This window comes from Micromonospora orduensis (assembly GCF_006228125.1).
Taxonomy (GTDB): domain Bacteria; phylum Actinomycetota; class Actinomycetes; order Mycobacteriales; family Micromonosporaceae; genus Micromonospora; species Micromonospora orduensis.
Genome location: NZ_VDFY01000086.1, coordinates 1 through 41,420 on the forward strand (window position 1 = coordinate 1; position 41,420 = coordinate 41,420).

The window sequence follows — 41,420 nt, forward strand, 5'->3', positions numbered from 1 at the left end:
CATGCCCTCCGACCGCCGCAGCCGCCGGATCTCCGCCCAGTCCTCCACGCTCAGCACCTCCCGATGCTTCAGGAGGTGGTCCCGATTCAGCCGGAACCACGTGGTCAGTTTTCAGGCGGAGCCGACAAGGCTAATGCGGCGGAAGAATCGGTCGTAATAGGGACTGCCGAATCCAGGGCAGTGACTGGCTCATTGGGCAGGGTGCCCGCCACGGGTCGGCTGGATGCCGAACTTCGACACCGCGTTCCTCGGGCGGCCGGCTGCGCTACTCGGCGAGCGCCTCGTGGTATCTCGGGTCCGGCAACGCCCGGCACGGGGTGGAGGGCTCGGTGGAGGTTGCCACCTCATCCGCGGCAGGGCCTGCCGACGGCGCCTCGCGGGCCGTTCGGCCCTGGCCCGGCCGCGCCGGCGGCGGAAGCGTGAGGGCTGTGTCGGACACGGTGCTGGTCGTCGAGGACGATCGGGAGTTGCGGGACGTCGTACGCCGCTACCTGGAACGGGCCGGGCACGCCGTGCACACCACCGGATCGGGTGCGGAAGCGCTGAGCCGTCTGGCCGCCGGCGGGGTCGACCTCGTCGTGCTGGATCTGGGCCTGCCGGACGTGGACGGCTTGGAGGTGCTGGCCGCCGCCCACGACGGTCCGCAGGTGCCGGTGGTGGTGCTGACCGCGCGCAGTACGGTCGAGGAGCGCATCGACGGGTTGCGCCGGGGCGCCGATGACTACGTCACCAAGCCGTTCAGCCCAACCGAGTTGGTGTTACGGGTGGAGGCCGTGCTGCACCGTACCCGCGGCACAGCCGGCTCCGTCGCTTCGGCTTGCTTCGGAGGTGGCCGGCTGCGGCTGGACGAGCAGCGCCACGAGGCGGTGCTGGACGGTGATCGGCTGGATCTGACCCCCACCGAGTGGGGACTGCTGACCACGCTGGCCGCCGCCCCGGGCCGGGTGTACTCCCGCTACGAGCTGATCAACCGGGTCCGCGGGTACGAGTTTCCCGGGTACGAGCGCACCATCGACTCGCACGTGAAGAACCTGCGCCGCAAGCTCGGCCCGGACGCCGCCGGCGTGGTGGAAACCGTCCTGGGCGTCGGTTACCGGCTGGGCTGGACCCATGACCGCTGAGCTGCCGCGGCCGAGCAGCCGGGGGCGGCGGCCCCTGTCCGGCCCGCTGGGCCGGCGGCTGCTGGCCGCGTTCGTGCTGGTCGCGCTCTCCTCGGTGGCGGTGCTCAGCATCGCCGCGCTGGTGGCCACCGACCGCGGGCTGGCCAGCGCCCAGCAGGCCGAGCGGCAGCAGGTCGCGCGAAGGGTGGCGGCGGCGGCCGGTGCCGCGTACGCCCGGGCCGGGAGCTGGACCGGCGCCGAGTTGGCGCAGGCCGCGGCGTTGGCCGACGGCGCGGGCGCCCGCCTGGTGGTGCTGCAACCCGACGGCGGCATGGTGTGGCCCGGCCGCGGCATGGGCCCCATGGACGGCATGCACACCAGCACCGGCACAGTCGTGGAGGCGCCGATCACCGCCGGCGGGCAGCGGGTCGGCACCGTGCGGCTGACCTTCACCGCTGCGGCGGCCAGCGGCCGCGGCGTGGCCTGGTCGTGGATCGGCGGTGCCGCGCTGGTCGCACTTGTCGCGGCGCTGCTGGTCAGCGCGTATGTGGTCGGCCGGCTGGCCCAGCCGTTGGTCGCGCTGGCCGCCGCCACCCGTCGCTTCGCGGCCGGTGATCACACCGCCCGGGCGGCGGTGTCCGCGCCGGGCGAGCTGGGCGAGGTGACGCGCGCCTTCGACACGATGGCCGAGGAGGTGGTACGCGCCGAGCGGGTCCGTCGGCAGTGGGCCGCCGACGTGGCCCATGAACTGCGCACCCCGCTGGCCGCCCTGCAGGCCGGCCTGGAGGAACTGCGGGATGGGCTGCGCCCGGCCGACCCGCAACGGCTTGCCGCCCTGCACGACCAGACCCTGCGTCTCGGCCGGGTCGTCGAGGACCTCGCCGACCTGTCCGCCGCCGAAGCCGCCGTGCTGTCCCTGCACCCCGTCGACACCGATCTGGCCGCCGTGACCCGCGCCGCGCTCGCCGCCCAGCACCCGCGGCTGGATGCCGCCGGCCTGACCGTCATGCCCGATCTCGACCGGCCGGTCCCGGTGCGGGCCGACCCGGACCGGCTGCACCAGGCGGTCACGAACCTGCTGGCCAACGCCGCCCGCTACTGCCGCCCCGGCGACCGGGTCGACCTGTGGGCGCGCGTCGAGACCGGCGAGGCGCTGCTCACCGTGGCGGACACCGGCCCCGGTATCCCGGCAGAGGAACTCCCCCACGCTTTCGAACGGCTCTGGCGCGGCCGGGACGCCCGGCACATCGCCGGCAGCGGCATCGGGCTTGCTGTCGTCCGCGAGCTGATCACCGCGCACGGCGGTGCCGTCGCGCTGGAATCACCCCCGGGCGGCGGGCTCACCGTCACCATCCGCCTGCCGGCCCGGCATCCGGCCGCCGCCGGTTGACCCGGCGATGAGCACGGAAGCCGGGCAAGGTGTGTCGGAAGGCCCAACCCCAGGACCGCGGCGGTGCCGGCCGAGAGCCGGCACCGCCGCGGTCCTGGGGTTGGGGTCAGGTCCAGCGGGTGAACGCGGCCAGGTGTCGCTCGGAGGCGGCGAGCAGGTTGGTGTAGACCTGCGTGACATCCGGGGCGGACAGGCCGGCCAGCGCGGCCTTCAGGTCGGCGATGTCGGTCTGCTCGACCTTCTTGCCGACTCCGAGGGCGGCCGTCTGGCTGGCGTTTCCTTCAGCGAGCAGCTTGTCGTACGTAGCCTGCACGGCTGGGTCGCTGAACTTCCCGTCGGTCGTGCCCGCGGTCGGGTCGGCCACGCCGTAGCGCTGCAGCAGGGTCCGCACCGTGGTCAGGTGTTGGGCCTCGGAGTTGGCGATGTGGTCGAAGACCGCCAGGTCGTACGTGGTGCCGAAGGCCCCGTACAGGTTGTGTGCCAGCTTCTCCTCCTGCGCCATCGCGGCCAGGGTGCTCTTCTGCGCGTCGGTGAGCGTGCCCTGCTGGGCGGCGACCGACAACGCGGCGCACCTGCCGCCCCGGGCCATCGCGCCCGAGCCCATCGGGCCGGTCGCGCCGTCGCGGGCGCCGTAGCCCATGCCACCGCCCCAGCCTGGACCCGGCGTCGCAGTGGCTGCCGGCCGGTCGAAGGGCCCGTCGCCGGCCAGCGCTGGCGCGGCGATCGCCACCCCACCAAGGCCCAGCGCGCCCGCTGCTACCAGGATCACCGTCCGGCGGGTCGTTGTTCTCATCTCGTCCTCCTTCATCGGTGCCGACCCCACCACCGTGGCACCGCGGGGTGCGGCTGCCGTGGAGACGGTGTGGAGGCGACATGGAGAACGCCAGCGCCGGGGCGGTGAACGACCCGTACCGGCGATGAACGGTCGCCAGGAAGGGTGGCAGCGTGGCGGGCGACCGGAGATCCGGCGCACCGGCCGCTACTCAGCGACACGCTTCCGGTACTTTCGATGCCGTTCGGCGATAAGCTGGCGAGAAGTTGGGGATTATTGTTCCTATTTGCCCCGGGGGTGGTCGTGCCCGTCCTGCAGTTCTTCAACTCGCCAGCCGGTCGCGTCGCTCGGGTCGTCCTCGGGTTGGTGCTCATCGTGGTCGGGGTGTCGTTGGGCGGTTGGTGGTGGCTACTGGCCCTGCTGGGCCTGTTGCCACTGGGCGCCGGGCTCTTCAACTTCTGCACCCTGGCACCGTTGTTCGGCATGCCGCTGTCCGGCCGCCGCTTCCAGGAAGCCAGCCGGAACAGAAGACGCCGGTGACCGCCTGGGTGCTCCCACTGTTCGGCTGATGATGTGGTGGGCGATCACCCTCATCGGCGCCGGGGTGGTTTCTTCGCCGGGCTGTTCGGGGCCGGCGGTTCCGCGGTGGGCACCCCACTGCTGCACCTCGTCGGGGTGCCGGCATTCGTCGCTCTGGCCTCACCGCTGCCGACCGCGGTGCCCGTCGCGCTGGCCTCGTCGCGTGCGTACTGGAGACGGGGGTTCGTGGAGCGGCGGATCCTCGTGTGGAGCGTCGCCGTGGGGTTTCCGGCGACCGTGGTGGGCGCCCTGGTCACCCCGTATGTGGGCGGGCGGGTGCTGGTGCGCGTCGTCGAGGTGGTCGTCGCGGCCATCGGTGTGCGGTTGGCCCTCTTTCCGCACCGCGCCGGCGCCCGCGAGGGCCGACCTCCCGCGTTTCGGTCCCGGATGGTCGGCGTTGCCGCGGTAGTCGGCTTCTTCTCGGGTCTGCTGGCCAACAAGCGGCGGTTTCCTGCTCGCTCCCCTCTACCTGGTGGTCCTGCACCTGCCGATCAAGCGGGCGCTGGCGAGGCCGCCTCCGCCGTGCTGGCGCTACCCGGCACGGTCACGCACTGGTTGCTCGGGCACATCGACTGGCGGGTCGTGTTGGTGTACACCGTCTTGGCGGTGCCCGCCGCGTACCTCGGCGCCCGGCTGGCCATCCGCGCCAACCCTGGCTGGTTGACCCGGGCCTACGGCGTCGTCCTCGTCCTGCTCGCCGTGGGTCTTCTTCTCTCCGGTCGGGGATCTGGGATCCGAGCCTCGCCGGCGGAAGGCGGCGCAGCCGCTCAGCAGGGCCCAAGGTCCTCTCATCAGGGCCGGACGGGACTTCTGCCGAGGCCGACTGCGGGTGTTGGCTGAATCGGGAGCACGGGAAGGAGCAGGCGATGGGACAAGCCGGCGCGCAGGCCGTGAATGGGCAGATCGGGACGGTGGACGTCCGCTTCGCGGCAGGTGAGTCCTACGAGTTCGCGGTGCGGGAACACCGGATGCTGGTGGATCAGCCGCCAGAGGCGGGCGGGGACGACGCGGCGCCAACGCCGACGGAATTGTTCGTGGCGTCGCTGGCCACCTGTGTGGCGTTCTACGCCGGCCGGTACCTGACCCGGCACGGCTTGGACCGGGACGGCCTGGGCGTGTCGGTCACGTACCGGATGGCGGCGGACCGGCCGGCCCGGGTGACCGACATCCGGCTGTCCCTGCGGCTGCCGCACGGGTTTCCGCAGGCACGCACGCAGGCGCTGCTGGCGGTCGCGTCGCACTGCACGGTGCACAACAGCCTGGCCTCCCCGCCGACGGTCACCGTCGACGTGCTCTGACCGCGTCCGCGCAGGGGAAAGGTGCGCCATGGAGACGAGCCGTCCGCCGTCGAGGGCCGAGCGGCTGCTGGCCCGGATCCGCGAGGGGATCATCGGCGAGGGTGAGGTGCTGGACTGCCCGTACGGGCCGCGGCGGATCACCTATGCCGACTACACCGCATCCGGCCGGTCGCTGGACTTCGTCGAGGACGCTATCCGGGAGTGGGTGCTGCCCCGCTACGCCAACACCCACACCGAGAGTTCCGGCACCGGCCTGGCGACCGGGCGGCTGCGCGAGGATGCCCGGCAGGTCATCCACGACGCGGTCGGCGGGACCGACGAGCACGTCGTCATCTTCTGCGGGTCGGGGGCCACAGCGGCGGTCAACAAGCTGATCGGGATCCTCGAGCTGCGGCTGCCCGAGGGGCCGTCGCGCCGCTATCGGCTCCTCGACCGCATTCCGCCCGAGCAGCGGCCGGTGGTGTTCGTGGGCCCCTACGAGCATCACTCCAACGAACTGCCCTGGCGCGAGACGTACGCCGACGTGGTGGTCATCGGCGCGGACGCCGACGGACACATCGACCAGGCGGAACTCGCCGAGCAACTGGCCCGGTACGCGGGTCGACCGCTGCGGATCGGCAGTTTCTCCGCGGCCTCCAACGTGACGGGCATCCTCTCCGACGTCGACGCGATCGCGGCGCTGCTGCACGCCAACGGGGCGTTGTCGTTCTGGGACTACGCGGCCGCCGGCCCGTACGTGCCGATCCGGATGGGTGAGTCGACGCCGGGGGCCGGAGACGGCAAGGACGCGGTGTTCCTGTCCCCGCACAAGTTCGTCGGCGGGCCGCAGACGCCCGGTGTCCTGGTGCTGCGCCGAGACCTGATCCGTAACCGGGTGCCGACCATGCCCGGCGGTGGCACCGTGGCGTTCGTCGACCCGATCGGCCACCGCTACCTCGACGATCCGGTCGCCCGGGAGGAGGGCGGCACCCCGGCGATCGTCGAGTCGATCCGAGCGGGACTGGTGTTCGCGCTGAAACAGGCCGTCGGCACCGACGTCATTCAGGCCCGCGAGGAGCAGCTGTGGTCGCGGGCGCTGCGCCGCTGGTCTGCGAACCCACAGATCGAGGTGCTCGGGAACCCCGAGGCCCGGCGTCTGTCCATCGTGTCGTTGCGTATCCGCCAGGGCGGGCGGTATCTGCACCACAACTTCCTCGTCGCGCTGCTCAACGACCTGTTCGGCATCCAGACCCGCGGGGGCTGTTCCTGCGCGGGGCCCTACGGTCATCGCCTGCTGTCGATCGACGCGGAACGCTCGCACGCGTTCCGCGACGAGATCGGCCTCGGCTGTGAGGGGATCAAGCCCGGCTGGGTACGGATCAACTTCAACTACTTCATCTCCGGCACCGTGGCGGACTATCTCATCGAGGCGGTCGACCTGGTTGCCCGCTACGGGCACCGACTGCTGACCGACTACCGCTTCGACCCTCGCACCGGGCTGTGGCGCCACCACCGTGGCTCCGGGCAGCCGTTGAGCCTGGCCGACCTGAGCCACCTCTTCGACGACGGGGCACAGCGGCCCGGCCGGCGGGATCGGGCCGGCGAGGACGCCCTGGCGGGGTACCTGCGCGCGGCCTCGGAGATCTTCGCCGGGCGGGACGACCACCTCGACGAGGGTCCGACCGGCCTGCCGCCCGACTTCGAGGCGTTGCGCTGGTTCCCTCTTCCCCCGGTGTGCACCGCGCCGGCGCTCGCCGGCGGACCGTGACGACCGGCGGGACGCCGAACAGCCCTGGCGCGGGCAGCACCAGCACGATGCGAAGCGCCTCGGTCATGCCGGCGACCTTGTGCAGTCCAGTTGAATGCCGGGGCAGACGACGAGCTGGTCGTAGCTGACGCGGACGCCCGCGGCGGTGGTCACGACGCGCCCGTCGGGGTCGATACCGGTAGCGGCGTCCTTGATCCACGCAACGCCGTGGCGGCGCCGGCGCCGACCAGCGTCCGGAGCGACTGGTAGTAGTGCGTCTCGGCCGGGTCGATGAGAGCGACGTCCCGCAGTGGGTACCTCGCTGCTGGTGATCGCCGTAAACTGGGTGGCGTCGCTGGTCGCCCGCACCGGATCGAGCCACTACGACTGGGCCCTGATCACGCCGTTCACGCTCGCCGCGATCATCGCCAGCCTCGCCGGCAAACGGGCCGCCGACCGGCTGTCGCCCACCGCGACCACGCGCGGGTTCGCGGCGCTCATCCTCGTCATGGCCGCGACGAGCAGCCCGGCGGTGAGGACGGCGACGGTGACGGAGAGTTCCGCCCCGAGCCAGAGCCCGACCGCGAGCCGTGGCAGGGAAGCCATCCAGGGTGCGGTGAGGACGGGACGGGCGAGGACCGCCACCATGGCCGCCCAGCCGAGCAGCACCAGGCTCGTCATCAGCCGGCCTCGCCGCGCTGGTCCAGCAGTTCGCGCAGCGCGGCCGCCTCCTGGGGAGTCATGGCGTCGACGAACCGGGCCAGTGCGGCATGCTGGTCGGCGGCCGAGGAGAGCGCCTCGGCCATGAGCTGTCCGACGTGCTCCTCCCGGCTGGCCTTCGGTCGGTAGCGGTACGCCCGGCCGGCGAGATCACGTTCCGCCCAGCCCTTGCGATGCAGGTTGTCCAGGACCGTCATCACCGTGGTGTAGGCGAGGTCGCGGTCCGCCATCACGTCGACCATCTGCCGCACCGTGAGCGGCCCGGGGGCTTCCCACAATGCGTTCATCACCGCGGATTCCAGCGGCCCCAGCGGGCGGTCGTTGCCGGGGTCCTTCCTTCGGGGTCGCCTCACCGGTCGACCGTACCTTTGGCGGCGAGCGGCTCCGACGCGGCCGGAGCCGGACAGACCCGCTCGCCGGCGAGCCGACGCCGCAGCGCCCAGGCGAGCAGGGCGATCGAGGCCGCGGCGAGTACCGGCTGCGCCGGGGCGAACCAGCTCATCGCGCCGCTGTAGCCGAGCGCGATCAGGACGATCTTGTTGCAGACGGGGCAGCCGACGGCGAACAGGGACAGGGTCGCCCCGGTCACGCCGGTCCGCGACTCTCCGCGGCCCACCGCCTTGTCGCCAGTTCCGGCGACGGGCGCGACGTAGGTCGCCAGGAGCAGCCCCGACAGGGCCGCGGTCACCACCAGCACCGGCCACGCCCACCAGGTGACGGCCATGTCACGGCTGAAGTAGGGGGTGTCGATCAGGTCGGTGGGAACCGCGATCACCACCGTGGTCCCCACGGCGCCGGCGACCGCCGCCATCCATCGTCGAGCCGGCCATGCCGCGGGGCCGGGCGTGAGGGTCACTCCGGCCACGTCGGTGGCGGACGGCAGCGGGGCGGCAGCCGTTTCCGGGGTTGCGGCACGACGTCGGCGCAGCACCAGGACGGTGACCGCGGCCAACCCTGCGACGAGGAGGACCAGTTCGTCCGGTACGTCGCCGAGCGTTCCGGTCACCCACTCCTGCGCGGCGCCCTCGATGTCGGTCAGCCCGAAACCGCCGGACAGGCCGGCCGTGCCGTCGAAGACCAGGAAGAGGACGCCCAGGGCGACGAAGAGCAGACCGGAGACGGTTGACGTGGTGTGCAGGTGCAGCCGGCCGACGGAGAACGGCCGGCCTCGCAGCCACCGGCGCTCGCCGATGCGCCACCGGTCCCAGACGAGGGCGAGCAGCAGCAGGGGTGCCGTCATGCCCAGGGCGTAGACGGCCAGCAGGGCACCCCCGGTCGCGGGCTGCTCGGAGGTCGCGGCGACCGTGAGGATGCCGCCCAGGATCGGACCGGAGCAGAAGCCGGCCAGCCCGTAGACCGCGCCGAGGGCGATGGCCTGCTTGAATGCCTCGTACGGCTGGGCCCCGATGACGGGTGTGTTGCCGACGATGAACGCCGGGGTGCCGGTGATGCCCATCGAGGTCGCTTCCTGCTGGTCCCGGTCGATGACGTCGCGGGTGACGGCGGACGCCCGGTCGGCGTCGAAGCGGGCCAGGTCCAAGCCGATGCGCCGAGCGATGTCACGCAGGGCGGCGTCGTTGAGGGCTCCGCTGTTCACCCGGCGCTCCGTGGCGTACAGGGCGTTGTGGAACTCCCAGAACTTGCCCTGGACGGCGGCGGCCCGGGCCGCGGCGGCGGCATCGCGGGATTCCGCACCGAGATAGGGCAGGTCCCGCCACTCGATCCGGACCAGACCCTTGTCGACGTATTCCCGGATCAGTCTGGGCTCGGTCCCCCGGGCGTGCCTCCCGCAGAACGGGCATTGGAAGTCGGCGTATTCGATGATCACGACGGGTGCGTCGGCCTTGCCGCGCGCGACGGGGTCGTTGGGTGTGCGCCGGGCCAGTCCGGCGAAGGGATTCTCCTCCTGGCCACCGGCCGTTCCCGCAGCGGCGGTCTCGGCAGCCGGGGCGGACGGCTTGTCGGCGGGCCGGGCGAAGATCGCGAGGACGGCGACGATCGCGATGACCACAACCGGACCCAGCCAGCCAGCCGCCCGACGGATCGGCGGCGGGGTCTGCCGGGCGCTCCTGCGCGACGGCTTCATCGGGTTTTCATGTCTCCTCCGGTCGGGGGTCCACACCTACTAACCAACATAGTACTAAGGACCCTAGTACTAGATTGGTTAGTAGAGACGCGAGGGGCGCCCGGACCTGCCGGACGCCCCTCGTGTTCGCATCAGTGGCGGGACGAGGACCCCACCGGCGCAGGACTGACCGCCTCGCTCTGCGGTTCCGGTTCCGGCTTCCTACGGCCACGCAGCACGGTCACCGCCACAGCGATCGCGGCGGCAACACCGACGCCGGTCCAGAGCAGCGGGTTCGTCCGCAGCTGTTCGGGCAGTTGCTGGGCGAGGACGAAGACGCCCATCACCACGACGAACCAGCCGAACGACTTGCGCAGGATGTCGGCGGGGATCCGTCCGGCGAGCCGGCCGCCGACGAAACTGCCAGCGATGGCGGCTGCGGTGACCGCGGCGGCGAGGCCCCAGTTGATGTGCACGCTGGACAGGTAGCCGGCCAGGCCGGCGAAGGACTTCATCGCGATGACCACCAGGGAGGTGCCGACCGCGACCGGCATCGGCAGGCCGCCGAGCAGGGCCAGGGCCGGCACCACCAGGAAGCCACCGCCGGCGCCGACCAGGCCGGTGACCAGGCCGACGACGATGCCGTCGATGATCACCCGGAACACCGGCAGCTCGTGCGGCACGGGCTTGCCCTCGGCGGAGCGTCGGCCGCGGATCATCGCGACCGCGGTGGCCAGCATCATCACCGCGAACCCGGTGAGCAGGAACCCGGCCGGGATGAACTCGGCCAGGCGGCCGCCGGCGTAGGCGCCGGTCATGCCGGCGAAGCCGAAGATCAGGCCGGTGCGCCAGCGCACCCGGTGGGCCCGGGCGTGTGGGATGACGCCCACCGCGCTGGTGGCGCCGACGACGAGCAGCGAGGTCGCGATGGCCTCTTTCGCGGGCAGGTCGGCGACGTAGACCAGCAGGGGTACGGCGAGGATCGACCCGCCGCCACCGAGCAGCCCGAGGCTGACGCCGATCAGGACGGCCAGGCCGACGGTCAACAGCAGGCTGGCGGTCATGCCCGCTCCCCGGGGCTCTCGCGGAGCTGGCCGACGATGGTGTCCAGGTCGCAGCTGGCGCCCCGGTTGTACGGCAGCTTGCCGAGCATCATGCCCATGGCGCAGGTGTTGGTGACGGCGGCGAAGGTAAGGCCGGCGCCGATGAACCCGGCGACCCACTTCAGCTGCGGCACGAACACCGAACCGACGACGCTGGCCAGGACGATGGACCCGGCGACCAGGCGGACCTGCCGCTCCAGGTCCCAGCGGGGGGCGCCCTGCTTGATCGGGGCGTTGGCGGCCTGCCAGGCCATGATACCGCCGTTGAGGACCTTCAGGTTCGGCAGGCCGACCCCGGCCAGGGTCTGCTCGGCCTGGGTGGCGCGGGCACCGGAACGGCAGATCAGCACCACGTCCTCGTCCAGGTGGTTGCGCAGCTCCTCGCGGTGCTCCTTGAGCAGATCCAGCGGCACGTTGTAGGAGCCGGCGATGTGCGAGGTCTCGAACTCCGCCGGGGTACGCACGTCCAGCAGGCGCGGCGCCCGGCCGGAATCAATCAGCTCCCGCAGGCTGGCGGCGTCGAGGGTGGCGGGGCGGGCGGTGTCGGAAGTACTCATATCTCCTCTTTCACGGACAAAGCGCTACACGTCATGGCAGGGGGATGCCGTCCGGCGCCGGACGGTGGTCGTACGGTTCGGGTCAGGCGTTCGCGACCATTTCCAGGCCGGCGTCGGCGGCCTGGTCGAACTTGTCGTCGACGACGACCACCTCCCGGCCGGCGTTCGCCAGCAGAGAGGCTGCGGCGGTGGCCCGGTAGCCGGAGCCGCAGTGCACCCAGACGGCGCCGGCCGGTACGTCGGCCAGCCGCTTGGGCAGGTCGGGCAGCGGGATGTGCACGGCGCCGTCGATGTGGCTGGTCCGCCACTCGTTGGTCATCCGCACGTCGAGCACCACGTCCGCAGCGGGCAGGCCGGCGGGGACGTGGCCGGTGCGGGCCGCCGCGAGGGCCGGGAAGTCTGCCATCCGCAGCTCCCGCAGCTGCCCGGGCTCGGCCGCCCACTGCTCGGCCTCGCCGGTGGCCTGCGCGGCCGGGCGGTCGATGCCGATGCGGACCAGCTCGCGCTGGGCGGCGGCGACCTGGTCCGGCGTCTCGGCGAGCAGGGTGATCGGCACCCCCCAGTCGACCAGCCAGCCGAGCCAGGTCGACATCGGGCCGTCGAGCCCGAGGCTGACCGTGCCGGCCAGGTGCGAGGCGGCGTACGCCTTGCGGTGCCGTAGGTCCACCACCCACTGCCCGTCGGCCATCCGCTCGCGCAGTTCGGCGGCGTCGGCGCGGGTCACCGGGGTGAGGTCGACCGGAGCCGGACCGGCGAAGTTCGCCACGCCCATGTGGGCGTAGTACGCCGGGTAGGCGTCGAGACCCGCGAGGGTCTCGGTCACGAACTTGTCCGCAGCCAGCTTGAGCGCCGGGTTGGCCTGCTTCTCCCGACCGATCGTCGACTCGGGCGCATCGGACTGGCTGGCCGAGCAGAAGCTGCCGAAACCGTGCGTCGGCCACACCTCGGCCCCGTCGGGCAACAGGTCCGCCAGCCGCTTCGCCGAGGCGTGCTGGTGGTGGGCCAGCTCGTGGGCGTGCTCCTTTCCGAGCAGGTCGGTGCGCCCCGTCGTCCCAAACAGCAGCGACCCTCCAGTGAAGACGCCCGCCGGCTGCCAACCGTCGTCGGCGGCCTCGTCGAGGACGTACGACAGGTGGTGGAAGGTGTGGCCCGGCGTGGCGATCACCCGCAGCCGCAGGGCGTCCGAGACGGGCACCACGTCGCCGTCGGAAATCGGCATGCGGTCGAAGCCGACCTCGTCGGCCGCGGCCACCAGATAGCGGGCGCCGGTCACCCGGGCCAGTTCCAGGCCGCCGGAGACGTAGTCGTTGTGGATGTGCGTCTCCACCACATGGGTGATGCGGACGCCCTTCTCCCCCGCCAGGTACATGACCCGGTCGATGTCGCGCTGCGGGTCGACCACGATTGCCGCCTGCCCGTCCGAGGCCAGGTAGCTCCGGTCGCCCAGGGACGATGTCGCGATAACAGACACCTCAACTGTCACTGGCGTTCTCCTTTCAAAACCTATATACCCCGGGGGGTATAGGGGAGGCACAATCCTGCCCGCTCATGTCCAACGGTTACCCGCCCGTGCCGCCGTCAAGCAGCGCGGGCGGGTCGGCCGCTCAGGCGAGTGCCAGGAAGAGCTTCTCCAGCTCCTCCTCGGTCATCTCCGGCGCCTCGCCGCGCTCGCGCGCGGCCTCGCAGTGCCGCATGCCCGAGGCGATGATCTTGTAGCCGGCGCGGTCGATGGCCTTCGACACCGCTGCCAGCTGGGTCAGCGCCTCGCGGCAGTCCTGACCGCTCTCCATCATCTCGATGACCGCGTTCAGCTGTCCCCGTGCCCGCTTGAGCCGGGTCAGGGCGTCGCTGGTCATTTCAGGTCGAAGATTCATCGCCCCACCTCTCGCCTCCACCATACCCCGGGGGGTACTGATTCGCGACCGGATACCCCCCCGGGTATGCTGAACCTCGAAGGTCGCCGGCACATTCCCCGCCCCTGGGTGGTGTGCCCGGCGGTCGCCCTTCTCATGCCTGGGAGGTTCCATGACTACGGTCCGGCATCATCAGGTGGTCATCGACGGCGGCGGCACCGCCGGCATCAGCGTGGCCGCGCGGCTACGTCGCCAGGGCGTCACCGACATCGTCCTGGTCGAGCCCTCCGAGCACCACTACTACCAGCCGCTCTGGACTCTGGTGGGAAGTGGCCTCGCCAAGGCCGGCGAAACCGTACGGCCGCAAGGCAAGCTCATCCCCAAGGGCGTCACTTGGATCCGAGACCGGGCGGCCGCGTCGACCCGGACAACCGGACCGTCACGCTCGCCGGCGGCGACACGCTCGCCTACGACCAGCTCGTCATGGCCCCCGGCCTGCAGCTCGACTTCGAGTCCGTGCCCGGTCTGGCCGAGTCGGTCGGGCGGAACGGGGTGTCGAGCAACTACCGGTTCGACCTCGCCCCCCCGCACCTGGGAGTTCATCCGGAACGTACGCGGTGGCACGGCGATCTTCACCATGCCGGCCGGCCCGATCAAGTGCGGCACCAAGGAGAGCATCGACTACGACCTGCTGCACGCCGTACCGCCACAGAGCGCCCCGGCCTGGCTCAAGGACGGCGCGCTGGCTGATCCCGCCAGCCCGTTCGGCTACCTGGCAGTCGACCAGTACACCTTCCAAAGCACCCGCTGGCCGGACGTCTTCGCGCTCGGTGACGTGGCGAACCTGCCCACCTCCAAGACCGGAGCGGCCATCCGCAAGCAGGCCCCGGTGGTGGTGGCCAACATGCTCGCCGCGCGCCGGAGCAAGCCGCTGCCGGCCCGCTACGACGGCTACACCTCCTGCCCGCTGGTCACCGCCCACAACCGGATGCTGCTGGCCGAGTTCGACTACGGGCTCAAGCCGAAGCCCAGCTTCCCGTTCATCGACACAATGAAGCCGCGCTACGACATGTGGCTGCTCAAGCGCTACGGGCTTTCGGCGCTGTACTGGCACGGCATGCTGCGCGGCCTCGCCTGACCGGCCCGGCACGGCTTTGCCGAAATCACCCACGCCGGTCGTTCGCGGCCGGCACCATCTCAGCTGAGGGAGAGCAGAGCATGAGCTACGCGATGACCATCCGGCTGTCCGCCGGGTTCGCCCCGACCGTCGAGCGGGTGCGGGCGGCGCTGAAGGACCAGGGCTTCGGGGTGCTGACCGAGATCGACATGCGGGCCACGTTGCGCGAGAAGCTCGGGGTCGAGCTGGAGGAGTACGTCATCCTCGGCGCCTGCAACCCGCCGCTGGCGCATCGGGCCGTGCAGGCCGACCGGAGCATCGGCCTGCTGCTGCCGTGCAACGTGGTGGTGCGCGCCGACGGGCCGGACGTCACGCTGGTGCAGGCGCTCGATCCGCAGGTGATGGTGCGGCTGAGTGACGCCGCCGACCTGCGGGGGGTGGCCGACGAGGCGACCCGGCGGATGCGAGCCGCGCTGGACACCCTCTCCGGATGAGAAACGGCTGGGGTACGGGCGATCGCCCGTACCCCAGCCGTGGTCGTTCAGGGTGTCACCGGTTGGCCGGCTCCCCGGAGATCTTGGCCCGCACCTCGTCCATGTCGAGGTCACGGACCGCCTGGATCACCTGCTCCAGAGCCGCGGCCGGCAGCGCACCCGGCTGGGAGAAGACCAGCACGCCGTCCCGGAAGGCCATCAGCGTCGGGATGGACCGGATCTGGGCCGCCGCGGCAAGGCTCTGCTCCGCCTCGGTGTCCACCTTGCCGAAGACAATGTCCGGGTGCTTCTCGCTGGCCCGCTCGAAGACTGGCGCGAAGCCCCGACACGGACCACACCAGGCCGCCCAGAAGTCGACCAGCACGATTCCGTCCCGGGTCACGGTCTCCTCGAAGTTCGCCCCGGTCAGCGCCACGCTCGCCATGTCAACCTCCACATTTCGACAGTGCTTTCACACCTGCAATATACCCCCGGGGGTACTTATTCCCGCGATCACGGCACCCCGACCCGGGCCTGAGGGTGGGGATGCGGGGCCGATCCCGGCGCGCTATGGTCGACAGGGATACCCCCCGGGGTATGTTGATTGGGAGGATGAGATGCGAGAGGTGAACCTGGCGGACTTCGCCGCCGCGCACGCCGAGGGAGCCGCGGTAGTGGACGTCCGCGAGCCGTTCGAGTACGTCGAGGGCCACGTGCCCGGGGCCCGTTCGGTGCCGCTGGCACAACTGCCCACAGCGGTGGGGGACCTTCCCCGCAACCGCCCGGTCTACGTCATCTGCGCCAGCGGTAGCCGCAGCCTGGGCGCGGCGCAGTTCCTGGCCCGCGCGGGCGTCGACGCCCGGTCGGTCACCGGCGGCACCGGCGGGTGGGCCCGCAGTGGTCGCGCCATCGTGACGGGAGCGGACGCGTGAACCTCAGCGGGATGCTGAAGAAGGTCTTCGGAAAGCCCTACACCTCCATCGGGCCCGAGGAGGCTGCGGCGCTGGTCGCCAATGGGGGGCTGTTGCTCGACGTTCGGGAGCCGGCCGAGTGGCGGGCCGGCCACGCGCCCGGGGCCCGGCACATCCCGCTCGGCCAGCTCGCTGGCCGGCTCGGGGAAGTGCCGGCGGACCGGCCGGTGATCACCGCATGTCGGTCGGGGGCGCGCTCGCGGCAGGCGGCCGCGCTGCTCGCCCGCGACCACCATCAGATCTACAACCTGGCCGGTGGGATGCGGGCCTGGGTCCAGGCCGGAATGGCGCTCCAGGCCAAGGGTGGGCGGCCCGGGCACCTGACCTGAGGGCCACCCGGCGGGCCGCGGCCCGCTGCGAAGGTCCCGAGGGTCCAGGACCTTCGGCCCGGGCGCATACCCCCCGGGGTATGCGCTATCGTGATTACATCGCTGGCCATCACTGTGAAGGAGTTCGGCACCATGTTGTTCACCCAGTACTACCTGGACTGCCTGTCCCAGGCGTCGTACCTGATCGCCGACGAGAGCACCGGCCGGGCCGTGCTGGTCGACCCGCGCCGCGACATCGACGAGTACCTGACCGACGCGCAGGCCCACGGCCTGACCATCGAGGGCGTCATCAACACGCACTTCCACGCCGACTTCCTCGCCGGGCACCTCGAGGTGGCCGCGGCGACCGGCGCGTGGATCGGCTACGGGCAGCGGGCCGAGACCGAGTACCCGAGCCGCAAGCTCACCGACGGGGAGCGGATCAGCCTCGGTGACGTCATCCTGGAGATCATGGAGACCCCGGGCCACACGCCCGAGTCGATCAGCGTGCTGGTCTACGAGCACGCCGACGACCCGGTGCCGCACGGGGTGATGACCGGCGACGCGCTGTTCATCGGCGACGTGGGCCGCCCCGACCTGCTCGCCTCCTTTGGCGTCACCGCGGACGAGCTGGGCGCGATGCTCTACGACAGCGTGCAACGCAAGCTGATGGGGCTCCCCGACGAGGTCCGGGTCTTCCCCGCCCACGGGGCCGGCTCGGCCTGCGGCAAGAACCTCTCCACCGAGCGGCAGTCCACCATCGGCGAGCAGCGCCGCACCAACTACGCCTGTGCCCCGATGAGCCAGGAGCAGTTCCTCGCCCTGGTCACCGGCGGCCAGCCCGCGGCGCCGGGCTACTTCGCCTTCGACGCCGTGCTCAACCGCAAGGCGCGCCAACTGTTCGACTCCACCGCCGCGGCTCGTCCGCTCACCAACGGCGAGTTCGCCCAGGCCCGCGCCGAGGGCGCGGTCGTGCTCGACGTCCGCGACCCGCAGGAGTTCACCGCCGGACACCTGACCGGGGCGATCAACATCCCGGCCGACGGCCGGTTCGCCGAGACCGCCGGCAGCGTGGTCGCGCCGGACCGCAAGGTGCTCGTCGTCGCCCCGCAGGACCGGGAGGAGGAGATCGTCGTACGCCTCGCCCGGATCGGCTTCGACCACGTCGTCGGATACCTCCGCGAGCCCGAAGGCGCCTTCCTCGAGATGGCCGCGGACATGGGCCGCGCGAGCCGGCTGACCGCCACCGAACTGCACGACGCGCTGGCGACGGCCGAGCCGCCGGTGGTGCTCGACGTCCGCAACGCCGGTGAGCGCGAGCAGGGTGCCGTCCAGGGCTCCCTGCACATCCCGCTGGCCGAGCTGACGCGGCGCCTCGACGAGGTGCCGGCGGACCGGCCGGTCGTCGTGCACTGCGCGGGCGGATACCGCTCCTCCGTCGCGGCGAGCCTGCTCCGCAACGCCGGTCGGGCGGACGTGTCCGACCTGCTCGGCGGCTACGGCGCCTGGCAGACCATACACGCCGCCGTCTGACCAGGACGAGAGGACAGGTGGCAATGTTGAGGTACATTCGCCACCTGTCCCCCCCGGCCCTTGTCGACGGCAGCAGCTGCGTGGTCGTCCAGCACGGCTGCCCGAAGCGGCAGGCTCTGCGCAGTGGCGAATGCCGTCCAACACACGGACAGCGGCGACCCGCGCCGGCCGGTCGGTAGCCATGTCGAAGCGTGCGTGAACCGACCCGGCCGGCTGTATGTGGCTCCTGTTCCGGTTAGTCGGGTCAGATGAACAGCAGTTGGGCTCCTTCGGTCTTCTCGATGAAGTCGGCGGCGCTGATGATGCCCTCGACCTCCTCGTAGAGGTCGGCTTCGGTCAGATGCATCATGTCGGCGGACATGCGGCAGGCCCACAGGTGTCCGCCGGAGGCGACAATCTGCTCGAGGAACTCGGGCACCTCGGGCACGCCGACGTCGGCGATCTGCCTTTTCATCATGTGGGTGGCCATCGCGGTCATGCCGGGGATGCCGCCCAGGCCCTGGGGCAGGTGGGTGGCGGTGTTGCCCAGCGGGGTGAACTTCAGGTCGTGCATCCGCGACTTGGTGATCACGTCGAAGCCCCAGAAGGTGAAGAACAGGTGCGTCTCCACGCCTTCGCCGAGCGCGGCGTTGGCGAGGACCAGTCCGGGGTACGCCATGTCGAGGTTGCCCTTGGAGCAGATGATGGCAAGCTTGCGCCCGGTCGCGGTGTCGTCGTCAAAGTTCGGCACGATCGCCGGCGCGGTGTTCACTCTGTTCATTGTTCGTCTCCTCACACGCAGCCGTGGGGCTTGGGCAGGCCGGCGATGTAGGCCATCTTCTTGGCCGGCTTCTTGGGGAACAGGGTGAACAGTTCCTTGGTCGGGATACCGCCCACGACCGTCACGCGACGCAACGTCGCCGTTTCGCCCTTGGTGCGGTAGTCGTCCCGCAGGAACCGGATGGCCTTCCAGTGCGCGTCGGTCAGGTCGATACCGATCTGCGCGGCCAGTTGCTTGGCCAGGTCCTCGTCCCACTCGTCGTAAACGGTGAGAAAGCCTTCCTCGTCGACGTGGACGTCACGGCCGGCGATGGTGGTGACAGGCATGGTGGTCACTCCTCGGGGTGTTTGCCGGCCATGGACATGTGCGCCGGCAGCGGGATGGGTCGCCCGGGAAGCAGCAGGTTCCAGTACATCCAGCGGAACGCGAGCTTGCCCCAGTGGTTTACCTCGGACTCTTTGAGCAGGCTGAACGGACCGACCCCGGGCAGCGGGTAGCGGCCGGGCAGCGGTTCAGTGTCGTAGTTGAAGTCGATCAGGAGCGCCTTGCCGTCGCCGGACTCGACGAAGCAGTTGGCGTGTCCGTCAAAGCTCCCGGTCATCGGCTCGTCGCGAACGTGCCGCAGAAAGTTCTCGGTGAACACCTCCACCGAAAAGTGCGCGACCGACCCGGCCTTCGACGCCGGAATGTCGCTGGCGTCGCCGAGGGCGAAGATATTCGGGTACGCCTTGGCCAGCAGCGTGTGCTTGTCCACCGGCACCAGGTTGAGCTCGTTGCCCAGCCCGGAGCGGGCCACGTACTCGGCGCCCATGTTCAACGGAACGGTGACCAGCAGGTCGAACGGGATCTCCCGCTCGTCGTAGGAGACCAGGGTCTTGTCGTCGACCCGTTCGACCAGGAAGTCCGTCTCCACCGCGATCTTGCGCTCGTCCAGCATGGACCCGAGCCGTTTCGACGCGATCGGCTTGGTGAACGCGCCCGGCAGCGGCGTGACATACGTCAACTCCACCCGGTCACGCATACCGCGCTGCCGGAAGTACGCGTCGGCGAGGAACGTGAACTCCAGCGGCGCGACCGGGCACTTGATCGGCATGTCCACGATGTGCACCACCAGCCGGCCGTTGTCGAAGCCCTCCATCGCTTTGGCTAGGGCCACCGCGCCGTCGAAGGTGTAGAAGTCGAAGATGCTCTTGCGCCACTGACCGCCGTCGAGCAAGCCGGGCGTCTGGTCCGGCTGCGGCCCCACACCTGTGGCGATGACCAGGTAGTCGTACGGCAGCCGGCGCCCGTCGGCCAGCAGGACCTCGTTGCCGCCCGGCGCGACTCGGTCGACCTCCCCGCGCACGAGATCCACCCCGTCCGGGATGAACCGCTGCCGCGGCTTGACGATCTCTTCGGCCGAGTAGACACCGAACGGGACGAACAGGTAACCAGGCTGGTAGAAGTGCCGGTCACTCTGGTCGACCACAGTGATCTGCCACTCCTCCTTGTCCAGGCGGCGGCGCAGCTTGTTGACCACCATCGTGCCCGCCGTACCGGCGCCCAGTACCAGTAGCCGTCTCATCTCGACCCCCTCCTATACCCCCGACGGTATGGGGTTTGCGAAGATCGCCGTAGAGACTGAAGTCCCGACCGTGCGGGCCGACCGGGACCGGTCGAACACCCCGAGCGGCGACGGCCTCAGGCGAGGGACAGGAAGTGCCCCCTGCTGGCGCCCCATTACGCCTTCGAGCAGGCCGCCGACCGCGGCGGCCCGTGCACGTCATCCGGGCTTGGGACCCGCGGACTGCTCCTCGGGTCGGCCAGCCTGCGACTGCTGCACCACAGCCACAGTCTGGTCGCGGTCATCCGCGAGATCCCGCCAGCGACGGCGGAGCAGGGCCGATCGCCTCGCTCAACTACCTGTTGTCCAGCCACGTGTGGCGCCAGGACCACAACGGCTTCTCCCACCAGGACCCGGGCTTCATCGACCACGTGATGAACAAGAAGGCGGAAGTGGTCCGGGTCTACCTCCCGCCGGACGCGAACACCCTGCTGTCCACCATGGCCCACTGCCTGCGCAGTCGGCACTACATCAACGTGGTGGTGGCCGGCAAGCAGCCCGCTCCGAGCTGGCTGTCCATGGACGAGGCAATTCTGCACTGCCGCCGCGGGCTGGGGATCTGGGAGTGGGCCAGCACGGACGCCGGCGCCGAGCCCGACGTCGTCCTCGCGTGCGCGGGCGACGTGCCGACGCTGGAGACGCTGGCCGCGGCCGCCCTGCTGCGTCAGCACCTGCCCGACCTGAAGGTGCGGGTGGTCAACGTCGTCGACCTGATGCGGCTGCAGCCGAACAGCGAGCACCCCCACGGCCTGCCCGACGCGCAGTTCGACACGATCTTCACCCGAGACAAGCCGATCATCTTCGCGTACCACGGCTACCCGTGGCTGATCCACCGGCTGACCTACCGGCGCACCAACCACGGCAAACTGCACGTGCGCGGCTACAAGGAGGAGGGCACCACCACCACCACCACCCCGTTCGACATGGTGATGCTCAACGACCTCGACCGGTTCCATCTGGTGATCGACGTCATCGACCGGGTGCCCGGTCTGGGCCCGAAGGCTGCGCACCTGCGCCAGGCCATGGTGGACGCCCGGCAGGAGTGCCGCGACTACACCCGCCGCTACGGGGAAGACCGCCGCAGGTCACCGAGTGGCGCTGGCTGCGGGCGGAGGCCGAAACAGCGCCCTGACCACACCGATTGACAGGTCGAAGGGCCCGGCCACGCCGGGCCCTTCGCGTCTACTCCAACGCCGACGACGGGTGTGCGATGAGGTCAAGGACATGGAGGGAGTGAGGCAGATGACCAGCAATTATCTGATCGTCGTCGGCGTGGACGGCTCCGATGGCGGGCGGCGTGCCCTCGACTGGGCGGCCGGTGAAGCGGCGACTCGCGGTGGCGCGGTGCAGGCGGTAATCGCCTGGCGGTGGGACGGGATCGAGTCCGGCCCGATGACTGCCGGCAATCCGACCGACGAGGAGGATCGGGCCCGCGCGATCCTCGATCGCGAGATCCAGGCACTCACGGCCCGTGGAGGCTCGTCGCCGCCTGTCGCTGCCGAGGTAGTGGAGGGCAGAGCCGCCGACGTGCTGACGCGTGCCGCGCGCACCGCGGACCTGCTCGTGCTCGGCAGCCACGGTCACAGCCGGGTCCGGCACACCGTCCTCGGTTCGGTGAGCGAGGAATGCGTACGCAAGGCGAGCTGCCCGGTCGTCGTCATCCCCGTACCCGTACCCGTGCCGGTGCCGCGTGCTACGACGGAGCCAGCGCTGCCGGTCTAACCGCAACCATCGCTCGAGAGAGGCAGCCCGATCGTCGGCTGCCCCTCCCTCCACGGCCGCTGGCTGTTCGACGGGCCAGCGGACCGGACGCCTCAAGCCGGCGATGGTGGCGGCCGGATCTTCCAGGAGGATCCAGTTCAACGCGACGCGACGACGCCGCCGTCAAGGCCCCCAGGCCCGCCTCGGCGTTCAGGCTCGCCGAGGGGTATGGACGTGCGCCTTACCGGGCAAGCAGGGCGATTAGATCGCTTCCGGTGACGATGCCCACCGGATTACCGTCCGCGTCGACAATCGCGACGGCTTCGACGCCGCCCGCCCGCATCAACCGTGCGGCGTCAATCACCCGCGCTTCGGTGCTCACCGTGGCGCTTCGGTGCTCACCGTGGCGGGGTCCGGATCCAGCGCAGCCGCGACGGAAAGCCGAGACAGCGCCCTGTGGTCATGCGCCCACGCCGCGGCCACCGCCCGGTCGGCGAGCACGCCCAGGCACCGCCCGGTCCGAGTCGACCGCCACAAGGTGACGGCGTCCGGTGCGGACCATCGCCTCCAGCGCGTCGCCGAGCAGAATGTCGACGTCTACGGAGAAGACCGGGCTGCTCATCACCTCGGTGACCGGCCGGGTCGCCAACCGTCCCGGCCCACCCGCCCGGCTCACGTCCTGCAATGTAGATCGCTTTCATGATCGCCTCTCATGTCGCCCAAGGCACACAGAGAGGGGCGCGTCGCCGGATGCTCCTCTCCGTGCCCGCTGCCTTCAGGCGATGCCGGTGAAGGTGGTCCGTTCGGACCACCGGTCGGCGAGCTGGCTGTCGTCGAAGTCGTAGCCGAGCTCGTTGACCACTTCGACGACGCCGCTGACCTGTGCGGCGAGGCGGCCGGCGATGTCCGCCGAGGACTTGCGGTCCATCTGCCCGGTCAGCCGGACCACGCCGTCGCGCACGGTCACCTGGACGGCGCCCTCCTCGACCGCGAGGACTCGGCGCAGCACTTCCTGCACCACGTCGTGGCGGATGTCGGCGTCGGGGCGTAGGTGCACCTTCAGCAGGTCGCTGCGGGTGACGATGCCGACGAGCCGGCCCAGGTCGTCGATCACCGGCAGGCGCTTGACCTGTTCGCTGTTCATCGTCTCGGCTGCGGCGACCAACGGTGTGTGCGGAAGGGTGGTCACCGCCGGTGCGGTCATCAGGTCGGCGGCGACTGCGGCGTCGGCCTTGACCCGCGCCTTCTGCCGTCGGCTGCCCTCGAATACGCGCCGCTCGTGCGGCTGCCCGATGAGCTCCACCTTGTGCAGCAGGTCAGCTTCAGACACGACGCCGAGCACGTGCTGGAAGTCGTCGACCACGGGCACCGCGCTGACGTGCCGTTGCGTGAGCACGTCAATGATCTTCCGGTACGGGGTGTCGTCCCGCACCGTCGCGACGTCCGTGCTCATCACGTCGCACACCTGCCATGTCCTCATCACGACCTCCCTCTCGGTCCTGACCTCACCGTACGAATCCGACAGCGAGGCTGGTCAGAGCCGGATGACCGCTGTCGCAGGGACCTGTTGCAGGCCGGTTAGGGGTCGGACGGCCCTGACCCGTATGGGGCCGGCTGCGGTTGGCTGAAGTGGACGGAACCGGATGTTCAGGAGGCCGACCGTGACCGCGACCGCCGCGTCAACCCCTGCCACGTCAACCACCGTTACCACAGACGCCGCTGCTGCGGCCCGTGAGCTGGCGGGTGTCGACGCGTTGACCGCCGATGGCGGCATCGTCCGCATCCGCCCGGTACAGCCCGCTGACCGGCCGGAACTGACCGCGCTGTACGGCCGGGCCGGTATCGACAGTCTGCGGATGCGGTTCTTCGTGGCTCCCGGGCCGGCGATGATCGCCTCCGAGATCGATCGGCTGTGCCGGCGGGCGTTACCGCGTCACGAGGCGTTCGTCGCCGAGCAGGCCGGCACGGTCGTTGGCGTCGCGTCCTACGAGCGCGGCAGCGCCGCTGAGCGGCGGGCAGAGTTCGCGGTGTTCGTCGACGAGAAGCAGCGCGGACGGGGCGTCGGCACCCTGCTGCTGGAGCACCTGGCCGCGGCCGCCCGCGCTCAGGGCGTTGACGAGCTGGTCGGCGAGGTCCTGCCGGGCAACAGCCGGATGCTGAAGGTCGCCCGGGATCTGACCTCCGGCCTGCAGTCGCGACTTGATCACGGCGTTGTCGACGTGGCGCTGACCACCGGCGCCGACGAGGCTGCGCAGCTGGCCGTGGACGAGCGCGAGCGCATCGCCGAGCGGGCCTCGCTGCGCCCACTGCTGGCGCCGACATCCATCGCCGTCGTCGGTGCCGGCCGGCGACCGGGCGGTATCGGCCACGAAACTCTTCAGGCGTTGCGGGAGTACGGCTTCACCGGCGACCTGTACGCGGTGAACCCCCACGCCACCGCGATCGCGGGCGTGCCCGCGTACCCGTCGTTCGCACACCTACCCGCACCGGTCGACCTGGCGGTTATCGCGGTGCCGGCCGAGGCCGTTGCCGGCGTTGTCGCCGAGGCGGGCGCCGCCGGCGTGCGAGCGGCTGTCGTGCTCGGATCCGGCTTCGGGGAGGCGGGTGCGCAAGGGCGGGCCCGCCAGGCCGAGATGGTGCGGCTGGCCCGCGCGCACGGCATCCGGCTGGTCGGACCCAACTGTCTGGGCATCGTCAACACCGATCCCGCGGTCCGGTTGAACGCCAGTTTCACGCCGGCCGCGCCGTTTCGGGGTGGGTTGGCGGTGGCGTCGCAGTCGGGTGCGGTGGGCATCGCGCTGCTCGACCTTACCGCGCGCGCAGGTTGCGGTGTGTCGACTTTCGTGTCGCTCGGCAACAAGGCAGACGTCAGCGGTAATGACCTCCTCGCGTACTGGTTCGATGACCCGGCCACCACGGCCGTCGCCCTGTATCTGGAGTCGTTCGGTAACCCGCGCAAGTTCGCCCGTACGGTGCGGGCCCTCGCCCGCCGCAAGCCGGTGCTGGCGGTCAAGAGCGGCCGGTCGACGGCCGGAGCGCGGGCCGGGGCCTCGCACACCGCTGCGGCCGCTGCTCCGGATGTAGCGGTCGAGGCGCTCTTCGCCCAGGCCGGGGTGGTGCGGGTCGACCACCTCGGAGACCTGATGGACGCCGCCCGGATGCTCACCGGCCAGCCGCTGCCCGCCGGTGAGCGGCTGGCCGTGGTCGGCAACGCCGGCGGGGTCAACGTGCTCGCCGCCGACGCCGCGGAAGCCGCCGGCCTACGCGTGCCGTCGTTGAGCCCGGGGCTTCGCGAGCGGCTGGCAGGCGTCGCCCCTGACGCGGCCGGCCATGACAGCCCCCTCGACCTGGGCGCCGCGGCCACACCCGCAGCATTCGCCAAGACGGTGGAAGCGCTGGCGGTCAGCGGGGAGGTCGACTCCCTGCTCGTGGTGGTCGCCGCCACCCGCACCAACGACGTGCCGGCGACCCTGGCGGCGATCACCCCGGTGGTCGACGCCCATCCCGGCCTGACCGTCGCCGCCGTCGTCATCGGCCTGCCGGCGGCGCAGCCGACCTTCGGCGAGCGGCGCACGCCGATCTTCGACCTGCCCGAACGGGCGGTGCGGGCGCTCGGGCACGCCACCCGGTACGCCGCTTGGCGGCGGGAGCCGCTCGGCGCCCGACCCGCCCTGCCCGACGTCGACACCGCTGCCGTCCGCACCGCCGTCGCGCAGGGGCTGGTCGCGGGTGCCGGCTGGCAGCCGTACGAGCGCGCGGCCGCCATCCTCGCCGGCTACGGGATCCCGCTGGTCACCTCCGTCACCGCCGGCAGCAAGGACGACGCGGTCCTCGCGGCGCAGCGCATCGGCTACCCGGTCGTGCTCAAGTCGGCCGACCCGGACCTGGTGCACAAGAGCGACACGGGCGCTGTCCAGCTCAACCTGGTCGACGCCGCGGCGGTGCGCGCCGCCTATCGAGCGGTCACCGCCGCAGGTGGGACGGAGTGCGGGGCGCTGGTCCAGCCGATGGTCCGCGGACAGGTGGAACTCGTGGCCGGCGTCGTGCACGACCCGCTGTTCGGCTCCCTGGTGATGGCCGGCCTCGGCGGCGTGCACACCGACCTGCTCGGCGACCGGACGTTCCGGCTGGTGCCGATGACCGACCGCGACGCGGAACGGATGTGGCGCTCGCTGCGCGCCGCGCCCCTGCTGACCGGATACCGGGGCGCACCGCCGGTCGACACCGCCGCCATCGAGAACCTGCTCCTGCGACTCGGGCGACTCGCCGAAGAGGTACCCGAGGTCGCCGAACTGGACCTCAACCCGGTGCTGGTCGGACCCGACGGCGCCCTCGCCGTCGACGCCAAGCTGCGCCTCGCACCCGTCGGCGCCGAACCCGACCCCGTCCTGCGGCAACTCCGCCAACCCGAGTAACCCCGCGCGGCCTTCATCCCGCGCCCACCCTGAAGGAGGCTCTCATGTCCAGCAGACCCATCATCGTCGGCTACGACGGCTCCGCCAGCGCCGCAGCCGCCGTGGAATGGGCCGTCGCCGAAGCCACCCGCACCGGCACGCCCCTCCTGCTCACCTACGCCTTCGACTGGCCGATCGTCCCCGCGGTGCTCTCCCCCGGACCGGCGGCCTGGCCCGACACCACCGCCCGGCACGACGCCGAAACGATGATCGACGACGCGGTCGCCGAAGCGGCCAGGTCCTACCCCGGCCTGACCGTCACCGGCATGCTGCTCGACGGGTCGCCCGCCGTCGTGCTGCAGGAGCAGTCCCGGCACGCCTCCCTCGTCGTGCTCGGCAACCGGGGACACGGCGGCTTCGCCGACCTGCTCGTCGGCTCCACCAGCGTCGCGGTCTCCACCCACGCCCACTGCCCGGTCGTCGTCGTCCGCGGCGATGAGCAATGGCCCGGCGCACACGTGCTCGCGGGCGTGGACGGATCCCCGTGCTCCCTGCTGGCGCTCCAGTACGCCCTCGAGCAGGCCGCCGACCGCGGCGTGCCCCTGCACGTCATCGGGGCCTGGACCCCGCCGACACCGCGGTGGAGCCCGCCGAACCTCGATCAGCGAGACATCACCGCAGCGGAGAAGGCCACGCTCGACGAACTGCTCGCCAGCTGGCGGGAGAAATATCCGGACGTCGAGGTGACCACAGAGGTCGTCGCTGACAACCCGAGCCGCGTCCTCGCCAAGGCCAGCCGACACGCCCAACTGGTCGTCGTCGGATCCCGCGGGCGGGGCGGATTCCGCGGACTGCTCCTCGGGTCGGTCAGCCAGCAACTGCTGCACCACAGCCACTGCCCGGTCGCGGTCATCCGCGAGATCCCGCCAGCGACGGCGGAGCAGACGGACGCCTGACCCGGCCCGCGAGACAGGTCCCGATCGGCCCGCCCGGTCGGGACCTCCGGCTTTGCAGCCGGTTTCACAACTGGGTGAAGCTTGAGGCGCGCAGGCGAGGGAGGACGCGATGGCATACGACCGGATCGTCATCGCGGTCGACAGATCGGCACCGGGCGCACCATGCGCTGGCGTAGGCGGCACGGCCTGCGACCGCGGTCGGTCGCCGCCGGGGTCGCCACCCGGCTGACGCGACACCGACGCGGTGGTGAACTCGTGCCGATCGTGGTCGTATCCAGACGCGGCGGCGTGTCGGTGCACCGGAACCGCCGCGCTACGCCCGTTGGCGCCGACGCCGCCCTCGCTGCGGTCGTCTGAGCGACGGACTGGGCACGAGAAGCGCTACCGGCTGGCCGCATGCCTTAACGCTCACCGCCGTCATCGACCCTGGTCGATCGCTGATTCAAATCCGCGCCACCAGTCACAGACCGGCCAGGACGACCACCACCAGCAGTGCGATCGCCGCGACCGCCATCGCGATGTCCTGCCGCATGACGACCTCCTCCAGAATCGGACCCTTCCCTCGATGCGCCAGCTCGTACGTCAACGGCAGCGGGACGGCGTTGACGACGCAGTACAGGTGCTGACCGACAAGCCGCGGCGTTTGCGGGTTCAGTGGGCGCGGACGATGGCCACCGGGCATGGCGCGTGGTGCAGCACGGCTTGGCTGACCGAGCCGAGCAGCAGCCCGGTGAAACCGCCTCGGCCCCGGGCACCCACGACGGTCAGCGCCGCGCCGGCTGACTCGCGGACGAGGACTGCGGCGGGGTGTCCCTGGACCACCCTGGGTTGCACCGGCACGTCGGGGTACTTCTCGCTCCAGCCGGCGAGCGTCTCGGCGAGCAGCCGGGTCTCTTCGCTGCGCAGTTCGTCGACGTCGTACACAAGGGGCAGCATGTCGCCGGGCTGGGTGGGCTGCGGCCACTGGAAGGCGTGCACGGCCACCACGCCGAGCCCTCGCCGGGAGGCCTGCTCGAATGCGAACCCGACCGCGAGGCGTGACAACTCCGACCCGTCGACTCCCACCACCACCTGGCCCGCGAACGCACCGGAGCCTCGGTCGGCGGCGCCGTCTCGGACGACGACAACCGGGCAGGCCGCGTGTGCGGCGACCTGCACGCCCACCGAGCCGACGAGCAGCCCGGTGAACCCGCCGATGCCACGGTTGCCGACCACTACAAGGGCGGCGTCGCGGGATGCCTCGATCAGCGCCGGGGCGGGTGCGCGGACGGGCATGTCGGTGGAAATGTCCAGGGCCGCGGCTCCTTCGCGGGCGCGGTCGGCGGCGGTGGACAGGATCTGTTCGGCCGCGTGCTGCAAGCCGCCGGTGGCCGGGCCGGAGGGCGACGGGCCCAGCGGCACCCGCAGCAGTGGCCAGAGGAAGGCGTGCACGATCCGCAGTGGGCGGCGGCGCAGGCGGGCTTCCTCGGTGGCCCAGTGCAGGGCTCGCAGGGATTCCGGTGAGCCGTCGACGCCGACGACGATGGGGGCGGCTGGCTTGATGGTCATCGGGTTCTCCTCCGTCTGGTGAGCAGGGTGACGGTGGCGGGGATCGTAGCGGCGGCGGCGCAGGCGGCGACGTCCGTGAGCGACAGGGCCTCGGTGCCGAGCAGCGTGCGCAGCGGCGGGAGCCACAGCGCGGTCAACTGCAGGGCGAGTGACAGGGCGACGGCGGCGTCGAGCGCCCAGTTGCGGTCGCGGCCGCGTACCCGCAGCGCGAGTGCCACGCCGAGCTGGGCGAGGCCGAGAACGGTGAACAGGACGCTCTGCCACGGCCGGTCTGCGGCGGCCGCCACCAGCGCGGCAACCAGCGACACCGTGGCGATGAGGCCGCCGGTGCCGGCGATGCGCCACGCCAGCCCGCCGATGATGGCCTGGTCGGGGCGGCGCGGCGGGCGGTTCATCACGTCGGGGTCGGCCGGCTCGGCGCCCAGGGCCACGCCGGGCAGCCCGTGGGTGATCATGTTGATCCACAGGATTTGTGCCGGCAGCAGCGGCACTGTCAGGCCCACGAACGGGCCGATCAGCATCACCAGTACCTCGGCGAGGCCGCCGGAGAGGGCGTAGACGAGGAAGCGGCGGATGTTGGCGTAGATCCGCCGGCCCTCGGCGACGGCGACGGCGACGGTGGCGAGGTTGTCGTCGGCCAGGACGAGGTCGGCGGCCTGCCGGGCCGCTTCCGTGCCGCCGCGGCCCATCGCCACACCGATGTCAGCACGGCGCAGCGCGGGCGCGTCGTTGACCCCGTCGCCGGTCATCGCGACGACCGCGCCGTCGGCCTGCAGCCCCTGCACGATGGTGAGTTTCTGCTCGGGTCGGGTGCGGGCATACACGGTCGCACCGACCAGGCCCGCGTCCACGTCGTCGCCGACGGCCACCGTATCGCCTGGCTTGAGCATGCCGAGGCGCGCCGCGATTGCCGCCGCGGTCGACGGGTGATCCCCGGTGATGAGAATCAGCCGGATGCCCGCGCCGGCAAAGGCCTCGACAGCGTTGGCCGCCTCCGCCCGCACCGGGTCCATCAGCGCGACGAGGCCGAGTAGCCGCAGCCGGGTTTCGAGGGCCTCCGGCTCGGGGCGGTCGTCAGTGTGACGTTGCGCGACGGCGAGCACCCGGTAGCCTTCGGCGGCCAACTGCGCGGCCGCTGTCGCGGCGCGCTCGCGCGTGGCTGGATCGTCGACGAGCGGACCGCCGGTGGCCAGCAGCACCTCGGGAGCGCCCTTGCAGACCACCAGGTAACCGCCGTCGGGGTCCTGGTGGAGCGTGGTCATCCGGCGTCGGGTGGCGTCGAACGGCGCCTCGGCCACGCGCGGATACCGCGACCGAACGGCGACGTCGACGCCGCAGCGGGCCGCCGCGGTCACCAGGGCCGCTTCCATCGGGTCGCCGACCGGCGCCCAGCGCGGGCGATCCTCGGTCGGTGGGGCCAGGTGGGCGTCGTTGCACAGCAGGATCGCCCGGGCCAGGTCGGCTGCCGCCGGAAACGGCGGCCGCGGCGAGGTCCGGCTCTCGGGGTCGTACCCGTGGCCGGACACGGTGATTTCGGTGCCGTCCGCGCAGACGAAACGGTCAACGCTCATGACGCCCTCGGTGAGCGTGCCGGTCTTGTCGGCGGCGATCACGGTGACCGAGCCGAGGGTCTCCACGGCGGGCAGCCGCCGCACGATCGCCGAGCGGCGCGCCATCCGCCGGGCGCCCAGGGCCAGGGCGACGGTCACCACAGCGGGCAGCGACTCGGGCACCGCGGCCACGGTGAGGCTGACCGCGGCCAACACCATGTCCGCCAGCGGCAAGCCGCGGGCCAACCCGACGGCAAGCACGAGCAGCGACAGCCCGGCCGCCGCCAGGGCGAACGCCCGGCCCAACCCGGCCAGCCGCCGCTGCAACGGAGTGGCCCGGTGCGGCTGCGCGGCGACGAGGGCGGCTATGCGCCCCAACGCGCTGGCCGCGCCGGTGCGGGTCACCACGCCCACTGCCCGGCCGGTCGAGGCCACGGTACCGGCGTACAGCGCGGTGGTCTCGGCGTCGCCGCCACCCGCCTCCTTGGCTACCGGCACCGATTCGCCCGTCAACGCCGCCTCGTCCACGGTCAGCCGGACCGCCTCGATCAACGTCAGGTCGGCCGGCACCACATCACCGGCCTCCAGACGCACCACATCGTCGGGGACCAGGTCCGCGGCGGCGACCATCGACTCGGCGCCGTCGCGGACCACTCGGGCGTACGGGGCGGCCAGGCGCCGCAGCGCGGCCACCGCCCGGTCGGCCCGTACCTCCTGCACCACGCCGACGGTGGTGTTGAGCACGATGACCAGGCCGATCACGATCAGGTCGGTGATGTCGCGCAGCAACGCGGTGACCACCATCGCGGCGAGCAGCACCACGACGAGCGGGTCGCGTAGCTGCGCGAGCACCCGGGAGGCCAGGCTGCGGGGTTTGGGCTCGGGTAGCTGGTTGGGTCCGTGCAGGCGCCGCCGCTCGGCCACCTCGGCCACGGTGAGGCCACTCGGCGGCGCGATGGAGTCGCGGATCGTCGCGGTCATGCTGCCGATGATTGCCGGACGCGGACGCGCATCCCAGGGCCAAAGGTCATCGGCCCGTAGGGCCGTGGCCTACGGCACAACCGCTACGGTTGCGGCGCGCGCACCGCCGAGGTTTCCACCACTGCTCGGCCGGCATCCGCGGGGTGTGCGGCGGGCCGGCGTGCGCCGGGTCGGCGATTCCCAACCGCAGCACCTGGTACGGGTAGCCGGCAGCGTGCCGGGCCGCCCGAAGTCCCCGGCCGGGCACGGTGGTCTGCGGCGCCTGCTCGGGCAGCACCTCCGGGGGAAGTCCGGTGCCCGCCGGCCCGGGCCGGCTGGTACAGTACCGCAGCTCCTCACGGACCTACGGGTCATCGGCCGCCACCGCCTCCGCCTTCGAGGCTGCGGCCGCCAGCTCCATCACCTGGTCGGCGCTGAGGATCTGCAGCCGTGCCCCCTCGGCGTCAGGCGCCTGCACATCGCCTTCACCGAATCGTCCGGTACCGGTTCGTCGCTGACCGGCCGCCGCGGTGTGCCGCACCTGCATGCACTGCACCAGCCGCACCGCCTCGAACGGTGCCGGAACCCGGCCGGTGGCGACAATCCCGGCCAGCAGATCCGGGTACGCCGGATCGGGCAGCCGGTCCACCCGCATCCCCCAGCCCTCACTGGCGAGCACCACCCGGGCGTGATGCAGCGCTGTGCCGCAACTGAGCGTCATCAGCCGGCCATCGGGGTCAGTGGCGGGAAGCTGACGGTCACGGACGGCGAAGAGTTCGAGCCGGTCCGGCAGGACCCACCAACGCCACAGTTGAGTGTTGTGCACCGACGGTGCATGCCCGGCCGTCGCGGCGGCCTGCGCGAGCGCGGTGGTCACCGATCGGTCGGTCTGCGGCATCTCGCGTGTCATCGTCACGACCTCTCCGTGCCCTGCCATCCTGCCCCGCCGGGCGGGCATCCGGATGCCTTTACCGGCTCCAGTTCGCGCTCGACGCCGTTGCGCGGCACAGCGGTCAGGGGCGGTTGACGCGCTGTTTCGCGTGTCCGCCGCGGATTTGCCGAGTTCTCACGTCGGGTGCCTCCGCGCCTGGCGATGGGAGTGCCCCGCACGTCGATGGCCAGACGGCGATCGAGGGCTGTTCAGGGCGGGTTACTCGGACTGGCCGCCCAGCGCATCCACCGTGAATGTGGTCTCCTGCCGCCCGGCGCGGGGCGGCAGGAGACCAGCTGCGCGGTCACTCCCGCGACAGCGCGACCTTCAGCGCGCCGGTGTCGGCTGGCCGGGAGAAGACGTCGTACGCCTGCATGATGTCCTCGAGCGGGAACCGGTGGGTGATGAGTTGGCCGGTGTCCAGCTGCCCCGCGGACACCATCTTCAGCAGGGTCGGGGTGGAGTAGGTGTCCACCAGCCCGGTCGTGATGGTCACGTTGCGGATCCACAGGTCTTCCAGGTGCAGGGTGGCGGGCTTGCCGTGCACGCCGATGTTCGCGACCCGGCCGCCTGGGCGAACCAGGGTGGTGCACAGCTCGAAGGACGCGGGTGTGCCGACCGCCTCCATCACCACGTCGGCGCCGAGCCCGTCGGTGATCGCGCGCACCACCTCGAGCGGGTCGTCGTCGGCTTTGACAATCACGTCGGCGCCGAGGTGCTTGGCCGCCTGCAACCGGCTGTCGGCCTTGTCGATTGCCACGATGTGCGCCGGCGAGAACAGCCGCGCGGTCAGGATGCCGGCCAGTCCGATCGGGCCGCTACCGACCACGACGACGGTATCGCCCGGACGAACCTGGCCATTGAGCACGCCGACCTCGTAGGAGGTCGGCAGGATGTCGGCCAGCAGCACTGCGGCCTCGTCGGTTGTGCCTTCCGGCAGCGGGTAGGTCGAGAGGTCAGCGAACGGCAGTCGGGCGTATTGGGCCTGCACACCGTCGACGAGGTGACCGAGGATCCACCCTCCGCCGCCGCGGCACTGTCCGTAGCTGCCCTCCCGGCAGTACCGGCAGCGGCCGCAGGCCGAGATGCAGGACGCCAGGACCCGGTCACCCGGCCGGACCGTGGTGACCCCCGGGCCGACGTCGACGACCGTGCCGACCGCCTCGTGGCCAAGGATTCGGCCCGGCTGCACCGCCGGTACGTCGCCGCCCAGGATGTGCAGATCGGTGCCGCAGATGGTGACGGTGTCCACCCGAATGATGGCGTCGGTGGGATCGATGATGCGGGGGTCGGGAACGTCGGTCCAGGACCGCTGCCCCGGGCCGCCGAAGACGAGTGCTCTCATGACAGGACCTCCTTGTCCATGTGCGCGGGTTCGATGGCGCCGGGAGCTCGTACAGCTGCGTGAGGCGGCGTACGCCCGTGGCGTCGAGCTCGACGGCGAAGGTCTGCTCGACTGGCACTGCACCGAAGTCCCCTCGGTACGGCGGGAACAGCCACGACCAGCCCAGGACAGTGCCCGCCTCGATGGTTTCAATGACGATGTCACCTAGACCGGGTACGGCGATGTCCAACTCGACGCGCCCGGACCGCAGCAGCCAGAAGCGGTCGGCCGGTCGCCGCCCGTGAAACAGCCGCTGGCCAGCGTGCCGGACGACCGGGTGGGCCCGACCCGAGAGCCGTTGCAGCCACGGGTCGGGCAGCCCTTGCAGGAGCGGATGGGCGGACAGCAGATTGACGGTTCGCAACATGGCGGCACCTGCGGTGTGGGTGGGAGCCGGGGCCGGCTCACGGCCGGCCCCGGCACTCGATCAGCTCTTCTTCCCGTTCTCGACCTTGATCGGGATCTCCTTCGCGCCCGGCTTGATGTCGCCGACCTTCGCGGTGATCTCGAGGATCCCGTCCGCGTACCGGGCGGCGATGGTCTTCTCCATGACGCCCGCCGGCAGTGGGATGGTCCGGGAGAACGATCCGTAGTGGAACTCGGAGCGGGTCTTGTCGGGGCGGGTGGTCTCCTTGCGCACCACGTCGAGCCGCAACTCGCTGTCGGCGAAGGTGATCCGCACGTCCTTGACCGGATCGATCCCGGGCAGCTCGGCGCGGACGACGTACTGGTCGCCCTCCATGTAGTCCTCGACCCGGATGCTCGGCGCGAGCAGCGGGAACAGGGACAGGTTGGCCCAGTCGAACGGCACCAACGTGCCATCCCTGAAGCGTGCGATTGTCGACATCACGACCTCCTTGTCGTCTCGTCGTCACTTCCATCCGACCTCGCCGCCGGTGAGCCGGTCAGGGCCGACCGGCCTGTCTCGGCAGGCCCTCCGGCACGCTCGCGATGCGTCGCCGGCAGCGACCAGCTCGGTAAGCTCGACGAGCAGGCTCGTGTAGCCCTACTCGTTGTCGTACCAATCTTCGAGCTGCGTACGCCGATGAGCGCGGCCCTGCGCACCGAGATCCGGGACGCGGTCGACGCGGCCGCCGGGTCGCTGGGCTTCCGGCCGGCGCTGGAGATGTCCGACCCCATCGACAGCGCAGTGCCGGATGCGGTGCGCCCGGACCTGCTCGCTGTGCTGCAGGAGGCGCTGTCCAACGCCGTCCGGCACGCGCAGGCGAACCGGGTGACAGTGAGCGTGCACGTCAACGCCGGCCAGCTCACGCTGACGGTCGCCGATGACGGCATCGGCACCGACCCCGCCGCCGCCCGGGGAGGGCTGGTCAACATGCGCGAGCGCGCCGACCGACACGGCGGCGAACAGGGCCTCGTCGTCCTCATACGACGTCAGGATCAGCCCCTTGATCGACGAGTCCACGGCGCGCACGTCCCGGCACACGTCGATGCCGTTGCCGTCGGGCAGCCGGGCGTCGAGAATCGCCACGTCAGGGCGAAACGCGGGGATACGCCGGGCGGGCCTCCTGAGCCAACCCCGACTCGCCGACCACCTCGATATCACCGGAGCTTTGCAGTAGGTCGGCCAGACCACGACGGACGACCTCGTGGTCGTCAAGCAGGAATACCCGGATCACCGGTCATTCCTACCCCACGACCACGCTGCGCCGACCAGGGCCCAAAGTCCCGTCCAACGCCGGCCCAACGGCCCCTCCCAGTAGGGGCTTCTGCGCCAAAGCCGGCGACAGTCGCGGCCAGGCCGCAGGCTGCGGCCAGCTAGGCCCGGCCGGACGGGACGTCCGGCCCTGTCCGCACCCAGGGAACCCGAGACAGCCTAGGCCTGAGACCAGCAAGGAGGATCCGATGACCAGTACGCCCGCGAGTCCCCCGCCGGCCGAGATCGTCACGGCGCTAGCCGACGCGGCCCGGCAGGCCCTGCGCGCACCGTCGGTGTTCAACTCCCAGCCGTGGCGTTGGCGGGTCGGCCCGGACACCCTCGACCTGTTAGCGGACCGGGAACGGCAGCTGACCGTCACCGATCCCGACGGCCGCCTGCTGATCATTAGCTGCGGAGCGGCGCTGCACCACGCGCGCGTCGCGCTGGGCGCCGCCGGTCTCCGGGTCGAGGTCGCACGGCTTCCCGAGCCGGGCGGCCCTGACCTGCTGGCCCGCATCCGGGTCGTGGGTCGTCAGGACCCGGATGCGGAGGACTTGCGGCTGTCTGAGGCCATTGTCCGGCGGCGCACCGACCGGCGCGCCTTCGGTGACACCCCGGTGTCGGCCGCCGCGCTCACCCGGCTGCGCACTGCGGCCGAGGCGAACGGCGCCAATCTGCACGTGGTGCGGATGGATCAGATGCCGATGCTCGCGGTGGCGACCGCGCAGGCCGCGGCGACCGAACTCGCGGATCCGGCGTACCGCGCTGAGCTGATCCGGTGGACCAACCGGCCGGCGTGCAGCGGCGACGGCGTTCCCGCGTCTACCGCCGTGCGGCAGGCTCCGCGCCGGGTGCCGGTACGCGACTACGCGCTCGGCGCCGAGCCCGGCCTGGAGGTTGGTGATGGCAACGATCGCGGCGCGACGTACGCCATCCTGTTCGGCGCCGATGACGAGCCGGCGGCGTGGTTGCGCGCTGGGGAGGCGCTGTCGGCGCTGCTGCTCACCGCCGTGGTCGAAGGACTGTCCGCCGCCCCGCTGAGCGACGCGATCGAGCAGGCCTGGCCGCGGCGGTTGATGCGGGACCTGCTTGCCGGCCTCGGCGAGCCGTATCTGATCGTGCGGCTCGGTGTGGGCGCCGACCCTGATGGCCTGCCACCGGCGCCCCGCCGTGACCCGGCCGAGGTCATCGAGTTTTCCGGGAGCGGGTGGGGGCGGTGTGGCCAACCATCGTCGTAGGGGTCGGTGGCGACGGAGGCTGGCACGTCCTGGCCTGGGCGACGGACGAGGCGGTCTCGTCCGGCGGGCGGCTCGTGCTGTGCCACGCCTGCCGGCCCGACTCGGTGTTGGCCAGCCGCGGCCCGGTAATCCCGACCGGCCTGCTGGAACTGGCCGATCCGGCCCTCGCCCTGCCGTCGCCAGTACCCGCGCTCGCCTGGGCGGCGACCGTATCGCCCTGCGTGTCCTGCCGGGTCGCCCCGGGCACCTGTTCGTGGAGGCCGCCTCGGATGCCGACCTGCTGATCGTGGGTCCACCCGCTGCGTCGGCGCCCCGTGGGCTCGGCAGCACCGCGCATTACGTGGCGGCGCACGCGCCGTGCCCCGTCGTCGTCGTACGCCCGCTGGCCGGTGGCCGGGAGGCGGCGTTCGCCGGGCATGTGGTGGTGGGCGTGGACGACTCGGCGGCCGGCCGGGCGGCCTTGGAGTTCGGATTCGGGTACGCCGACACGCACGTGCGCCCGCTCGCCGCCGTGCACGTCACCGCGGACCGGTGCCAGGACGTCCCGGTTCGACGAGCGGACCGTCTCGCGCGGGCCGGGCTGGTCACCGGCGGCGTGGTCATCGCCGCCGAGGACAATGTGGACCGGTGGCTTGCGGACGCCGGGCACGACGAGCTGGTTGACCCGTACGGCGATTCCGGCGTCCTGCTGCGACGTGTCGGCGGCCCCGCCGGGGCGGTCTCTGCGCCGGCCGAGCAGACGTTTTGGCTGGCGTCCGCGGCGGGCACCGGCACAGTGGTCCTGGATCGGGCGCTGACCGACGGGCGCTTCGCGGTGGTGCTGGCGACGGGGTGATCGCGGCCCTTGCCGCGCTCGCGCTGATCTACGCTGGCGCGTCCCGACGGGGCGCGCTATGGCCGGGCGTCAGCCCGCCGTGCCCGCTTTGCGGCCGCGTCGGACAGCAGCACGGTTGGCACCGCCGTGGCAGCCAGCAGCCAGCCCAACGCGGTCGGTAGGTCGCCATCGAGGAGCCCGGGCAGCGGTGGAACGGTCAGGAAGACCCCGAGTAGCACCAGCTCGACCGCCACCGCGCCGAGCAGCAGCGGGTTTCGCCGCGGATCGATCCGCCATGCTGGCCGCACCGCGCTGCGGCACGCGAACGCGTTGGCGAGCTGTCCGAGCACGATGGCGGTGAAGGCGGCGCCGGACGCCGCCGCCAGCAGGCCTGCGTCCGGCGAGGCGGCCCACCGCCAGCCACCGGCCAGCAGGACCGCGGTGAACGCCCCGAGCGAGGCGAGCACCTCTGCGGGCCCGAGGATGCCGAAGACCCGGCGCAGCACGGCGCCGTCGATCAGCTGGCCCGTGCGGGCCCGGCCCGCGAGCGTGCGCGCGTTGGGCGGCTCCGCGCCGAGCGCGAGGGCCGGCAGGATGTCGGTGCCGATGTCCAGGGCGAGGATCTGCAACACTCCGATGGCCAGTGGGAACGCCCCTCCGGTGAGTGCCCAAGCGAGGAACGGCGCCAGCTCCGCGACGTTGTCGGTGAGGTGATAGGTCAGAAATCGTCGGATGTTGGTGAACGTAGCCCGGCCCAGTTCGACAGCCGTGACGATGGTGGCGAAGTGGTCGTCGAGCAGCACCAGATCCGCAGCCTCGCGGGCGACGTCACTGCCGCTGGCGCCCATCGCTATGCCGATGTCGGCCTGGCGCAGGGCCGGTGCGTCGTTCACCCCGTCGCCGGTCATCGCCACCACGTGCCCGCGGGCCTGCAGCGCGCGGGTAATGCGCAGCTTGTCCTCCGGCCTCGCCCGGGCGACCACCACCCCGTCGTGCTCGAGCAGGTCGGCCAGCGCCGCGTCGTCGGCGGGCAGATCGCGCCCCTCGACCACGATTCGGTCGGGTCCCAGGAGCCCCACCTGCTCGGCTATCGCTCCGGCGGTGCCGGCGTGGTCACCGGTCACGATGGCGAGGCGGATGCCGGCGGTCCGGCAGACCGTGACGGCCTGCCCCACGTCCGGCCGGGGCGGGTCGGCGAGCCCGACCAGGCCGAGCAGTTCCAGCTCCCGTTCGTCGCGTTCGGGGCCCGCACCCAGGCCAGGCCCGCGGCGGGTCGCGACGGCGAGTACCCGGAGGCCCCGCCCGGCCATGCGGCGGGCCACTGCGGCCGCATCGGGGGGCGGTGCCGGGCAGCGGGACAGTACCGCCTCGGGTGCGCCCTTCACGTACAGCGTGTCGGCCACCACCGTCGCGTAGCGCAACCGCCGGGAGTCGAACGGATAGATCGCGGTGGCGGGTTCCCACCGCTCGCGGGCGGACACGTCGACGCCCGCTCGCAGGGCGAGCACGTGCAGGGCCACCTCCATCGGATCGCCGTGCGGCTGCCACTGTCCGTCCCGGCGGCTGAGCCGACCGCTGGAGGCCCGGACCGCCGCGTACGCCAGGTCGGCGACCGCGTCCCGGTTGGCCGCAGGTGTGTCGATCTGCCCCGTAGGCTGGTATCCGACACCGCGCACGGTCGCCGCACCGAGCGCGGTCCATACCTCGACCGCGGACATCTCGTTGCGGGTCAGCGTGCCGGTCTTGTCGGTGCAGATGAACGTCACCGAGCCGAGGGTCTCGACCGAGTCCAACCGCCGTACGAGCGCGTTGCGGCCGGCCATCCGCCGGGCCCCCCAGGCGAGCGACAGGGTTACCGTGGGCAGCAGCCCTTCCGGCACCAGCGCGACGGTGACGCCGATGGCCAACAGGAACGCGACGATGGGCTCGGCCCCGAGCAGCATCGCGGTGCCGAGGAAGACGGCGCCGACGGCGACCGCGACGGCCGCGACAACCTTCACCACCCGATTGAGGCGGACGGCGAGCGGGCTGGGCGGGCGTGTCGCGCCCCGGGTCAGCTCGGCGATACCGGCCAGCCTGGTTTGCTGCCCGGTGGCGACGACGATGGCGCTCGCCGCGCCTTCGACCAGATACGTGCCGGCGAACAGCCGCTCGTCGACGGTCACCCGGCGGGGCACGCTCTCGCCGGTCAGCATCGACTCGTCGACCGCGATGGCGTGCGCCTCGACAACGGCCAGGTCGGCACTGATCCGGTCTCCCGCCTCCAACAGCACCAGGTCGTCGGGCACCAGGTCGGCCGCCGCAACGGTGAGCCGGTGCCCGTCACGGCGCACCGTCGCGGCGGCCGGCATCAGGTCGCGCAACCGGTCGGCGGCCCGGTCGGCGCGGTATTCCTGCACGAAGGCGAACACGCCGTTGACCAGCACCACCACAGCGATGGCTACGCCCAGCTCGGGCATGCCGGCGATCACGGCAAGGACCGCCGCCGCCCAAAGCAGGAGGGCGAAGAAGTGGGTGAGCTGGCGGGCCAGCAGTCGCCAGATTGCTGGCGGCCGGGAACTCGGCAGGACGTTCGGCCCCACCCGCCGCAGCCGGCCCGCCGCCTCCTCAGCGGCCAGGCCGGCAGCTCGGACCGGCCCGGGTGCCGTCGCACTGGTCGCCATGCTCTCGACGTTACGGACACCGGATCTGGCGGGACACGGGCAGCCGCCCCGCACGGTGGGGCCGAACGACCCGCCGGATCAGGCAGCGCGGCACGCCCTCGACCCGGTGCAGGCGCAGGCCGACACCACTCGCCAAGAGCAGCACCGCGCCGCCGACGAGCAGGATCCCGGCGGCGCCGCCCGCGCTGTCGGTCACAACGCCTCGGCACGATCGGTCAGCCAGCGAGCGCGGTGCCCTTGGCCAGCGAGCCGGTTCGGAAATGGGCCGAAACCACGTGGTAGAGGGAGCGCCAGTCCTCGACACCGTCAGCCGGTGGAACTGCCCGGCCGTGATCTGCACAGTCATGCCGGCGAACCTCACATCGGCGGCGCGACGGCCGCGGCGACGTCCTTGAGCGTCACTCTGGCCAACCCTGCCGCCCCTCGATTTTAGACCGATCTACTGCTGGATCGATCTACGAGCCCTTGCATCACGAGCAGGACGTACAGACCTCGCAGGGTGACGACCCGGCGCGCCGTCTCCGGGGCGAAAGGCCCGGGACGGAGCACCAGTGGCCCCTGGCCGGTCCGCTTTGAAAGGCCGACGATCGAAGTGTGCCCGAGCCGTCGGGCGGGACGGGTTACCGGCAATCGCGGCCGACACCGCAGCCCGAGACGAGAGGCGGAGGCGAGGGTGATGAAGCGGTGGACCATGCCCGCGGCGGTGGCGCTGCTCTGCATTGCGGGCACGGGCGGGCTGGGCGCGTGCGGCAATGGGGACGACGGGGACGTCGGCGCACCCCCGACCGGCAGCCCCAGCGCTTCCGCGACAGCATCGCCGAGCCCGACCAGTCCGGCCGCGTGGCCGAGCCCAACCAGCCCGGCCGTATCGCCGCCCGGCCGGCCGGGCGGCGGTACGGCGGCGGGTTGGACGACCCGCCCGGTGACCGTCAGGCGGTCCGTGCCGGTGCCGCCGGTGCCGACGCTGCTGCGCATCAGGTCGGCGACCCACGCCGGCTACGACCGGATCACGTTCGACTTCGTCGGGGCCCTGCCCGGCTACGAGGTGCGCTATGTCGACAAGGTCGTCGAAGACGGGTCCGGCCGCACGGTGACAATGCCGGGCCGCCGGTACGTACAGATCAGGTTCGAGCCGGCTCAGGCGCATAGCGACAGCGGCGACACCGCGGTGACGCCGCGGCGGATGCCGCTCGGCTACCCGATGCTGCGCGGCTACGTCATCAACGGTGATTTCGAGGCGGTCTTGAGCGTCGCGCTCGGCCTCGACGACGTGGTCGCGTTCCGGGTCGGCGAGATTCCGGGCACTCCCGGCCGTATCTACGTCGACGTCGCTGCGTGATTGCCCAGCGCGTGTTTCCCTGATTGACAGTCGCTCGCGCTGCGCCGTCTGATCGAGCAGGAGCTCGCAGCGGCGCGGGCAGACGCTGCACACGCAGCGGTGGCCACCTGCCTTCCCGTCTGCTCCGGGGCTCGGCCGCGCGCGGAATTGGCCAGCCCCTCGTGTCGCGCGTCATGCTGGGCCGGCTTCCCACACCAGGTTGTCACCGAAAGACCCCAGGGCCTAGGTGTTCTGTCCAGAGAGGTTGGGGACGCGGCTGGCGGGTGGGCCGCCGAGTGCGGTGTGGTGGCGGTGGTGATTGTAGGTGTGGAGCCAGGCGGGTAGGGCCGCTCGTCGGGCGGTCTCGGATCGGTA

Annotated in this window: 38 protein-coding genes and 7 pseudogenes; 20 read left to right on the top strand and 25 right to left on the bottom strand. The window is 71.6% G+C overall.

Translation table 11 applies throughout. The features are described 5' to 3' along the window. Positions 1 to 428 precede the first annotated feature (428 nt). Together FHG89_RS03820 and FHG89_RS03825 are read left to right on the top strand one after the other, a co-directional pair. Positions 429 to 1,121, top strand: coding sequence for a response regulator transcription factor (locus FHG89_RS03820; protein ID WP_139582820.1), 693 nt, complete (start codon positions 429 to 431; stop codon positions 1,119 to 1,121). Further along, entirely contained in the window at positions 1,111 to 2,490 is a 1,380-nt protein-coding gene (locus tag FHG89_RS03825; RefSeq protein ID WP_139582822.1) for a HAMP domain-containing sensor histidine kinase, read from the top strand. Before FHG89_RS03820 ends, FHG89_RS03825 begins: the two co-directional genes overlap by 11 nt. 106 nt (positions 2,491 to 2,596) lie before the next feature. Here FHG89_RS03825 and FHG89_RS03830 read toward each other — a convergent pair whose 3' ends face one another. Next, on the bottom strand, positions 2,597 to 3,283 hold the full coding sequence (locus FHG89_RS03830) for a ferritin-like domain-containing protein (RefSeq protein WP_139582823.1): 687 nt from the start codon (positions 3,281 to 3,283) through the stop codon (positions 2,597 to 2,599). A 282-nt stretch (positions 3,284 to 3,565) separates the two neighbouring features. Here FHG89_RS03830 and FHG89_RS03835 point away from each other — a divergent pair, with 282 nt between their 5' ends. From FHG89_RS03835 to FHG89_RS03850, 4 genes are read left to right on the top strand one after another with little or no spacing between them, the layout of a single operon-like run. Continuing rightward, complete coding sequence (locus tag FHG89_RS03835) at positions 3,566 to 3,802, top strand: YgaP-like transmembrane domain (protein ID WP_208760851.1); 237 nt, start codon at positions 3,566 to 3,568, stop codon at positions 3,800 to 3,802. Positions 3,803 to 3,838: 36 nt separating this feature from the next. Further along, positions 3,839 to 4,681 (top strand): sulfite exporter TauE/SafE family protein, encoded by an 843-nt coding sequence (locus FHG89_RS03840; RefSeq protein ID WP_167517334.1) that lies wholly within the window; start codon positions 3,839 to 3,841, stop codon positions 4,679 to 4,681. Positions 4,682 to 4,707: 26 nt separating this feature from the next. Next, on the top strand, positions 4,708 to 5,139 hold the full coding sequence (locus FHG89_RS03845; RefSeq protein WP_139582828.1) for an OsmC family protein: 432 nt from the start codon (positions 4,708 to 4,710) through the stop codon (positions 5,137 to 5,139). A 28-nt stretch (positions 5,140 to 5,167) separates the two neighbouring features. After that, positions 5,168 to 6,886 (top strand): aminotransferase class V-fold PLP-dependent enzyme, encoded by a 1,719-nt coding sequence (locus tag FHG89_RS03850; protein ID WP_139582830.1) that lies wholly within the window; start codon positions 5,168 to 5,170, stop codon positions 6,884 to 6,886. An 84-nt stretch (positions 6,887 to 6,970) separates the two neighbouring features. On the opposite strand, the pseudogene FHG89_RS03855 reads toward FHG89_RS03850, so the two are convergent. Continuing rightward, positions 6,971 to 7,239: pseudogene (locus FHG89_RS03855) on the bottom strand (hypothetical protein); the annotation flags it as partial. Here FHG89_RS03855 and FHG89_RS34260 point away from each other — a divergent pair. Continuing rightward, positions 7,212 to 7,322: pseudogene (locus tag FHG89_RS34260) on the top strand (sulfite exporter TauE/SafE family protein); the annotation flags it as partial. The pseudogenes FHG89_RS03855 and FHG89_RS34260 overlap by 28 nt on opposite strands. A gap of 223 nt (positions 7,323 to 7,545) precedes the next feature. Here FHG89_RS34260 and FHG89_RS03865 read toward each other — a convergent pair. The 6 genes from FHG89_RS03865 to FHG89_RS03890 form a co-directional block, all read right to left on the bottom strand. Then, on the bottom strand, positions 7,546 to 7,938 hold the full coding sequence (locus FHG89_RS03865) for a BlaI/MecI/CopY family transcriptional regulator (protein WP_139582834.1): 393 nt from the start codon (positions 7,936 to 7,938) through the stop codon (positions 7,546 to 7,548). Then, the gene (locus tag FHG89_RS33240; protein ID WP_139582835.1) at positions 7,935 to 9,671 is read right to left on the bottom strand and encodes a thioredoxin domain-containing protein; all 1,737 of its coding nucleotides are present in this window, start codon (positions 9,669 to 9,671) and stop codon (positions 7,935 to 7,937) included. Before FHG89_RS33240 ends, FHG89_RS03865 begins: the two co-directional genes overlap by 4 nt. Positions 9,672 to 9,802: 131 nt before the next feature. Next, positions 9,803 to 10,714 (bottom strand): sulfite exporter TauE/SafE family protein, encoded by a 912-nt coding sequence (locus FHG89_RS03875; RefSeq protein WP_139582837.1) that lies wholly within the window; start codon positions 10,712 to 10,714, stop codon positions 9,803 to 9,805. Continuing rightward, positions 10,711 to 11,310 carry a rhodanese-like domain-containing protein gene (locus FHG89_RS03880; RefSeq protein ID WP_139582839.1) on the bottom strand — a complete coding sequence of 200 codons (600 nt, stop codon included), beginning with the start codon at positions 11,308 to 11,310 and terminating at the stop codon, positions 10,711 to 10,713. The genes FHG89_RS03875 and FHG89_RS03880 overlap by 4 nt, the downstream gene beginning before the upstream one ends. Positions 11,311 to 11,392: 82 nt before the next feature. Next, positions 11,393 to 12,793 carry an MBL fold metallo-hydrolase gene (locus FHG89_RS03885; RefSeq protein WP_139582841.1) on the bottom strand — a complete coding sequence of 467 codons (1,401 nt, stop codon included), beginning with the start codon at positions 12,791 to 12,793 and terminating at the stop codon, positions 11,393 to 11,395. Between the two features lie 121 nt (positions 12,794 to 12,914). Continuing rightward, positions 12,915 to 13,184 (bottom strand): metal-sensitive transcriptional regulator, encoded by a 270-nt coding sequence (locus tag FHG89_RS03890; protein WP_139582843.1) that lies wholly within the window; start codon positions 13,182 to 13,184, stop codon positions 12,915 to 12,917. Between the two features lie 658 nt (positions 13,185 to 13,842). Between FHG89_RS03890 and FHG89_RS34395 the strand changes: the two are divergent. Together FHG89_RS34395 and FHG89_RS03900 are read left to right on the top strand one after the other, a co-directional pair. Next, positions 13,843 to 14,301 (top strand): annotated as a pseudogene (locus FHG89_RS34395) (pyridine nucleotide-disulfide oxidoreductase); the annotation flags it as partial. 80 nt (positions 14,302 to 14,381) lie between these two features. Then, a complete protein-coding gene (locus FHG89_RS03900; RefSeq protein WP_139582844.1) occupies positions 14,382 to 14,774 on the top strand; it encodes a DUF302 domain-containing protein in 393 nt (130 codons plus the stop codon). A 55-nt stretch (positions 14,775 to 14,829) separates the two neighbouring features. Here FHG89_RS03900 and trxA read toward each other — a convergent pair whose 3' ends face one another. Beyond that, positions 14,830 to 15,198, bottom strand: coding sequence for a thioredoxin (trxA, locus tag FHG89_RS03905; protein ID WP_139582846.1), 369 nt, complete (start codon positions 15,196 to 15,198; stop codon positions 14,830 to 14,832). Positions 15,199 to 15,370: 172 nt separating this feature from the next. On the opposite strand from trxA, the gene FHG89_RS03910 reads away from it, so the two are divergent. The 3 genes from FHG89_RS03910 to FHG89_RS03920 all read left to right on the top strand — a co-directional run bounded on the left by FHG89_RS03910 (position 15,371) and on the right by FHG89_RS03920 (position 17,565). Beyond that, positions 15,371 to 15,685, top strand: a complete 315-nt coding sequence (locus FHG89_RS03910; RefSeq protein WP_139582848.1) for a rhodanese-like domain-containing protein — start codon at positions 15,371 to 15,373, stop codon at positions 15,683 to 15,685. 11 nt (positions 15,686 to 15,696) lie between these two features. Continuing rightward, a complete protein-coding gene (locus tag FHG89_RS03915) occupies positions 15,697 to 16,053 on the top strand; it encodes a rhodanese-like domain-containing protein (RefSeq protein WP_139582883.1) in 357 nt (118 codons plus the stop codon). Positions 16,054 to 16,185: 132 nt separating this feature from the next. Next, positions 16,186 to 17,565: an MBL fold metallo-hydrolase gene (locus FHG89_RS03920; RefSeq protein ID WP_139582885.1), complete on the top strand. Its 1,380-nt coding sequence runs from the start codon at positions 16,186 to 16,188 to the stop codon at positions 17,563 to 17,565. Positions 17,566 to 17,809: 244 nt separating this feature from the next. On the opposite strand, the gene FHG89_RS03925 is transcribed toward FHG89_RS03920, so the two are convergent. The 3 genes from FHG89_RS03925 to sqr are packed head-to-tail and all read right to left on the bottom strand — an operon-like array spanning position 17,810 to position 19,889. Continuing rightward, positions 17,810 to 18,325 (bottom strand): DsrE/DsrF/DrsH-like family protein, encoded by a 516-nt coding sequence (locus FHG89_RS03925; protein WP_139582850.1) that lies wholly within the window; start codon positions 18,323 to 18,325, stop codon positions 17,810 to 17,812. Positions 18,326 to 18,336: 11 nt separating this feature from the next. Next, on the bottom strand, positions 18,337 to 18,651 hold the full coding sequence (locus FHG89_RS03930; RefSeq protein WP_139582852.1) for a TusE/DsrC/DsvC family sulfur relay protein: 315 nt from the start codon (positions 18,649 to 18,651) through the stop codon (positions 18,337 to 18,339). 5 nt (positions 18,652 to 18,656) lie between these two features. Continuing rightward, the gene (sqr, locus tag FHG89_RS03935) at positions 18,657 to 19,889 is read right to left on the bottom strand and encodes a type III sulfide quinone reductase, selenoprotein subtype (protein ID WP_139582854.1); all 1,233 of its coding nucleotides are present in this window, start codon (positions 19,887 to 19,889) and stop codon (positions 18,657 to 18,659) included. 317 nt (positions 19,890 to 20,206) lie between these two features. Here sqr and FHG89_RS03940 point away from each other — a divergent pair. Then, positions 20,207 to 21,060 (top strand): annotated as a pseudogene (locus tag FHG89_RS03940) (phosphoketolase family protein); the annotation flags it as partial. A gap of 110 nt (positions 21,061 to 21,170) precedes the next feature. Continuing rightward, positions 21,171 to 21,650: a universal stress protein gene (locus tag FHG89_RS03945; protein ID WP_139582856.1), complete on the top strand. Its 480-nt coding sequence runs from the start codon at positions 21,171 to 21,173 to the stop codon at positions 21,648 to 21,650. A gap of 220 nt (positions 21,651 to 21,870) precedes the next feature. On the opposite strand, the gene FHG89_RS03950 is transcribed toward FHG89_RS03945, so the two are convergent. The 3 genes from FHG89_RS03950 to FHG89_RS03960 all read right to left on the bottom strand — a co-directional run bounded on the left by FHG89_RS03950 (position 21,871) and on the right by FHG89_RS03960 (position 23,109). Further along, positions 21,871 to 22,011, bottom strand: a complete 141-nt coding sequence (locus FHG89_RS03950) for a CBS domain-containing protein (protein ID WP_139582857.1) — start codon at positions 22,009 to 22,011, stop codon at positions 21,871 to 21,873. Positions 22,012 to 22,089: 78 nt separating this feature from the next. Continuing rightward, a complete protein-coding gene (locus FHG89_RS03955) occupies positions 22,090 to 22,305 on the bottom strand; it encodes a CBS domain-containing protein (protein WP_139582858.1) in 216 nt (71 codons plus the stop codon). Between the two features lie 99 nt (positions 22,306 to 22,404). Beyond that, positions 22,405 to 23,109 (bottom strand): CBS domain-containing protein, encoded by a 705-nt coding sequence (locus tag FHG89_RS03960; protein ID WP_139582860.1) that lies wholly within the window; start codon positions 23,107 to 23,109, stop codon positions 22,405 to 22,407. 181 nt (positions 23,110 to 23,290) lie between these two features. On the opposite strand from FHG89_RS03960, the gene FHG89_RS03965 reads away from it, so the two are divergent. Then, entirely contained in the window at positions 23,291 to 26,044 is a 2,754-nt protein-coding gene (locus FHG89_RS03965) for a bifunctional acetate--CoA ligase family protein/GNAT family N-acetyltransferase (RefSeq protein WP_244295143.1), read from the top strand. A gap of 44 nt (positions 26,045 to 26,088) precedes the next feature. Continuing rightward, on the top strand, positions 26,089 to 26,979 hold the full coding sequence (locus FHG89_RS03970) for a universal stress protein (protein ID WP_139582863.1): 891 nt from the start codon (positions 26,089 to 26,091) through the stop codon (positions 26,977 to 26,979). Between the two features lie 460 nt (positions 26,980 to 27,439). Here the strand turns inward: FHG89_RS03970 and FHG89_RS03975 are convergent, their stop codons facing one another. From FHG89_RS03975 to FHG89_RS04000, 6 genes are all read right to left on the bottom strand, one after another. Continuing rightward, the gene (locus FHG89_RS03975; RefSeq protein WP_139582864.1) at positions 27,440 to 27,661 is read right to left on the bottom strand and encodes a hypothetical protein; all 222 of its coding nucleotides are present in this window, start codon (positions 27,659 to 27,661) and stop codon (positions 27,440 to 27,442) included. Continuing rightward, positions 27,631 to 28,527, bottom strand: coding sequence for a universal stress protein (locus FHG89_RS03980; RefSeq protein ID WP_139582866.1), 897 nt, complete (start codon positions 28,525 to 28,527; stop codon positions 27,631 to 27,633). The genes FHG89_RS03975 and FHG89_RS03980 overlap by 31 nt, the downstream gene beginning before the upstream one ends. Next, a complete protein-coding gene (locus FHG89_RS03985; RefSeq protein WP_139582867.1) occupies positions 28,524 to 31,058 on the bottom strand; it encodes a cation-translocating P-type ATPase in 2,535 nt (844 codons plus the stop codon). The genes FHG89_RS03980 and FHG89_RS03985 overlap by 4 nt, the downstream gene beginning before the upstream one ends. 343 nt (positions 31,059 to 31,401) lie before the next feature. Next, positions 31,402 to 31,953, bottom strand: a complete 552-nt coding sequence (locus FHG89_RS03990; RefSeq protein ID WP_425280150.1) for a hypothetical protein — start codon at positions 31,951 to 31,953, stop codon at positions 31,402 to 31,404. Between the two features lie 319 nt (positions 31,954 to 32,272). Then, complete coding sequence (locus FHG89_RS03995; RefSeq protein ID WP_139582868.1) at positions 32,273 to 33,313, bottom strand: zinc-dependent alcohol dehydrogenase family protein; 1,041 nt, start codon at positions 33,311 to 33,313, stop codon at positions 32,273 to 32,275. A 466-nt stretch (positions 33,314 to 33,779) separates the two neighbouring features. Next, on the bottom strand, positions 33,780 to 34,199 hold the full coding sequence (locus FHG89_RS04000) for an Hsp20/alpha crystallin family protein (RefSeq protein WP_139582870.1): 420 nt from the start codon (positions 34,197 to 34,199) through the stop codon (positions 33,780 to 33,782). A gap of 177 nt (positions 34,200 to 34,376) precedes the next feature. On the opposite strand from FHG89_RS04000, the pseudogene FHG89_RS33525 reads away from it, so the two are divergent. Further along, positions 34,377 to 34,718 (top strand): annotated as a pseudogene (locus tag FHG89_RS33525) (sensor histidine kinase); the annotation flags it as partial. Here the strand turns inward: FHG89_RS33525 and FHG89_RS33530 are convergent. Continuing rightward, positions 34,686 to 34,992, bottom strand: a pseudogene (locus tag FHG89_RS33530) (response regulator); the annotation flags it as partial. The pseudogenes FHG89_RS33525 and FHG89_RS33530 overlap by 33 nt on opposite strands. 226 nt (positions 34,993 to 35,218) lie before the next feature. On the opposite strand from FHG89_RS33530, the gene FHG89_RS04010 reads away from it, so the two are divergent. Together FHG89_RS04010 and FHG89_RS04015 are read left to right on the top strand one after the other, a co-directional pair. Next, entirely contained in the window at positions 35,219 to 36,250 is a 1,032-nt protein-coding gene (locus FHG89_RS04010; protein WP_139582874.1) for an Acg family FMN-binding oxidoreductase, read from the top strand. Continuing rightward, positions 36,159 to 37,085, top strand: a complete 927-nt coding sequence (locus FHG89_RS04015) for a universal stress protein (protein ID WP_139582886.1) — start codon at positions 36,159 to 36,161, stop codon at positions 37,083 to 37,085. The genes FHG89_RS04010 and FHG89_RS04015 overlap by 92 nt, the downstream gene beginning before the upstream one ends. A gap of 56 nt (positions 37,086 to 37,141) precedes the next feature. On the opposite strand, the gene FHG89_RS04020 is transcribed toward FHG89_RS04015, so the two are convergent. Together FHG89_RS04020 and FHG89_RS04025 are read right to left on the bottom strand one after the other, a co-directional pair. Next, a complete protein-coding gene (locus FHG89_RS04020) occupies positions 37,142 to 39,727 on the bottom strand; it encodes a cation-translocating P-type ATPase (RefSeq protein WP_139582875.1) in 2,586 nt (861 codons plus the stop codon). Positions 39,728 to 39,737: 10 nt separating this feature from the next. Then, positions 39,738 to 39,923, bottom strand: a complete 186-nt coding sequence (locus FHG89_RS04025; RefSeq protein ID WP_139582877.1) for a hypothetical protein — start codon at positions 39,921 to 39,923, stop codon at positions 39,738 to 39,740. A 759-nt stretch (positions 39,924 to 40,682) separates the two neighbouring features. Between FHG89_RS04025 and FHG89_RS04030 the strand changes: the two genes are divergently transcribed. Further along, complete coding sequence (locus FHG89_RS04030; protein WP_139582879.1) at positions 40,683 to 41,066, top strand: AMIN-like domain-containing (lipo)protein; 384 nt, start codon at positions 40,683 to 40,685, stop codon at positions 41,064 to 41,066. A 222-nt stretch (positions 41,067 to 41,288) separates the two neighbouring features. Here FHG89_RS04030 and FHG89_RS04035 read toward each other — a convergent pair. Next, positions 41,289 to 41,420 (bottom strand): annotated as a pseudogene (locus FHG89_RS04035) (IS481 family transposase); the annotation flags it as partial.

Excerpts from the sequence above, each read along its gene's own strand:
- FHG89_RS03925 (WP_139582850.1), bottom strand. The coding sequence starts at position 18,325 with ATGAACAGAGTGAACACCGCGCCGGCGATCGTGCCGAACTTTGACGAC.
- trxA (WP_139582846.1), bottom strand. The coding sequence starts at position 15,198 with ATGGCGAGCGTGGCGCTGACCGGGGCGAACTTCGAGGAGACCGTGACC.
- FHG89_RS04000 (WP_139582870.1), bottom strand. The coding sequence starts at position 34,199 with ATGTCGACAATCGCACGCTTCAGGGATGGCACGTTGGTGCCGTTCGAC.
- FHG89_RS04020 (WP_139582875.1), bottom strand. The coding sequence starts at position 39,727 with ATGGCGACCAGTGCGACGGCACCCGGGCCGGTCCGAGCTGCCGGCCTG.
- FHG89_RS03915 (WP_139582883.1), top strand. The coding sequence starts at position 15,697 with ATGCTGAAGAAGGTCTTCGGAAAGCCCTACACCTCCATCGGGCCCGAG.
- FHG89_RS33240 (WP_139582835.1), bottom strand. The coding sequence starts at position 9,671 with ATGAAGCCGTCGCGCAGGAGCGCCCGGCAGACCCCGCCGCCGATCCGT.
- FHG89_RS03825 (WP_139582822.1), top strand. The coding sequence starts at position 1,111 with ATGACCGCTGAGCTGCCGCGGCCGAGCAGCCGGGGGCGGCGGCCCCTG.
- FHG89_RS03960 (WP_139582860.1), bottom strand. The coding sequence starts at position 23,109 with ATGAGGACATGGCAGGTGTGCGACGTGATGAGCACGGACGTCGCGACG.
- FHG89_RS03850 (WP_139582830.1), top strand. The coding sequence starts at position 5,168 with ATGGAGACGAGCCGTCCGCCGTCGAGGGCCGAGCGGCTGCTGGCCCGG.
- FHG89_RS03890 (WP_139582843.1), bottom strand. The coding sequence starts at position 13,184 with ATGAATCTTCGACCTGAAATGACCAGCGACGCCCTGACCCGGCTCAAG.
- FHG89_RS03900 (WP_139582844.1), top strand. The coding sequence starts at position 14,382 with ATGAGCTACGCGATGACCATCCGGCTGTCCGCCGGGTTCGCCCCGACC.
- FHG89_RS03910 (WP_139582848.1), top strand. The coding sequence starts at position 15,371 with ATGCGAGAGGTGAACCTGGCGGACTTCGCCGCCGCGCACGCCGAGGGA.
- FHG89_RS03930 (WP_139582852.1), bottom strand. The coding sequence starts at position 18,651 with ATGCCTGTCACCACCATCGCCGGCCGTGACGTCCACGTCGACGAGGAA.
- sqr (WP_139582854.1), bottom strand. The coding sequence starts at position 19,889 with ATGAGACGGCTACTGGTACTGGGCGCCGGTACGGCGGGCACGATGGTG.
- FHG89_RS04010 (WP_139582874.1), top strand. The coding sequence starts at position 35,219 with ATGACCAGTACGCCCGCGAGTCCCCCGCCGGCCGAGATCGTCACGGCG.
- FHG89_RS03995 (WP_139582868.1), bottom strand. The coding sequence starts at position 33,313 with ATGAGAGCACTCGTCTTCGGCGGCCCGGGGCAGCGGTCCTGGACCGAC.
- FHG89_RS03875 (WP_139582837.1), bottom strand. The coding sequence starts at position 10,714 with ATGACCGCCAGCCTGCTGTTGACCGTCGGCCTGGCCGTCCTGATCGGC.
- FHG89_RS03980 (WP_139582866.1), bottom strand. The coding sequence starts at position 28,527 with ATGACCATCAAGCCAGCCGCCCCCATCGTCGTCGGCGTCGACGGCTCA.
- FHG89_RS03985 (WP_139582867.1), bottom strand. The coding sequence starts at position 31,058 with ATGACCGCGACGATCCGCGACTCCATCGCGCCGCCGAGTGGCCTCACC.
- FHG89_RS03920 (WP_139582885.1), top strand. The coding sequence starts at position 16,186 with ATGTTGTTCACCCAGTACTACCTGGACTGCCTGTCCCAGGCGTCGTAC.
- FHG89_RS03945 (WP_139582856.1), top strand. The coding sequence starts at position 21,171 with ATGACCAGCAATTATCTGATCGTCGTCGGCGTGGACGGCTCCGATGGC.
- FHG89_RS04015 (WP_139582886.1), top strand. The coding sequence starts at position 36,159 with ATGGCCTGCCACCGGCGCCCCGCCGTGACCCGGCCGAGGTCATCGAGT.
- FHG89_RS03880 (WP_139582839.1), bottom strand. The coding sequence starts at position 11,310 with ATGAGTACTTCCGACACCGCCCGCCCCGCCACCCTCGACGCCGCCAGC.
- FHG89_RS03970 (WP_139582863.1), top strand. The coding sequence starts at position 26,089 with ATGTCCAGCAGACCCATCATCGTCGGCTACGACGGCTCCGCCAGCGCC.
- FHG89_RS03830 (WP_139582823.1), bottom strand. The coding sequence starts at position 3,283 with ATGAGAACAACGACCCGCCGGACGGTGATCCTGGTAGCAGCGGGCGCG.
- FHG89_RS03975 (WP_139582864.1), bottom strand. The coding sequence starts at position 27,661 with ATGCCCGGTGGCCATCGTCCGCGCCCACTGAACCCGCAAACGCCGCGG.
- FHG89_RS03845 (WP_139582828.1), top strand. The coding sequence starts at position 4,708 with ATGGGACAAGCCGGCGCGCAGGCCGTGAATGGGCAGATCGGGACGGTG.